The organism is Arthrobacter sp. Y3224198 (assembly GCF_059090025.1).
Genome location: NZ_JBNHFG010000005.1, coordinates 115,072 through 162,010, shown reverse-complemented (window position 1 = coordinate 162,010; position 46,939 = coordinate 115,072). Strand labels below are relative to the sequence as shown.

50 protein-coding genes (1 of these 50 cut by a window edge) are annotated in these 46,939 nt (G+C 66.5%); 21 read left to right on the top strand and 29 right to left on the bottom strand.

What is annotated here, in order from left to right; genetic code table 11:
- From AC5RUF_RS04835 to AC5RUF_RS04825, 3 genes are all read left to right on the top strand, one after another.
- On the top strand, positions 1-2,033 hold a 2,033-nt coding region (locus AC5RUF_RS04835; RefSeq protein ID WP_494129879.1), incomplete at its 5' end, for a DEAD/DEAH box helicase.
- A gap of 48 nt (positions 2,034-2,081) precedes the next feature.
- Complete coding sequence (locus tag AC5RUF_RS04830; RefSeq protein ID WP_494129878.1) at positions 2,082-3,743, top strand: amidohydrolase; 1,662 nt, start codon at positions 2,082-2,084, stop codon at positions 3,741-3,743.
- A gap of 536 nt (positions 3,744-4,279) precedes the next feature.
- Positions 4,280-5,008 carry a polyprenol monophosphomannose synthase gene (locus AC5RUF_RS04825; RefSeq protein WP_493998303.1) on the top strand — a complete coding sequence of 243 codons (729 nt, stop codon included), beginning with the start codon at positions 4,280-4,282 and terminating at the stop codon, positions 5,006-5,008.
- Positions 5,009-5,077: 69 nt separating this feature from the next.
- Here the strand turns inward: AC5RUF_RS04825 and AC5RUF_RS04820 are convergent, their stop codons facing one another.
- The 4 genes from AC5RUF_RS04820 to AC5RUF_RS04805 all read right to left on the bottom strand — a co-directional run bounded on the left by AC5RUF_RS04820 (position 5,078) and on the right by AC5RUF_RS04805 (position 8,298).
- Positions 5,078-5,425, bottom strand: a complete 348-nt coding sequence (locus AC5RUF_RS04820; protein WP_493990172.1) for an RNA polymerase-binding protein RbpA — start codon at positions 5,423-5,425, stop codon at positions 5,078-5,080.
- Positions 5,426-5,675: 250 nt separating this feature from the next.
- Positions 5,676-6,650, bottom strand: coding sequence for an SPFH domain-containing protein (locus tag AC5RUF_RS04815; RefSeq protein ID WP_493998304.1), 975 nt, complete (start codon positions 6,648-6,650; stop codon positions 5,676-5,678).
- 74 nt (positions 6,651-6,724) lie between these two features.
- Entirely contained in the window at positions 6,725-7,267 is a 543-nt protein-coding gene (locus tag AC5RUF_RS04810; protein WP_494129877.1) for an NfeD family protein, read from the bottom strand.
- 194 nt (positions 7,268-7,461) lie between these two features.
- Positions 7,462-8,298, bottom strand: coding sequence for a methyltransferase domain-containing protein (locus tag AC5RUF_RS04805; RefSeq protein ID WP_494129876.1), 837 nt, complete (start codon positions 8,296-8,298; stop codon positions 7,462-7,464).
- Between the two features lie 57 nt (positions 8,299-8,355).
- Between AC5RUF_RS04805 and AC5RUF_RS04800 the strand changes: the two genes are divergently transcribed.
- Entirely contained in the window at positions 8,356-10,389 is a 2,034-nt protein-coding gene (locus tag AC5RUF_RS04800) for a S9 family peptidase (RefSeq protein ID WP_494129875.1), read from the top strand.
- A gap of 4 nt (positions 10,390-10,393) precedes the next feature.
- On the opposite strand, the gene AC5RUF_RS04795 is transcribed toward AC5RUF_RS04800, so the two are convergent.
- Entirely contained in the window at positions 10,394-10,978 is a 585-nt protein-coding gene (locus tag AC5RUF_RS04795; RefSeq protein ID WP_493996996.1) for a peptide deformylase, read from the bottom strand.
- A gap of 128 nt (positions 10,979-11,106) precedes the next feature.
- On the opposite strand from AC5RUF_RS04795, the gene AC5RUF_RS04790 reads away from it, so the two are divergent.
- The gene (locus AC5RUF_RS04790) at positions 11,107-11,673 is read left to right on the top strand and encodes an SOUL family heme-binding protein (RefSeq protein WP_493996994.1); all 567 of its coding nucleotides are present in this window, start codon (positions 11,107-11,109) and stop codon (positions 11,671-11,673) included.
- A gap of 11 nt (positions 11,674-11,684) precedes the next feature.
- Here AC5RUF_RS04790 and AC5RUF_RS04785 read toward each other — a convergent pair whose 3' ends face one another.
- Together AC5RUF_RS04785 and AC5RUF_RS04780 are read right to left on the bottom strand one after the other, a co-directional pair.
- Positions 11,685-12,116, bottom strand: a complete 432-nt coding sequence (locus tag AC5RUF_RS04785; RefSeq protein WP_494129874.1) for a cytidine/deoxycytidylate deaminase family protein — start codon at positions 12,114-12,116, stop codon at positions 11,685-11,687.
- Between the two features lie 85 nt (positions 12,117-12,201).
- Positions 12,202-12,504 (bottom strand): DUF4193 domain-containing protein, encoded by a 303-nt coding sequence (locus AC5RUF_RS04780; RefSeq protein WP_227911407.1) that lies wholly within the window; start codon positions 12,502-12,504, stop codon positions 12,202-12,204.
- Positions 12,505-13,200: 696 nt separating this feature from the next.
- Between AC5RUF_RS04780 and AC5RUF_RS04775 the strand changes: the two genes are divergently transcribed.
- From AC5RUF_RS04775 to crcB, 3 genes are all read left to right on the top strand, one after another.
- Positions 13,201-13,578, top strand: coding sequence for a hypothetical protein (locus AC5RUF_RS04775; RefSeq protein ID WP_494129873.1), 378 nt, complete (start codon positions 13,201-13,203; stop codon positions 13,576-13,578).
- 279 nt (positions 13,579-13,857) lie between these two features.
- Complete coding sequence (locus tag AC5RUF_RS04770) at positions 13,858-14,337, top strand: fluoride efflux transporter FluC (protein WP_493996991.1); 480 nt, start codon at positions 13,858-13,860, stop codon at positions 14,335-14,337.
- On the top strand, positions 14,334-14,711 hold the full coding sequence (gene crcB / locus AC5RUF_RS04765) for a fluoride efflux transporter CrcB (protein WP_494129872.1): 378 nt from the start codon (positions 14,334-14,336) through the stop codon (positions 14,709-14,711). The genes AC5RUF_RS04770 and crcB overlap by 4 nt, the downstream gene beginning before the upstream one ends.
- Before the next feature lie 7 nt (positions 14,712-14,718).
- Here the strand turns inward: crcB and AC5RUF_RS04760 are convergent, their stop codons facing one another.
- The 9 genes from AC5RUF_RS04760 to AC5RUF_RS04720 form a co-directional block, all read right to left on the bottom strand.
- Positions 14,719-15,639 carry an urea transporter gene (locus AC5RUF_RS04760; protein WP_494129871.1) on the bottom strand — a complete coding sequence of 307 codons (921 nt, stop codon included), beginning with the start codon at positions 15,637-15,639 and terminating at the stop codon, positions 14,719-14,721.
- Positions 15,636-16,673, bottom strand: a complete 1,038-nt coding sequence (locus AC5RUF_RS04755; protein ID WP_494129870.1) for a HoxN/HupN/NixA family nickel/cobalt transporter — start codon at positions 16,671-16,673, stop codon at positions 15,636-15,638. The genes AC5RUF_RS04760 and AC5RUF_RS04755 overlap by 4 nt, the downstream gene beginning before the upstream one ends.
- A gap of 95 nt (positions 16,674-16,768) precedes the next feature.
- Positions 16,769-17,776, bottom strand: a complete 1,008-nt coding sequence (locus AC5RUF_RS04750; protein WP_494129869.1) for an urease accessory protein UreD — start codon at positions 17,774-17,776, stop codon at positions 16,769-16,771.
- Positions 17,773-18,408, bottom strand: coding sequence for an urease accessory protein UreG (gene ureG / locus AC5RUF_RS04745; protein WP_493997606.1), 636 nt, complete (start codon positions 18,406-18,408; stop codon positions 17,773-17,775). The genes AC5RUF_RS04750 and ureG overlap by 4 nt, the downstream gene beginning before the upstream one ends.
- 94 nt (positions 18,409-18,502) lie before the next feature.
- Complete coding sequence (locus AC5RUF_RS04740; protein ID WP_494129868.1) at positions 18,503-19,198, bottom strand: urease accessory protein UreF; 696 nt, start codon at positions 19,196-19,198, stop codon at positions 18,503-18,505.
- Between the two features lie 10 nt (positions 19,199-19,208).
- Complete coding sequence (gene ureC / locus AC5RUF_RS04735; protein WP_494129867.1) at positions 19,209-20,933, bottom strand: urease subunit alpha; 1,725 nt, start codon at positions 20,931-20,933, stop codon at positions 19,209-19,211.
- Positions 20,933-21,361, bottom strand: coding sequence for an urease subunit beta (locus AC5RUF_RS04730; protein ID WP_493997603.1), 429 nt, complete (start codon positions 21,359-21,361; stop codon positions 20,933-20,935). The genes ureC and AC5RUF_RS04730 overlap by 1 nt, the downstream gene beginning before the upstream one ends.
- A gap of 48 nt (positions 21,362-21,409) precedes the next feature.
- Positions 21,410-22,237: a hypothetical protein gene (locus AC5RUF_RS04725; protein WP_494129866.1), complete on the bottom strand. Its 828-nt coding sequence runs from the start codon at positions 22,235-22,237 to the stop codon at positions 21,410-21,412.
- A gap of 7 nt (positions 22,238-22,244) precedes the next feature.
- Positions 22,245-22,550 carry an urease subunit gamma gene (locus tag AC5RUF_RS04720; protein ID WP_493997403.1) on the bottom strand — a complete coding sequence of 102 codons (306 nt, stop codon included), beginning with the start codon at positions 22,548-22,550 and terminating at the stop codon, positions 22,245-22,247.
- Between the two features lie 318 nt (positions 22,551-22,868).
- On the opposite strand from AC5RUF_RS04720, the gene AC5RUF_RS04715 reads away from it, so the two are divergent.
- From AC5RUF_RS04715 to AC5RUF_RS04685, 7 genes are all read left to right on the top strand, one after another.
- Positions 22,869-23,216, top strand: coding sequence for a UBP-type zinc finger domain-containing protein (locus AC5RUF_RS04715; RefSeq protein WP_493997402.1), 348 nt, complete (start codon positions 22,869-22,871; stop codon positions 23,214-23,216).
- Positions 23,217-23,258: 42 nt separating this feature from the next.
- Positions 23,259-24,044: an SDR family oxidoreductase gene (locus tag AC5RUF_RS04710; protein ID WP_494129865.1), complete on the top strand. Its 786-nt coding sequence runs from the start codon at positions 23,259-23,261 to the stop codon at positions 24,042-24,044.
- A 208-nt stretch (positions 24,045-24,252) separates the two neighbouring features.
- Complete coding sequence (locus AC5RUF_RS04705) at positions 24,253-25,398, top strand: ABC transporter permease (protein ID WP_494129864.1); 1,146 nt, start codon at positions 24,253-24,255, stop codon at positions 25,396-25,398.
- Positions 25,395-26,099 (top strand): ABC transporter ATP-binding protein, encoded by a 705-nt coding sequence (locus tag AC5RUF_RS04700; protein WP_493997399.1) that lies wholly within the window; start codon positions 25,395-25,397, stop codon positions 26,097-26,099. Before AC5RUF_RS04705 ends, AC5RUF_RS04700 begins: the two co-directional genes overlap by 4 nt.
- Before the next feature lie 24 nt (positions 26,100-26,123).
- Entirely contained in the window at positions 26,124-26,768 is a 645-nt protein-coding gene (locus AC5RUF_RS04695) for a TetR/AcrR family transcriptional regulator (RefSeq protein ID WP_493997398.1), read from the top strand.
- Positions 26,761-27,177 carry a DUF3054 domain-containing protein gene (locus AC5RUF_RS04690; protein ID WP_494129863.1) on the top strand — a complete coding sequence of 139 codons (417 nt, stop codon included), beginning with the start codon at positions 26,761-26,763 and terminating at the stop codon, positions 27,175-27,177. The genes AC5RUF_RS04695 and AC5RUF_RS04690 overlap by 8 nt, the downstream gene beginning before the upstream one ends.
- Positions 27,178-27,249: 72 nt before the next feature.
- Positions 27,250-27,531 (top strand): Lrp/AsnC family transcriptional regulator, encoded by a 282-nt coding sequence (locus tag AC5RUF_RS04685; RefSeq protein WP_494129862.1) that lies wholly within the window; start codon positions 27,250-27,252, stop codon positions 27,529-27,531.
- 31 nt (positions 27,532-27,562) lie between these two features.
- Here AC5RUF_RS04685 and trpD read toward each other — a convergent pair whose 3' ends face one another.
- Positions 27,563-28,609: an anthranilate phosphoribosyltransferase gene (gene trpD / locus AC5RUF_RS04680; RefSeq protein ID WP_494129861.1), complete on the bottom strand. Its 1,047-nt coding sequence runs from the start codon at positions 28,607-28,609 to the stop codon at positions 27,563-27,565.
- A gap of 160 nt (positions 28,610-28,769) precedes the next feature.
- Between trpD and ctaE the strand changes: the two genes are divergently transcribed.
- From ctaE to qcrB, 4 genes are all read left to right on the top strand, one after another.
- Positions 28,770-29,408 carry an aa3-type cytochrome oxidase subunit III gene (gene ctaE, locus AC5RUF_RS04675; RefSeq protein ID WP_146361924.1) on the top strand — a complete coding sequence of 213 codons (639 nt, stop codon included), beginning with the start codon at positions 28,770-28,772 and terminating at the stop codon, positions 29,406-29,408.
- An 80-nt stretch (positions 29,409-29,488) separates the two neighbouring features.
- On the top strand, positions 29,489-30,289 hold the full coding sequence (gene qcrC / locus AC5RUF_RS04670; protein ID WP_493996310.1) for a cytochrome bc1 complex diheme cytochrome c subunit: 801 nt from the start codon (positions 29,489-29,491) through the stop codon (positions 30,287-30,289).
- Between the two features lie 85 nt (positions 30,290-30,374).
- Positions 30,375-31,406 carry a cytochrome bc1 complex Rieske iron-sulfur subunit gene (gene qcrA / locus AC5RUF_RS04665; protein WP_493996309.1) on the top strand — a complete coding sequence of 344 codons (1,032 nt, stop codon included), beginning with the start codon at positions 30,375-30,377 and terminating at the stop codon, positions 31,404-31,406.
- Between the two features lie 2 nt (positions 31,407-31,408).
- Positions 31,409-33,094 (top strand): cytochrome bc1 complex cytochrome b subunit, encoded by a 1,686-nt coding sequence (gene qcrB, locus AC5RUF_RS04660; RefSeq protein ID WP_493996308.1) that lies wholly within the window; start codon positions 31,409-31,411, stop codon positions 33,092-33,094.
- Positions 33,095-33,207: 113 nt separating this feature from the next.
- Here qcrB and AC5RUF_RS04655 read toward each other — a convergent pair whose 3' ends face one another.
- The 8 genes from AC5RUF_RS04655 to AC5RUF_RS04620 all read right to left on the bottom strand — a co-directional run bounded on the left by AC5RUF_RS04655 (position 33,208) and on the right by AC5RUF_RS04620 (position 40,975).
- Positions 33,208-33,765 (bottom strand): hypothetical protein, encoded by a 558-nt coding sequence (locus AC5RUF_RS04655; protein ID WP_493996307.1) that lies wholly within the window; start codon positions 33,763-33,765, stop codon positions 33,208-33,210.
- A gap of 46 nt (positions 33,766-33,811) precedes the next feature.
- Positions 33,812-34,609 carry a GntR family transcriptional regulator gene (locus AC5RUF_RS04650; protein WP_494129860.1) on the bottom strand — a complete coding sequence of 266 codons (798 nt, stop codon included), beginning with the start codon at positions 34,607-34,609 and terminating at the stop codon, positions 33,812-33,814.
- 131 nt (positions 34,610-34,740) lie between these two features.
- Entirely contained in the window at positions 34,741-35,691 is a 951-nt protein-coding gene (locus AC5RUF_RS04645; RefSeq protein WP_494129859.1) for a 5'-3' exonuclease, read from the bottom strand.
- 135 nt (positions 35,692-35,826) lie between these two features.
- Positions 35,827-36,228 carry a cytochrome c oxidase subunit 4 gene (locus AC5RUF_RS04640; RefSeq protein WP_493996304.1) on the bottom strand — a complete coding sequence of 134 codons (402 nt, stop codon included), beginning with the start codon at positions 36,226-36,228 and terminating at the stop codon, positions 35,827-35,829.
- Positions 36,225-37,952 carry an aa3-type cytochrome oxidase subunit I gene (gene ctaD / locus AC5RUF_RS04635; RefSeq protein WP_493996303.1) on the bottom strand — a complete coding sequence of 576 codons (1,728 nt, stop codon included), beginning with the start codon at positions 37,950-37,952 and terminating at the stop codon, positions 36,225-36,227. Before ctaD ends, AC5RUF_RS04640 begins: the two co-directional genes overlap by 4 nt.
- A 9-nt stretch (positions 37,953-37,961) precedes the next feature.
- A complete protein-coding gene (ctaC, locus tag AC5RUF_RS04630) occupies positions 37,962-38,819 on the bottom strand; it encodes an aa3-type cytochrome oxidase subunit II (protein ID WP_493996302.1) in 858 nt (285 codons plus the stop codon).
- Between the two features lie 182 nt (positions 38,820-39,001).
- Positions 39,002-39,376 carry a HesB/IscA family protein gene (locus AC5RUF_RS04625; protein ID WP_493996301.1) on the bottom strand — a complete coding sequence of 125 codons (375 nt, stop codon included), beginning with the start codon at positions 39,374-39,376 and terminating at the stop codon, positions 39,002-39,004.
- Between the two features lie 153 nt (positions 39,377-39,529).
- Positions 39,530-40,975 carry a dipeptidase gene (locus tag AC5RUF_RS04620; protein ID WP_494129858.1) on the bottom strand — a complete coding sequence of 482 codons (1,446 nt, stop codon included), beginning with the start codon at positions 40,973-40,975 and terminating at the stop codon, positions 39,530-39,532.
- A 147-nt stretch (positions 40,976-41,122) separates the two neighbouring features.
- Here AC5RUF_RS04620 and AC5RUF_RS04615 point away from each other — a divergent pair, with 147 nt between their 5' ends.
- Positions 41,123-41,713, top strand: a complete 591-nt coding sequence (locus AC5RUF_RS04615) for a DUF3043 domain-containing protein (RefSeq protein ID WP_494129857.1) — start codon at positions 41,123-41,125, stop codon at positions 41,711-41,713.
- Between the two features lie 80 nt (positions 41,714-41,793).
- Here AC5RUF_RS04615 and AC5RUF_RS04610 read toward each other — a convergent pair whose 3' ends face one another.
- On the bottom strand, positions 41,794-42,858 hold the full coding sequence (locus tag AC5RUF_RS04610) for a quinone-dependent dihydroorotate dehydrogenase (RefSeq protein WP_494129856.1): 1,065 nt from the start codon (positions 42,856-42,858) through the stop codon (positions 41,794-41,796).
- Between the two features lie 78 nt (positions 42,859-42,936).
- Between AC5RUF_RS04610 and AC5RUF_RS04605 the strand changes: the two genes are divergently transcribed.
- Complete coding sequence (locus tag AC5RUF_RS04605; protein WP_494129855.1) at positions 42,937-43,998, top strand: alpha/beta hydrolase; 1,062 nt, start codon at positions 42,937-42,939, stop codon at positions 43,996-43,998.
- Here AC5RUF_RS04605 and AC5RUF_RS04600 read toward each other — a convergent pair.
- The 3 genes from AC5RUF_RS04600 to leuA all read right to left on the bottom strand — a co-directional run.
- Complete coding sequence (locus AC5RUF_RS04600; RefSeq protein WP_494129885.1) at positions 43,995-44,861, bottom strand: isoprenyl transferase; 867 nt, start codon at positions 44,859-44,861, stop codon at positions 43,995-43,997. The genes AC5RUF_RS04605 and AC5RUF_RS04600 overlap by 4 nt on opposite strands.
- Positions 44,858-45,607 carry a DNA repair protein RecO gene (gene recO / locus AC5RUF_RS04595; RefSeq protein WP_494129854.1) on the bottom strand — a complete coding sequence of 250 codons (750 nt, stop codon included), beginning with the start codon at positions 45,605-45,607 and terminating at the stop codon, positions 44,858-44,860. The genes AC5RUF_RS04600 and recO overlap by 4 nt, the downstream gene beginning before the upstream one ends.
- A gap of 78 nt (positions 45,608-45,685) precedes the next feature.
- A protein-coding gene (gene leuA, locus AC5RUF_RS04590) for a 2-isopropylmalate synthase (RefSeq protein WP_494129853.1) crosses the window boundary here: on the bottom strand, positions 45,686-46,939 show its 3' portion. The gene runs 489 nt beyond the window's last position; the window shows 1,254 of its 1,743 coding nt (coding positions 490-1,743); the start codon falls outside the window, past its right edge; it ends in the stop codon at positions 45,686-45,688.

The following is a 46,939-nucleotide window of genomic DNA, read 5'->3' as shown; positions in this document are numbered from 1 at the left end:
GCGGACGCGGCGACCGGTACCGTGGCGGACGCCCCGGCGGCCATGGGCACTCCGGCCCTCCCATCACCCGCATCCAGCGTGCCTCCCGGCCGCAGGTCATCGCCCAGCTGGACCGCAACGGACTGCTGCCGGCCATCACCTTCATCTTCTCCCGCAACGGCTGCGAAGGAGCCGTGCGGCAGTGCGTGGACTCCGGCCTTTGGCTCACCAACGAAGAAGAGCGGCACGTAATTGCCCGCGTGGTGGATGAGGCCACCCAGGATATTCCCGAAGACGACCTCGAAGTGCTGGGCTTCTGGACCTGGCGGGAAGGCCTGGTGCGCGGGTTCGCCGCCCATCATGCCGGAATGCTGCCGACCTTCAAGGAAGTGGTGGAACGCCTCTTTGCCGCAGGCCTGGTCCGCGCAGTGTTTGCCACGGAAACCCTGGCGCTGGGCATCAACATGCCCGCACGCTCCGTGGTCCTGGAGAAGCTGGACAAGTTCAACGGCGAAGCGCACGTGGACATCACCGCCGGCGAGTACACCCAGCTCACCGGCCGCGCCGGCCGGCGGGGAATCGACGTCGAGGGCCACGCCGTGGTGCTGTGGCAGCCGGGCACCGACCCCGCGGCCGTGGCCGGTCTCGCCTCGCGCCGCACGTACCCCCTGAATTCAAGCTTCCGGCCTACCTACAACATGAGCATCAACCTGATCGCCCAGTTCGGCCGGGAACGCGCCCGCGAGATCCTCGAGTCCTCCTTTGCACAGTTCCAGGCGGACCGCTCCGTGGTTGGCCTCGCCAAGCAGGTCCGGTCCCGCGAAGAGTCCCTGGCCGGCTACGAAAAGGCCATGAGCTGCCATCTGGGCGATTTCAGCGAATACGCCGCCCTCCGCCGCCAGCTCTCCGACCTGGAAGACGCCGCCTCCAAGACCCGCGCCCGGAACAAGCGCAGCTCCGCGGCGTCGTCGTTGGAAAACCTGCGCCCGGGCGACATTGTGCTGATCCCCGGCGGCCGGAACGCCGGCCACGCCGTGGTGCTGGACGTCGACTCCTCCGCCCGCGAGGTCCGGCCCTCCGTGCTGACGGAGGACAAGCAGATCCGCCGGATTGGTGCCGCCGACCTGGACGGCGCCATCGAATCCGTTTCGCACATCCGGATTCCCAAGTCCTTTAACGCCCGCTCGCCCAAGGACCGGCGCGACCTGTCCTCCTCGCTGCGGAACGCCCTGCACGACCACCGGCCGCCGCGGCCGGCCGCCGCACGTGCCAACACCATGCAGACCGCCGGCACCGAGAAGCAGGAGAAGGCCATTGCCGACCTGAGGCGCAAGCTCCGGGCCCATCCCTGCCACGGCTGCAGCGAACGTGAGGACCACGCCCGCTGGGCCGAGCGCTGGTGGAAACTGCGCCGGGAAACCGACAACCTGGTGGGACAGATCCGCGGACGCACCAACACCATCGCCAAGACCTTCGACCGGGTCTGTGATGTCCTCACCCGCTACGGGTATGTCGCTGGCGACGCCTCAGGCTCGGACACCGTAACCCCCGCCGGTCAGAAGCTGCGGCGGATCTACGGCGAAAAGGACCTGCTGGTGGCGCTGTCGCTGGAAAACGGTGCCTTCGATGAGCTCGACGCCGCGGAACTGGCCTGCCTCGCCACGGCCCTGGTGTACCAGGCCAAGCGCGAAGAGCGCGGCCTGCGCCCGAAGATGCCCAGCATCTCACTGGAGGTCGCGGTGGACACGGTCATCCGTCAGTGGTCCGAACTGACCGACCTGGAGGAGGCCTCCCGGCTGCCCCAGACGGGCGAACCCGAACTGGGGCTGGTCTGGCCCATGTACAAATGGGTCAAGGGCAAGCACCTCCAGGTGGCCCTGAATGGCACCGAACTGGCCGCCGGAGACTTTGTCCGCTGGGCCAAGCAGGTCATCGACCTCCTCGACCAGCTGGCCAAGGTGCCGGGCCTGCCTGCGGGCATGTACCGCCGCCTCCGCGACGCCATCGGCCTGGTGCGCCGCGGCGTCGTCGCCTATTCCAACGTGGGCGACTAACCGCCCGCTGATCTTTTCCAACCGTTCCTACAGAAAACAGGTGAGTCCTTGAACGGCAGTCCCATCCAGAGCGCCCGCAACCTGACGCTCTACCGCAACGGCTCGGTCTACAGTGCCGCTGATCCTTTTGCCACCGCCATGCTGGTGGACGGCGACACCGTGGCGTGGGTGGGATCGGAGCAGGCCGCCACCTCCATCCAGGACAGCAAGATGCAGGTGGTGGACCTGCAGGGAGCCCTGGTGGCCCCCGGGTTCGTGGACTCCCACGTGCACACCACCGAGCTGGGCATGTCCCTGGTCACCCTCGACCTGAGTGCCTGTTCCTCCCTGGCAGACCTGCTGGACACGGTCGCCCGGCACGCCGCCGCGACCACCGGCCTGATCCTGGGCTCCGGCTGGGACGAGTCCCGCTGGCCGGAGCGGCGCTTCCCGACCGCCGCCGAACTCGATGCCGCCTCAGGCAACCGGCCCGTGTACCTCTCACGTGCCGACGTACACTGCGCCGCGGTTTCCGGCACCCTCGCCGCGGAGCTGGAGCTGCACGAATATGACGGTTGGGACAACGGCTTTGTTGTCCGGGCCGCCCATGACGCGGCACGCGCCGTGTCACGCAGCGCCGACGCCGCCCAGCGCGGTGTCTTCCAGCTGGCGGCCTTGAAGCATGCCGCATCCCGCGGCGTCGTGGCGGTCGCGGAAATGGCCGCACCGCACATCGCCCCGCCCGAGGACCTGCGCCGGCTGCTCGGCCTGGACGGGCCGCTCAGCGACGACGCACTGCCGCAGGTGCTGCCGTACTGGGGCCAGCTGGTGGAGACCGAGGCCCAGGTTACCGGGCTGACGGAGTTCTTCGAGGGCCGGCTGCTTGGCCTGGCCGGGGACCTGAACATCGACGGCTCCTTCGGCGCCCGCACCGCGGCCCTGCGCGAACCCTACTCCGACCAGCCCGGGACCAGCGGGACCCTCTACCTCACCCCGGAACAGGTGGGACGCCACCTGGAACTGATGACCCGCGGCGGGCTGCAGGGCGGCTTCCACGTCATCGGGGACGCGGGCATGGACACGGCAGTGGCGGGCCTCCGCCTGGCGGCCGAGGCCTTGGCAGACGCCGGCGGCGAAGCTGCCCTGCGCGCCGCACACCACCGGCTCGAACACGCCGAGATGACCGACGACGCCGCGATTGCCGAGCTGCTGCGCTTCGGCATCACGGTCAGCCTCCAGCCGGGCTTCGATGCTGCCTGGGGGGCCGGGGACGGCCTGTACGGGCAGCGGCTGGGCGCACGACGGACGGGCATGAACCGGATGGCGTCGCTGCTTTCCGCGGGAGTTCCCGTGGCCCTGGGCTCGGACACGCCCGTCCTTCCGCTGGATCCCTGGTCCGGCGTGCGGGCCGCCGTGTCGCATTCGAACCCGGGCGAACGGGTCTCCGCCCGGGCGGCCTTCATCGGACACACCCGGGCAGGGTGGCGGGCGGCAGGGGAGAAGAACTTCATGCTCGGCCAGCTTGCCCCCGGCGCCCCGGCGTCCTTCGCCCTGTGGGAGGTCCAGGAACTGATGGTCCAGACCCCGGACGCAAACGTCTCGGCCTGGAGCACCGACCCCCGGGCGGGGACGCCGCTGCTCCCGGCCCTGGACAACGGCGACGAACCGCGCTGCCTGCAGACGGTCCACAACGGCCGGGAGCTGTACCGTGCCCCCGACCTGGCCGCGTAATAAAACGGGCTTTCGAGTGCGGCAGGCAACCCCCTCCTGACCTGCGGAGATACCGAAAAGCTCCTAGTCAGCAGGCTTATTGACAGGCGCGGGCGAGCACGTAGGCTATGACTACTGCAGTCGGGACCGGCCGTTTGGGGGCATGCCGGGCACTGTTTGGGCCGGTTCTGTTTCGGGACCTGTTCCAGCCAGCGGCCCGCGCACTGCCGCCTCGAGCTCCGGCCCCGGACTGCCACGGCTCCGTTCCGCGTGCGCCGGGGCGAGAGCCCTGTGGGCGCCAGGCAACCGGGTCCAGCATTACAGCAATCGGGTGGGTTCAACCGTCAGTAGAAAACAGGCCCGGCCCCGTCCGGTACTGGCCCGAAGACGGCTGGACCCGCCCGATTGTGCCGGCACCGCAGGCACCGGCCGGTGCGACCCGCCCGGCAGCCGGAGCAGGCCGCGCCCGCGCTCCCATATACTAGGTAGTCAGCCGGGGGGAGTATCCCCGTCCCGGCCGCGAACAGCGCGGCGTGCGTCCACGAAAGGCTTACCGAGTGCGTGTCCTGACCATCATCCCTACCTACAACGAGATTGAGTCCCTTCCCAAGACGCTCACGCGCCTGCGGAACGCGGTGCCCGACTCGGATGTACTGATTGCGGACGATAACAGCCCGGACGGCACCGGCGCCTACGCCGATGAGATCGCCGCCAAGGATCCGAAGGTGCACGTACTGCACCGCAAGGGCAAGGAAGGGCTGGGGGCCGCCTACATCGCGGGCTTCCGCTGGGGCCTGGAACGCGGTTACGACGTGCTGGTGGAAATGGACGCCGACGGCTCGCACCGTCCCGAGGAACTGCCGCGCCTGCTGGCAGCCTCCGAAGCCGGAGCCGACCTGGTGATCGGTTCCCGCTGGGTGCAGGGCGGATCGGTAGTGAACTGGCCCAAGCGCCGCAAGCTGCTTTCCCGCGCCGGCAGCACCTACTCGCGGCTGATGCTGGGCATCCCCGTCCGGGACATCACGGCAGGTTACCGCGCGTTCCGGCGCGGCACCCTGGAACAGCTGGACCTGGGCGCCGTGGAGTCGGTGGGCTACGGCTTCCAGGTGGACATGACCTTCCGCGTCGCACGCCTGGGCCTGAAGATCGCCGAAGTCCCCATCACCTTCGTGGAACGTGAATTCGGTGCATCCAAGATGAGCGGCAACATTGTGGTTGAGGCCATGACCAACGTGACCAAGTGGGGACTGTCTGCCCGCTGGAAGAAGCTCACCGGCCGGGGGTAGTCCCGGACATAAAAAAGCAGGGCGGCTGCCGGATGGCAGCTGCCCTGCTTTTTTGTGTGTGCCGGAGGGCTAGGCGCTGGTGCGCTCTCCACGGCGTTCACGCAGGATGGTCAGGCGATCCTGGAGGATCTGCTCGAGTTCCTCGATGCTGCGCCGCTCCAGCAGCATGTCCCAGTGCGTACGCACCGGCTTGTCGTTGCTGGTGTCCGGCTTCTCGCCGTCGACCAGGAGCGCTTCCTTGCCGGTCTTGGAAATCCAGACCGGGGGAATGTCCGCTTCTGCCGCGAAAGTGACGAAAACACGCTCGCCGTCCTCACAGCGGTATTCCACCCGCTGGCGGGGAGCCGGCTCCACGCCGGATTCAGTCTCCATGCTCTGCGCGCCGAGGCGCATACCCCGCAGGCTACGATCGCTCATCTTTTCTCCCTCTTCAATCCGCTGGATCCGCTGGCGGATCCTCTGTTGTGCCGGTGCCGCCAATGCCGGAGGCGGTGTTGGCCGGCAGCGGTGCCGCCGGGCGCTGCCCGCCCCGCCGCCTGTCCCAGTCCGTACAACGCCGACGGCGCTGCACCTGTTCCCGGGGACGCTTCCGTTGTGGTGCCGCGGCTGTTGCCCGGCAAACAGCCAATTATACCGGTAGCAGCGCCCCGCAGGCGAACACGCGGGATCAGGCCCGGCCGGCGGTCTCCGGAGTGCCGGCAGGGCCGGACCCGTTCTGCCCGGGCGTGTTGCCATTGGGGGACTGCTTTTTCGGATCCGGTACGAAGTCGCCCAGTGCGCTTCCCACGCCCTTGAGCGCTTCGCCCAGTTCGCTGGGGATGATCCAGACCTTGTTGGACGTTCCTTCGGCAAGCTTCGGCAACGTCTGCAGGTACTGGTAGGCCAGCAGCTTCTGGTCCGGGTTGCCCTTATGGATCGCGTCAAAGACCTTGGCAATGGCCTGGGCCTCGCCGTCTGCCCGCAGGATGGCCGCCTTCGCGTCACCTTCGGCCGCCAGGATGGCGGCCTGCCGGCGACCTTCCGCCGTGAGGATCTGGGACTGCTTGGAGCCTTCCGCGGTAAGCACGGTGGCCCGGCGTTCCCGCTCGGCGCGCATCTGCTTCTCCATGGAATCCTGGATGGTCAGCGGCGGGGCAATGGTCTTGAGCTCCACACGGGACACCCGGATTCCCCAGCGGCCGGTGGCTTCGTCCAGCACGCCGCGCAGCTGGCCGTTGATCTGGTCGCGGGAGGTCAGTGCCTCTTCCAGGTTCAGCCCGCCCACCACGTTGCGCAGGGTGGTGATGGTCAGCTGCTCCACACCCTGGATGTAGTTGGCAATCTCATAGGTCGCGGCCCGGGCATCGGTGACCTGGAAGTACACCACGGTGTCAATGGAAACCACCAGGCTGTCCTCGGTGATGACCTGCTGCGGGGGGAAGGACACCACCTGTTCGCGCAGGTCCAGCAGCGGCAGGAGCCGGTCCACAAACGGGATCAGGATTGTCAGGCCGGGATTCAGCGTCTTCTGGTACTTGCCCAGGCGTTCAACGACGCCGGCACGCGCCTGCGGGACGATCTTCACTGCCTTGACGAGGATGACCAGTACAAAGATCACCAGCACGGCAAGGACGACTACCAGGACGGATGTTCCGGTACCCATGTTCCCCCTTTGGGTTCAGCAGGGTCCTGCGGACCCCGCGGTTGATCCGGCAGCGGCGCCGCCGGGACGATTGGTTAGCTTGTTTCCCTGCGGCGGGCTTCCGGTGCTGCCTTGCCGGACCCGGGAGCCGGGTCAAGCGTGCCGGTCTCACCGGTGTTCACGGGGGCGGTTTCGACGACGGCGGTCGCGCCCTCGATGCGCGCCACCCTGACCTGCACACCGGCGGGAAGCGGTCCGCCGTCGGCGCTGCGCGCGGACCAGGTGTCCCCGCCGATCTTCACGGTGCCGGCCATGCCGGTCACCGGTTCAAGCGTCAGCGCAGGCCCGCCCACCAGCCGGTCGATGTTCGACAGCTGGTCCTTAGTGCTGTGCTGCAGGTGCCTCAGGGCCAGCGGACGCACCAGGGCGATCATCAGGACGGACACCAGCGCGAAAACCACCACCTGCAGGAAGAGCGGCGCGCCAACGAAGGAGCTGAGCATGGCAGCGAGGGCGCCGACCGAAAGCATCGCGAAAAAGAGATCCAAGGTGAGGGCCTCGACGGCCGCGAAGCCCAGGAAAAGCACCAGCCAGAGGGCCCAGCCGTAACTGAGCATCCATTCGTAGACTTCCTGCATCCGATATCCCCTCATCTTCTCGGACCCGCCACCCGGTTCCTGCCCGGCTACCGCCGCGTCCGGCAGCAGGTGCGCCAACGGCCAGGGCCCCGGCATCCGGGGCGGTCAGCGGGTCTTTTCCTTCATTCTGCCCGAAAACAAGCGGCAGTCCTAGGGATATTTGCGCCGGTTGGGTAACGTTTGGGTGCCTGCGCCTAGCCTGCGCGGAACAGCTGCAGGGTAAATGAGGCCGTGACCGCCAGCGGCAGCTCCAACGCGGCAACGGTCCCGGCCAGCGCCTCCGGATCCAGGTGCCTGGCGGAGGGACCCATCAATGCCACATTGCACAGGTCCGGGGCGGCCAGCTGCATTTCGTAGCTGCAGTGGACGGTCCGCACGGGGGAGAACCCCGGGCCCAGGGCGGCCGTGACGCGCTCTTCCTTTTCACTGCCGATGTCCAGCATCCCGGCGGCGGCACGGATCTGCTGCAGATGCTCCGGCGCGGGCGTGACCACCGCCAGGACTCCGCCCGGCGCCAGCACCCGGCGGAATTCCCCCGGGTTCCGCGGGGCGAACACGTTGAGGATGACGTCCACGGAGGAGTCCGGAAGCGGAAGCCGCCGCCAGACATCCCAGACCAGGGCGACGGTTCCGGGGAGGGCGCGGGCCGCACGGCGCAGCGCGTATTTGGAGATATCCATGGCAACGGCTGCCGCGCGGGGCAACGCCGGCAGGACCTGCCCCAGGTAGTACCCGGTGCCGGCACCGGCGTCGAGCACCGTTGCGGCTCCGGGGGCGGCGCTTGAGACGAGGCGCGCCAGTTCTTCGGCCAGGGGCCGGTAGTGCCCGGCCGCCAGGAAGTCGGTCCGTGCCTGGACCATGGCGGCTGTATCGGCCTGGAACTTGGTGCCGGCACCGGTCAGGAGATTGAAATACCCCTGCTTGGCGGCGTCGTACCGGTGGCCGGACGCGCAGGTCAGGGTGCGGAGCGCGGCGTCGGGCGCCAGGGGGCTGCCGCACACGGGACAGTCCAGTCGCGGCAGGGGAGGCATGACTCCATCCTAAGGCGGCAGTTGGCCTGCACCCGGCCCGAACATTAGGCTTCGACCGTGAAACCATGTGACCTGCCTCTCCTTAATTCCCTCTCCGCCCCCGCAGTACACCCGGACGCGCTGCACTGTGTTGTCTCGGTGACCCGCCCGGACTTTGATGCCGATGCCTATACCGGGCAGCTGTGGCGTGTTCCGCTGACCCCGGGGGCCCGGCCGCGCCGGCTGACGCGCGGCTTCCGGGACACGGCGCCGAAGTACAGTCCGGACGGCAGCGCTTTGGGCTTCCTGCGGGCAGCGCCGGGGGAGACGCCCCAGGTGTACGTGCTGGGGGCGGGCAGCGGCGAGCCGGTACAGCTGACGGATGCCCCGCTGGGTGTCAGCTGGTTCGCCTTCTCACCGGACGGGCGCCGCATGGTCTTCTCCGCGCGTGTTCCGGAGGAGGGACGGTACGGGAGCACCGACGGCGTACCCGCCGCGGCGGAGGACCCGCGCCTGATCACCAGCTTCAAATACCGGATGAACGGAGTGGGCTACACCGCGGACAAACCCGTGCAGGTTTTCCTCCTGACGCTGCCGGACCTCGACGCCGAACCCCATATTGCGCCGCGCGGGCGCAATGGCGCGGCGGATGACGACGGCGGACTGCCCCCGGCAGTGCAGCTGACCACCGCGGCAGGGGACCACCTGCAGCCCGTCTTCAGCGCCGACGGCAACCGGATCCTGTTCACCGCCGACGAAGCCGACGACACCCTCGTGTCCGTGGCGTACAGCATTGCCCTGGACGGTTCGGAACGCACCAGGCTCACCAATCTGGGCGGGGCCGCCACCCTGTCGGTGTCCGACCCGGTGGAGAGCACCAACGGCCATTGGCTGTTCTACCTGGGCCAGGATGTCTCCTCCACCGGCACCGACTTCGTGGCGCGGAACGTTTCCCTTTACGCCGCCCCGGTCGCCGACCCCTCGGCAGTGCAGCGGCTGACGGACCCGGAAACGGTGGACCTGGCCGAAGGCACCGTGGTGCCCCACAACGCGGCCGAGGCCCTGGTCTTCCGCCGCCACCGCGGCACGGGGGAGCTGCTGGCCGTGGACCCGCGCGGGGGAACGGCCACCCTGGTCTCGGGCCCGCAGGTGGTCACGGCTGCGGGTTCCGCGGGCGGCACGGTGGTGGTCACCTACTCCGATCCGCACACCGCCGGGGACCTCGCCGTCGCGGCCGACGGCGGGCTGTCGCCGGTCACCGACTTCTCTGCCGCCCTCCGCCGGGACACCGCCCTCGCACTGCCGGTGGAGGAAACCTATCCCTCCGCGGACGGCTACCCGGTCCACGGCTGGCTGGCGCTGCCCGAGGGCCCCGGCCCGCATCCGGTGCTGCTGAACATCCATGGCGGACCCTTCGCCCAGTACGGATGGGGCTGCTTCGATGAAACCCAGATCTATACGCGTGCCGGCTACGCGGTGCTGATGTGCAATCCGCGCGGCTCCGCCGGGTACGGGCAGGAACACGGCCGCAGCCTCAAGGAAGCCATGGGCAGCCTCGACCTGGCCGACGTGCTGGCCTTCACGGACGGAGCCCTGGCGGCGCACCCCGAACTGGACGCCACGCGGCTGGGCATCATGGGCGGGTCCTACGGCGGCTACCTCACCGCCTGGACCATCGCCCACGACCACCGCTTCACCGCCGCTGTGGTGGAGCGCGGATTCCTGGACCCGCTGTCCTTCACCGGCTCCGCGGACATCGGCTGGTTCTTCAGCGCCGGCTACACGGGCACCGACCCCGGACGGGTGGCGGCGCAGAGCCCGATGGCGCATGTGGACGCCGTGCGCACCCCCACCTTCGTGGTCCATTCCGAGGAGGACCTGCGGTGTCCCGTGGAGCAGGCCCAGCGCTACTACACCGCGCTGAAGCTGCGCGGGGTGCCAACACAGATGCTGCTCTTCCCGGGCGAGAACCACGAGCTTTCACGCAGCGGGACACCGTGGCACCGGCGCCGCAGGTTTGAGCACCTGCTCAACTGGTGGGCGCGCTGGCTGCCCACGCCGCAGAACCCTGCGCCGGAAGAGTCCCGCGAAGCGGTTCCGGCGGACGCCTAGGAGCTCAGAAGCCCAGCACCCGCCGGGCCTCGCCGATATCCGGGGAGGCCCAGCGGCGTGCATATTCGCTGTTGGAACACAGTGAGCGGGTCAGCATCCGGTCCACATAGACGGTGCCGTAGAGGTGGTCCGTCTCGTGCTGGACAATCCGGGCCTGCCAACCGGTGAACCGTTCCATGTGCTGCCGGGACTGTTCATCGGTATAGTCCAGCACCACCGAGGCATGCCGGCGGACCACCCCCTGATAACCCTCAAAGGACAGGCAGCCCTCGAAGAACTCGGCGCTTGTGTCCCCGTCCGCCTCGTAGCGGGGGTTGATGATCGTGAAGAAGGGCAGGGGAGTCCGCTCCCGGACCTCGGCTGCTTCCCCGGCAATGTCGTAGGTGTCTTCCAGCACGGCGATCTGCAGCGGAATCCCCAGTTGCGGCGCAGCCAGTCCCACCCCCGGCGCGGCATGCATGACCCGCCGCATCAGCGCGATGAGTGCCTCCAATTCGGCGGCGTCCAGCTCACCGTCAAAAGGCAGCGCCGCACGGCGCAGGGCGGGGTGGCCCAGTTGGACTATGGGTACAAGCTCCTGCTCCAGCATCGGGAGAACCAGGTCGCGCAGCAGGGCGGTGGATTCAGTTGGCACGGATACATCCTAGTGGCCGCGGGAACCGGGTCCGGTTATTACGCTGTCCCGGCGCCGGGGAAGGGAGTACCCTGCCGGACATCATGACTGAGCAGCAGCCCTACACCGTGCTGGGACGGTACCCGGGATTCGAACTGCGCCACTATCCCCGGCACGTGCTGGCCCAGGTCACGGTCAACGGGGGCTTCGAGGGAGCCGGAAACACCGGGTTCCGGCTGCTGTATGCGTATATCAGCGGTTCCAATACCGCCCGGACCGCGTTGGAGCCGTATCCCGCCGGGGAGATCCGGTTCGCGGAAACCCTGGCCATGACGGCTCCGGTCCTGCTGGAACCCAGTCCGATTGCCGGGGCCTTCACCGTGGCCTTCGTCCTGCCGGCGGACCTGAGCACGCTGACTGCTCCGGTACCGGAGGACCCGGCGGTGAGCATCGTGGCGGTGCCGGGGCAGACCGGTGCGGCGGCGGCATTCTCCGGCAGGTGGAGCGAGGCGAATTACCAGGGCCATTTGGCCGCCCTGCAGGCCGCCGTGCGTGCCCAGGGCTTCAGCACGCTGGGCAATCCCCGGTTCGCCCGGTTTGACCCGCCCTACCGTCCGTGGTTTCTGCGGCGCAACGAAGTGGTCCAGGACGTGGAGGGGCCGGGGGACTAGCCGTACGTGCCTCAGGAGGCCGGGGAGACAAAGCCGTGGGGCAGCAGATCTTCGGCGGGGATGCTCACCGGACCCCCGGCTGCCGGGATGATCACCCGGATGCCGGGATAGTAGTCGGCAAGCACCTGCCGGTCGCGGCCGCAGGGGCTTTGCACCCCGCGCCCGTGGTTGCCCACCGCAACAATGACTGCGGGTTCGGCCGATCCGGCAGCGCGCGCGGCGGCCAGGGCAACAAGCTCCGCACACGGCCCGCCGGTGAAATGGTAGAGGTTGACGCCTGTGTACATGCTGCCGTCGGCCGTACGCACAGCCGCACCCATCGTATGGATACCGTCTTCGTCCGGGCCGGCGTCGGTGGCGGCATCGATGGTGCGCCGGGCCAGGTCCACCAGCTCCCGGTCTTCCGGGGTCAGGGCACGTACGGACGCTGGCTGGGAGATCATCCGTGGAGTCTAATCCGGCAGGGGAGAAGCAACAAAAAACCGGGTTCCACCCAGAGGCGGAACCCGGCTGTGTTACGGGAAGGGCTTAGCCCTCGCAGTCCACGCAGTAGGCTTCGCCGTTCTTTTCGCGCGCAATCTGCGAACGGTGGCGGACGAGGAAGCAGGACATGCAGGTGAACTCGTCTGCCTGGGGGGGAACGACCTTGATGAGCAGTTCCTCGCCGGACAGATCCGCACCGGGAAGGTCAAAACCGTCGATGGCGTCTGACTCTTCGACATCGATGACAGCTGTCATCGCTCCGCCGCGCTGCTGAGCTTTCAGACCCTCGAGGGAGTCTGTGTGCTGGTCTTCTTCCTTGACGCGCGGGGCATCGTAATCGGTAGCCATTGTGTTGTGCTTATCTCCTGATTTTGGGGGGGTTGAAGCGTAGATCATATAGGGCAACGAAAGTCGCTGCACCAAACCGTACAGGCGTGGCGGAGGATCCGTGACGAAATAGGCGGCGAAAGTGACCAACATCCCGTTCCCGTGCGGGCGGCCCGGCGCAGCAGGGAGCCCGGGCCGATACGGGGAACGGCTCCGGACGGCAGCAGGCGCACGGGGGAAGGCGGCGGGGGATCCGGCATGCGGGGCGGTTATGTCAACTTGCGGAACAGCCGCCGGGATCCGACCGGGACGTTATGTCAACTCATTGAAGGATGCCGTGCCCGGCGCCGGAGGACCGGAAATTGCCGGACCAGGTCGGCCGTTTTTCGGGATTCCGAGGCCGGGCCGTCCCTACGGCCCAAGCCCGGGAACTACTGCCGCAGCATGCCAAAATCCTTGGAAGACCGTGCAGAACAGCTCCGGAAGCTGAAAAAGCCGGAAAACGGGGGATTCAGGCATCAAAGCCGCATATATACGGATCCTGGGCGAATATGTGCTCCAGGCCACTTCCGGGCCTCGTAGATAAACGCCGATAATCCACATTATGTCAACTAACGTTGAAGAAGGCATCCCCCGGTGCTCCGGGTGCGGCCCTGCACGCCGTCACGCCGGGTTGCTATAGCCTCATGGGCACAAACAGGTTTTGGAAAGGCAGCCATGGCTCGTCATCACGGACTTACCGCAGCCGTTGGCAGCGCCGTCATGCTTACCGCCGTCATGCTTTCCGTAGCCGGTTGCGGGCACGGCGCCGGATCGGACAGCGGGACCGGCAACGCGTCAGGCAACCCGTCAGGCAACGCCCCGGGCACGTGGACCGTAGACGTGGCCGGAGAACGCAGCGGCCCCTATGAGCAGTGCCTGGATGATCCGGTGATTGACGAGGCATTCCAGTCGGCAGACTATCCGTCGTCGCACCTGGGGATCAGGCTTGCCGCCACCGCAACTGCGGCCGATGCACAGCGCATCGCGGACTGCCTGCAGCGGAACCTGAAATCCGGGACCGTGACGGTCACCGGACCGGCCAGGCCGCAGTGACCTGCTGAGGCGGCCCTCGTCTTGACGCACTCCCCGGACCGCTCCCCTCGCCGCTCCCCTCGGAACTCCCCTGGCGAAACCGGAAGAATTTGCCACCGGAGTGCGGACCGGCACGCGTTGGTGCTTGTAGCCCCTCCGGCCCGTGGCTAGCGTGGAGTGCATGGTTTCGCATGCTGATGATCAGCGGGTGCCTTCTGTGCCCCATAAGGCGTCCTCGGGCGTGCCCTCACAGGGTGTCGTGCTGCAGGGGCACCCCGCCCCGCTCCCCCGGGCCGAAGCATGAGTCCGGGAACGCGCCCGCCCTACCTGCGCTGGGCACCCATCGGTCTTGTCGCCGTCGGCGGCGCGCTGGGTGCGGCCAGCCGCGAGGGACTGTCCCTGGTGATACCGAAACTCGGCGAAGTGCCCATCTCCATCGCCATTATCAACGTGGTGGGCGCGTTCCTGCTGGGCTACCTCTACGAGGCAGTCACCCGGCTGGACAGCGCAGAATCCACCGGCAAGAACCTTAAACTGCTTCTTGGCACCGGTTTCTGCGGCGGCTTCACCACCTACAGCTCACTCGCCACCGACACCGGTGTGCTGTTCAGGGACGGGTTGCCCGGGGTGGCCGTCGCCTACTCGCTTGGCACAGTACTGCTGGGCGCCTGCGCCACGTGGGCAGGTATTGCCGCGGCCGGCGCCAACAATTCCAGGCGGCCGAAAAAGCCCGCACGGGCCACGGGTGAACACCCCGAAACAGAACAGGGACACGCATGACTCCGCTCATCTTCTTGCTTCTGTCCCTGGCCGGCGGTGTCGGCGCTACCGTGCGCTACATCATCGACGCCTTCATCCGCGCCCACCTCAAGACCTCGTTTGCCTGGGCCACCACCATCATCAACGTCTCAGGCTCACTGGTGCTCGGCTTTTTGACCGGCCTCACCCTGGTCCGGATGCTGCCGACGGATCTGAGTATCGTCATCGGCACGGGGTTCCTGGGCGGCTATACCACCTTCAGTACGGCCAGCTACGAGACGGTGCAGCTCATCAAGCAGGGCCGCTACGCGGCATCCTTCATCAGCGGAATCGTGATGCTCGTGCTCGCCGTTGCCGCGGCAGCGTTCGGTCTCTGGATCGGCACGTCCGTTTGAGCAGCCGCTACGGCCGCTTGGCTGCCGGGATGTAGTGTGCAACCACCAGGATCACCCAGGTCGTGAGGATGTACGGCCAGGTGTAGGTGGGCGCGTCGAGACGGTGCATCAACAGTGTCACCACGGCGGTCACCACGGTACCCACCGCGGCCAGTACCCACGAGATGGTGCTGCTCCTGAGGAACACCACGGAGAGGGCAATGGCGGTAAGCACACCCGAATAGCCGCCCAGGCCGTTGCCGGTCTCCGTCAGCCCTTCCCCCAGCGCCAGGGCACAGATACTGCCGATGACGCTGCCCATCACCGCGGCAACGCCAACCTTCCAGCCGGCAATGAACAACCCCAGCAGGATCAGGGCACCGGACCAGACATTATCAACCAGTACGACTTCAGAGACGTTCGTCAGCAGCGACCGGAAAAACGCCAGCGGTGCTGAATCGAAGGTCTCCGACGCCGAGTGCACGCGCAGTGCCTCGGTGCTCAGCAGCACGCCGGTGGCGACAACGCAGAACGGCGCCGTCGTCGTCGGCAATCCGTAGATCTTCAACGGAGTCCTGGTGAACAGCGCGGCAAACAGCCAAATCACCGGGGCGCAAACCGCACCTCCCACCACAGCGATCGGATAGGCCGCCCACTGCCCGCCAATGGCCGAAAACGTGGCTGCCCCGACGAGGGCGCCGCAGAAGCCCTGCAGACCGGCGGTGATGTCCGTTGCCGGGGCGCCGAGCAAACGCCCGGCCACGGTTCCCGCCGCACAACCCAGCACCACCAGGACCGCCATGCGCCAGTCGGCCACCACAAAGGCCGCCAGGATCAGCAGGGCGGTCACCACATTGGTCTGGAAATATATCTGCGAGAAACCGCGTACGCCGCCGCGGATCCAATCGGGACCGCGGCGTGTCCGGGCGGCGGGATTGGCAGCGCTCACGGGGCGCCTCCTTCATGCCTGGGCGGGCTGGTCGGTGTGCTGCCGGCAGACCAGCGCTCCTCGACCTTGCCGAACTTCCAGTACGCCGTTGACGCGAGCCACGCCAGGAGCAGCGTGCCGACAATGATGTATCCGACGTTTTCGAGGTCAAGGCCCGCGATCCAGCCGGTCAGCGGGTCGCTGAGCCCGAGTTTCTCGTTGAGCAGGCCCACCAGCTCAATGCCGCCGATCATCACCGCGATCATGACCGAGAGACCGGTGATGGTGAGGTTGTAGTACACCCTGCGGATCGGATTGATGGTGGCCCAGCCGTAGGCCTTGACCATGATGGCCGAGTCGAGGGTGTCGAAGAGGCTCATGCCCGCGGCAAAGATCAGCGGCAGGCAGAGGATCGCGTACCAGGGCAGCCCCGTTGCCGCACCCGTCCCGGCCAGCACCAGCAGGGCGATCTCGCTTGCCGTGTCGAAGCCGAGCCCGAACAGGAAGCCGACCAGGTACATCTTTCCCGGCCGGTCGATGGACTTCATCATGGGTCCGATGATGCGGCTGATGACCCCGCCGCCTTGCAGGTGCTTCTCGAGCTCGGCTTCATCGAGCTTGCCGTCCCGCGAGGCACGCCAGACTTTGAGCAGCCCCATGAATGCCACGGCGTTGATCAAGCCGATGAGCAGCAGGAAGACGCCGGACACCACGGTGCCGAAAACACCCAGTCCGTTGCGCACCCCGTTGCCGTCATCCGTCAGCCCCACCGCCCAGCTCACGCCGAGTGCCAGCAGTGCTGCCATCAGGAACACGATGGTCGAGTGCCCCAGGGAGAAAAACAGCCCGACGCCGGCAGCCGGCCGCTTCATGTCGACCAGCTTGCGCGTGGTGTTGTCGATGGCCGCAATGTGGTCCGCATCGAACGCATGCCGGATACCCAGGACGTAGGCCACCACGGCAATGCCGACTCCGAACACCGAGGAGCCAAGCTGCAGGTGCAGCGGTTCCACCAGGATGAAGAAGAGCCCGAAGCCCGCGATGTGTATGAGCACTACGGGAATGAACGCCACGGTCACCTGTGCCCGGTACGATCGCTGTCGCAACGCTCGGTTCTGCATCGTCAGCCCTCCAACTCGTCGTTTCCGTCCTACTGGCTCTTGCGGATCACCGGCGCCGCGTTCCCCGTGAGAAGTTCATAAACGACGCCGGCCGCCGCCGTGTTGGCCCGCGCCACCGCAACGGTGTCGTTGCCGACCAGCCGCACCCAGACGCCGGCGTCGCCGGGCAACGTGCTCACCCCGGCGACCACGTCGCCGCCGAAGCCTGCGAGGGCACCCTGAAGGGCGTCGGCCAGCTCGGCCACCGGCACAAGCGGTGTAAACACGTACAGCATGGCGAGCACGTCACGGTCGGCGAGCACCCCCGGCCCGGTCACCCCGCCGGCCTCCGTTCCGGCTGTACCGCCCGGGCACAGCCGCACCCGGTCAAGTGCAACGAGCGTGCCGTCCGGCCGCCGGACTTCCAGGTCGGACGCGTACACCTCGTACTGGTGGCGCTCCCCCCGCGCCAGCCGTCCGGCGTACACCGTTTCGCCCAGCAGCAGCGTTGCGCTCGGGTCCAGCACCACGGAGGTCTGCTGGTAGTAACGCGACTGGGCAAAGGGCACCACAGGCTCGGGCAGGTATTCGACATAGGCGTCCGCACCGACCGTGATGTTCATCAGTGACGTGGCGTAGTCATGCTCCATCCGGTAGACCCGGGTATGCGCCTGGCTGGTCACGTGTGCCGAAGTGCCCGGCCCGAAACTCAGGTCGGTGCGGAGCCGGTCCCCCTGCAGGATGCCCCCGCCCGCCGACATGAGGTAGGTGTAGGGCATATCGCTGCGCAGGGGGGCGAAGTACAACGGATGCATGATCTGCAGCGGCGTCTTCTGGTAGTGCTGCACCAGCTCGGTCCGTCCGCGGTTCCTGGCGAAGCCCAGCTGCAGGATGCCCACTTTTCCCGGACTGCCCACCGGCAGGCCTGGCGGATTTCCGGCATGCCGCCGAACCTCCACGGGCACCTGCGCCGGCTCGTAGAATTCCGGCTCCAGACGGTAGCCGCCGAAGCCGGGGGTTCGGGACGGGGAATCCGGTGCTGCGTCCAGGTCCGTCATCCGACTAGTTCTGCTCCGGTTTTGTTCCAATGGTTCATGATCCGCCCCAGCAGCTCATCCAGTCCCTGTCCCGTCAGCGAATTCGTGAGCACCACAGGCTTGTCCTCACGCACCCGGTGGGCGTCTCTTTCCATCACGTCCAGATCGGTACGCACGTACTGCGCAATATCGATCTTGTTGATCACGAGAATGTCGCTTTCCGTGATTCCCGGGCCGCGCTTGCGCGGCATCTTCTCACCCTCGGCCGTGTCGAGCACAAACACGAACACATCGGCCAGCGACGGAGAGAAGGTCAGCGTGAGGTTGTCGCCGCCCGATTCGTAGATCAGGGTGTCGATATCGGGAAAGCGTTCAAGCATTTCCGCCCCTGCCGCCAGGTTCATGGTCGGATCGTCGCGTACCGCCGTGTGCGGGCACGCTCCGGTCTCCACCCCGGTCACCCGGTCCGGGCTCAGGATCCCGGCGAGTTCCCGCCGCACATGTTCGGCATCTTCCTGGGTGTAGATATCGTTCGTGATCACTGCCGGGGTGCGGCCGGCTGAGATCAGCAGCGGCACCAGTGCCTCTGTCAGTGCGGTCTTCCCGGACCCCACCGGACCGCCGATGCCAATCCTTAGGACGTTCTCACTCATGGTTTCCTCTTTCCGCCGTTATGTCCTGTGCGGTTTCTTTTCTGCCACTGCGGCCGTAACTGCGGCCGCAGTGCTGGTATGCCCTGCCCGCGCGTCAGCTGGCGAACAACCTCGCTTCCGCCCGCTCATGCTGGGCGGACATGATGTCCGCCATCGGCGCGCATCCTCCGATGTCCCCGATGCTGCGGGCCAGCGCGTCAGCCGTCACCTCTTCGATCACGGGACCGGCCCCGTTCAGGATCACCTGCGCGCCCCGGTGGTCAGTCAGCCGCATCCGCAGCCCCGCGCCCACGAAGCTCACGGCAAAGGCGAACAGATCCGACGCCACCGCCGCTTCTGTCCCGACGCCGCTCCAGGCGTATACAACCGCTGTCACCACCGGCTGGCACCCGGGCGAAGTCCGCGCCTTCACCCGGGCCCCGTAGTCGGCCAGGGCATCGCCGCCGAGCACCTCGGCTGCCAGGTCGGCGAGTTGGTGACCGCTGCGCACCGACGCCTTGCGCATTTCCGCGTTGAGCTTGGAGGCGTAGAGCCGCTGGTCGATCTCCTGCACCAGTGGCCAGTCGCCCTCCGCGGCAGCGCGGTGTGCCGTGGCGACGGCGGTGGCGTCACCGGGGCCGACCGAATGCGTGAGCAGGTCCGCCAGCAGCGCCGGCATACCGCCGCGGGCAATAAGCTTCGCCTGGCTGAAGCCTTCCAGCCCGTGTGACAACGTGTAAAAGCCGCTGGGAAAGGCAGAGTCCGAGAACTGCAGGCTCGTGAGCAGCCGGCGTACGTCCGAAATGGCCATGGTTTCCCTTCTAAACCAGGAAGAAGAGCCGTGTCAGGGGCAGTGTCTTCGCCGGAGCGATGGTGGCGAGCACGCCGTCGACCGTCACTTCATAGGTTTCGGGATCCACCTCAATCGTGGGCGTTGCCGTGTTGCGCACCATGTGTTCCTTGCCGATGCTGCGGCACCGGTGCACGGGGAGCACCTGGCTGTCCAGGCCAAGCTTCTCCGGCACACCCTCATCGATGGCGGCCTTGGACATAAAGGTGACCCGGGTGCTTGGCAGGGTCTTGCCTTGCGCGCCGAACATCGGCCGGTAGTACACCGGCTGGGGTGTCGGAAGTGAGGCGTTCGGATCGCCCATCTGCGCCCAGTTAATCAGCCCGCCCTTCACGATCAGGCGGGGCTTGGCAGCAAACGAGTTGATCGGCCAGAGCACGATATCGGCGATCTTGCCGTCCTCAAGCGAACCGATGTAGTCGGAGACTCCCTGGGTGATGGCCGGGTTGATGGTGATTTTTGCGAGGTAGCGCAGCACGCGGAAATTGTCGTTGTCCGCTGCGTCCTGGGGCAGCTTCCCGCGCTCCTCCTTGCAGTGGTGGGCCACCTGGAAGGTGCGGATGAACGACTCCCCGATGCGGCCCATTGCCTGCGAGTCGGAGGCGACCATCGAGATGATGCCCTCGTCATGGAACACCGACTCAGCGGCAATGGTTTCCGCGCGCACGCGGGAGTCTGCAAAGGCCACGTCTTCGGGAATGTCGTGGGAGAGGTGGTGGCAGACCATCACCATGTCCAGCAGCTCATCCACGGTGTTCGCCGTGTAGGGCAGTGTGGGGTTGGTCGACGCCGGCAGGACGTTGGGCTGGCCGGCCACCTTGATGATGTCCGGGGCGTGACCGCCGCCTGCACCCTCGGTGTGGAAGGTGTGGATGGCGCGCCCGTCTATGGCGTCGATCGTGTTTTCGACGTAGCCGGATTCATTCAGGCTGTCCGTGTGCAGCGAGATCTGCACATCGAAGCGGTCGGCGACTTCCAGCGCCATGCTTATGGCTGCGGGAGTTGCACCATAGTCCTCATGGACTTTGAGGCCCGCGGCGCCGGCCTTGATCTGTTCGACAAGGGCGTCCGGCAGCGAACCGTTGCCCTTGCCGAGGAAGCCCATGTTCACGGGCATCGCCTCGGCGGACTCGATCAGGCGCGACAGATTCCAGGCGCCCGGGGTGGTGGTGACGCCGTTGGTACCGTCTGTGGGTCCGGTGCCGCCGCCGAACAGCGTTGTAATGCCGTTCGAGAGCGCCGCCAGCGCCTGTTCCGGCGAGATGTAGTGCACGTGGGAATCGATGCCGCCGGCCGTTGCGATGTGGTGTTCCCCGGCCAGGAGCTCCGTGCCGGGCCCAACCACAAGGCGCGGATCCACCCCCGCCTGGGTCTGCGGATTGCCGGCCTTGCCGATCCCCACGATCTTGCCGTCCCGCACCCCGATGTCGCCCTTCACCACGCCAAGTACCGGGTCCAGGATGACCGCGTTGGTGATCACGAGGTCGAGGACCCCCTGTGCGCCGGTGGCCTGCGGATCGGCCGCCATGCCGTCACGGGCGGTCTTGCCGCCGCCGTAGACGACTTCGTCGCCGTAGTGGCCCTCGCTGTAGTCCTTCTCGATTTCGATCACCAGATTGGTGTCCGCCAGCTGCACCCGGTCGCCCACGGTCGGCCCGAACAGGTCTGTGTACTGCTTGCGCGAGATGATGGCCATTACTTTTCCCCCTTCGGGGTACTGTTCGCTGTGTCGTTGCCGGTATGCGGGGTTGGCTTGCCGTCCTGGTACCTGAACTCCTTCAGCCGGCCCATCGCCTTGATCTTCGTCGCCTCGGAGTCCAACCCGCCGTCCACCAGGTTGTTGAAGCCGTACACGTGCCGGCTGCCGGCATAGGCCGTAAGGGTGACTTCCTTGGTGTCGCCGGCCTCAAACCGGATGCCGGTTCCAGCTGGGAGATCCAGGTGCATGCCGTACGCCTTCTCGCGCTCGAAAAGCAGCGCCTTGTTCACTTCGAAGAAGTGATAGTGCGAACCGACCTGCACGGCGCGGTCCCCGGTGTTGCTTACCAGCAGAGTGACACTTGGCCTGCCGGCGTTGATTTCGATCTCATTGTCCCTGTGGTCGTACTTCGGGCTGCCTAGCATGATGCTTCCTTCCTCGCGGACAGTGATGCCAGTGCTGTTTCCGGTGCTTCAATGGGTCGCCACGGCCGGCCGGCCATGGGTATGGGGGTGGGTGTGCCCGGCGCCTTGCGACTCCTCGAAGGCATGCGAATGCGCGTAGCCGTGCCCGTGGTCTGCCTGCAGGCCGGCATCAATCCCCGTACGGCCGTGACTCAAGGCGTGCAGGGCGCCGGCAGTGCGCTCGCCGACCACCCGCAGCACCGCCCGGCGGCTCATCAGCGGGCCGTAGAACCGGGCGCCCTCGAAGCCGTCGCTGCCGAACGGCACCGCCGGTTCGCGCTGGAACCCCGCGGGGACAATAACGGCGCTGTCGCTGCCCAGCAGCCGCAGCCTGTGCAGGACGTCCTGCAGATCCGTTTCCTTCCGGGTGACGGCCACCTCAACCACGTTGCCTGCTCCGTGTGTGCGCACCAGGTGCGCGATGCGGTAGAGCTCGGCGTCGTCAAAGGGGTTTGCCGCCGCGGCACTGATCACCAGTGCTGCCTCCGGATCACGCTTGCGGACTTCACCCGCAGCGGTGCGCAGCCAGGCGGTCAGGTGGTCGATGGTTCCAAAGGCGTCAGCGAGCACCAGGCGGTTTCCGGCGCGGTCGGCAAGCCACTTGAGGGTCTTCGCAGTGTCGGCAACGAATGTGGGATTGCGGCCAAACGTCATCGGCACAACGACAACCGGTCCTTCCACGGTCGGCAGGAGCCGCGTGAGGACGTTATGCAGGGGTCGCCCGGACGCGGAAATGGTGATTTCGGGGTCGTCGTCCCGGATGAAGGCGAGGTCGGCGCCGTCGGCGCTTTCGTGGCCACCTGCCAGTACCACCGTCGCGTCCATCGCAGCGGCCACTTTCACCCTAGACGCCGATCGGGTCGTGGCAGGAGACAAGCTTGCTGCCGTCCGGGAAGGTGGCTTCAACCTGGAGCAGGCTCATGCGCTCCCGCACACCGTCCATGCAGTCCTGCTCGGAGACTATCGTCTTGCCCAGTTCCATCACCTCGGCAACCGAACGCCCGTCCCGCGCACCTTCAAGGATTGCCTCGGTAATCAGGGCCGTGGCCTCGGCGACGTTGATTTTTGTACCCCGGTCCCGCCGCCGCCTGGCCAGCTCCGCCACCTGGTACACCATGAGCTTGTCGATTTCGCGTGGAGTGAGATTCATTGTGCCTGCCCGCCATTCACCGTTGTGTTGGGACTGTTCCGCTCCCCCATGGCTTTGACCTGGGCCGGCCCGGCTCCTCCAAGCCCCAGCCACGGCCCACCTTTGTCAGGTTACGCGCGGCCCCAGAGCGTCACCACACCCCGGCTGGAAATACGATCCCGAAGGCGGCGAACAGCGGTTACGGGCGCGTCGACCGGGAACAATGCACCTGCCCCGGCCCTGTTGCGTGCATGCGCGGCTGGTTACCGTGGGAGGAGGACGGGCACTATCCAGGACCAGGCACTACCCAGGACCAGGCACAAGCAGAGGAGCGCAGCCATGGAACCGATTCCCGGCATCAACACTTCAGTCCCGCCCAGCGGCCCGGGCTGCGAGGAATGCACCGAACAGCTCGGGTGGTGGTACCACCTGCGCCGCTGCGCCGAATGCGGGCACATCGGCTGCTGCGACAGTTCCCCGGGGCAGCACGCCACCGCCCACGAGCAGCAGACCGGGCACCCGATCATCCGCAGCTATGAGCCGGGCGAGGACTGGTTCTGGAACTACGCGGATTCGGCTGTCTTTGCCGGCCCCGCGCTCGCTGAGCCGCAGCACCATCCGATCAGCCAGTCCGTCCCCGGGCCCGCCGGCCGGGTGCCGCCGGGCTGGCAGGAACTCCTGCACTGACCGGCGCTCCTTACCGGATCACTACGGGTTTACACTGTAAACATGACTAGAACCTACATCGTCACCGGATCCGCTTCGGGCATCGGAGCAGCCACTGCCAACATCCTGAAGGAGCGCGGCAACAACGTCATTGGCGTTGACCTGCGCAATGCCGACGTCGAGGCCGACCTCAGCACTCCCGAGGGCCGCTCTTCTGCCGTCGCCAAGGCCGTAGAGCTCGCCGGCGGGACCGTCGACGCCGTGATCGCCTGCGCCGGCATCTCGGCTCCCGCCCCGATCACCGTCGCCGTCAACTTCTTCGGCGTCACCGAGTTCCTGACCGCGCTGGCACCCGTGCTGGCCAAGAGTGACGCCCCGCGCGCCGCCGTGGTCAGCTCCATGGCCAGCCTGCAGCCCAACTCCCCCGAGCTGGTGGATGCCATGCTCGCCGGAAACGAAGCCGGGGCCCTGCGGATCGGCAAGGAGCTCGCAGACAAGGGCCCGCAGACCGGCTACCTGAACTACCCGTCCAGCAAGCGCGCCCTCAGCCGCTGGGTCCGGCGCGAAAGCATCACCCCGGCATTTGCCGGTGCCGGCATCCCGCTGAACGCCGTGGCCCCCGGCACCGTCCTGTCCGCCATGACCCGCGACCTCCTGGCCACGCCCGAAAGCCGTGCCATGGTGGACGCAAACGTGCCCATGCCGCTCAACGGCCACTCCGAGCCCGAGGTCATCGCCCGCCTGCTCATTTGGCTGACCTCCGAGGAGAACACCCACACCACCGGCCAGACCATCTACACCGACGGCGGCGCCGACGCCACGCTGCGCGGCGACGACATCTGGTCCTAACCCTCCGCCGGCCGGGACCGGCCGCAGGAACCCGGCTTCCGCCGGCACCGAATGCTTTCGGTGCCGGCGGTTTCCGTTTGGGTGCGTCCCCTGTCCGCCATACCCCACCTGCCCGGCTTGGCCGCCGCGGCATCTTTCTGACATGATGTTGGTATGTTGCCGACAGCATGTTGGCAACTGATATCCACGATTCAACCAAGGGGTTCCGATGTTTTTAGCGCTGCGCGAGTTGCGTTTCGCCCGGGCCAGGTTCGGACTGATGGGCGGCGTTGTCGCCCTCATAGCCGTCCTGATGGTCCTACTGTCCGGTTTGTCCTCAGGACTGGTCAACGACGGCGTGTCCGGCCTTAAGTCGATGCCTGCCACGGCCTTTGCCTTCAACGAGGGCACCAAAACCGACAATGCCTTCTCCCGCAGCGTGGTGGACCCGGGGCAGGCAGAAGCCTGGGCGGACCAGCCCGGCGTTGAAGAAGCCGCCCTGATGGGCACCGCCATGATGAACGGCACCACTGAAAACGGCACACAGGTGGACCTGGCCCTGTTCGGCATCGAATCGGATTCCTTCCTGGCCCCCCAGGTGGGCGAAGGCCGCAGCATCGGCGCTCCGAACGAAATCGTCGTCTCCTCCACCGCAGCCGATGCAGGGCTGGAAATCGGCGACGTCGTGACGCTGGAACGCCTCGGCGTCGAACTCGCCGTGGTCGGCTACACGGAAGATCAGGCGACCTTTGGCCACGTGGACCTTGCCTACCTGCCCCTGGATACCTGGCAGTTCCTGGCCAGCGGCCAGAGCACCCCCGGCACCCCCACGCAGGAAACCGTGGACGGCGTCGATTTCGACACGGCCAGCACTGTGGCACTGAAGGCCGCCGACGGAGCCGACATCGACTTCGCGGCCGGTGACGCCGCAGCCGGCACCACCACCTCCACCCTGGAAGAGTCCTTCAACGCCTCCCCCGGCTACCAGGCCGAAACCATGACGCTGGAAATGATCCAGATCTTCCTGTACGCCATCTGCGCGCTGGTGGTCGGCGCCTTCTTCACCGTCTGGACCATCCAGCGCAAGCATGAACTGGCCGTACTGCGGGCCGTAGGCGCCTCCACGGGCTACCTGCTCCGCGACGGACTGCTCCAGGCCGCCATCATCCTGGTAGTCTCCACGGTCGTCGGCATCCTTGCCGGACTCGGAATGGGTGCCGGCCTGACCGGCACAGCCATGCCGTTCGCCCTGGAGGCAGCCCCGATCGCCACGGCAACCGTGCTGACGATCGTTCTGGGCCTGGCGGGCGCCGCCCTTGCCATTGTCCGGATTTCCCGCGTAGATCCCCTGGTGGCACTTGGAGGACAACGATGAGCACCGCAACGCAGGTAAACAACAGCAAAGACACGCGGACGGCAGGGCTGCTGATTGAGTCGGCAAACCTGGCCCTCGGCGACGGCGAAAGCACCGTCCAGGCCCTGGACAACGTGAGCCTCTCCGTCGCCCCCGGCGAGATGGTTGCCGTGGTCGGCCCGTCCGGTGCCGGAAAGTCCAGCCTGCTGGCCGTTGCCGGCGCCCTGACCACCCCCGATTCCGGCGTTGTCCGGGTCAACGGTGTTGATCTGGGCAGCCTGGGCAAGGCAGAACGGGCCCGGTTCCGCCTGAAGGAAATCGGTTTCGTCTTCCAGTCCGGTAACCTGATCCCCGCACTGAACTCGGCCGAACAGCTTCGGCTCATGCTGAAGCTGGCCGGTTCCAAGGAGGGTTTCGATCCAATGGAACTGCTCGCGGCCGTCGGCATGGACCACAAGGCCAAGAGCCGTCCGGACCAGCTCTCCGGCGGCGAACGCCAGCGCGTGGGCATCGCCCGTTCACTGGTCAACCGGCCCACCCTGCTCCTGGTCGACGAGCCCACCGCTGCCCTGGACCGCTCACGCAGCCAGGAAGTGGTGGCGCTGCTGGCCCGGGAAACCCATGAGCGCCGCGTTGCTACAGTTATGGTGACGCACGACCACGACGTCCTGCACCATTGCGACCGCGTTGTCGAAATGGTCGACGGGCGCCTCGAAAGCTAGAAACCGCAGGAACAGGAGGGCGCAGTGCCCCGAATAAATGCCCCCACGGTGGCCGAACACCGGGCGGCACAACAACGGGCGTTGCTGAACGCTGCACGTACCCTTCTGGCCCGCACGGGCGAGGCTCCCAGCATGGCCGAAGTGGCCGCGCTCGCGGGCCTCGCCCGTCCGAGCGCCTACCAGTACTACAAGTCCCGCCAGGACCTGCTGCATGCCCTGGTGCTGGACGTGTTTCCGCGCTGGACGCAGCGGGTGCGCGAGGCGATGGATGCCGAACCGGATCCCGCGGACCGCATCATGGCCTACGTGCTGACCAACATCGCGTTGGTGGCAGAGGGCGAACACGCCGTGGGCAACGCACTGGCCGCCGTCGCGCCCGGTGAGGAACTGAACAACCAGAGCGCCATGATGCACCAGCAGCTCCTGACACCGCTGGTGGACACGCTGGTGCTGCTGGGGATCCCGGAACCACAGGTCACGGCCGAGCTCATCAACGCGATAGTGCATTCCTCCACCAGACTGCTGGAATCCGGGACGCCGCGGAACACGGTGGAGGACCGGGTCCGCGAACTCCTGGGCCCGTATGTCCGGGAAAACCGCACGTCCGGAGGCAGTAACCGGCCCGGGCTGCAGGAATCAGCCGATACCCAGGAGGCAGTCAATGGCTGAGACGGCAACTGCACGTTCCGCCACACCCCGGGCTGCCGACCGCACCTGGCCGTGGTTCCTGATCTTGGACCTGGTCCTGGTCACGGTCTTCGCCGCCCTGGGCCGGCAAAGCCATGAACACGGCCTGACGCCGGCCGGAGTGCTCGCCACCGCCCTGCCCTTCCTCGTTGCCTGCCTGATCGGGTGGGCGGCGGCACGGGCCTGGCGCAGCCCGGCCCGCCTGTTGCCGACCGGCGTCGTGCTCTGGCTTGTCACCGCCGGCGCGGGACTGGGGATCCGCGCGCTCACAGGCGGCGGCACCGCGGCCAGCTTCATGGTTGTGACCTTCCTGGTGCTCGGCGCCTTCCTGCTGGGCTCCCGCCTGGCCTGGCGGGTTGTCCGGCGCCTGCGCTCCCGGCGCATCCGATAGGCTCAAAGCGGGCCTGAGGCCCGGTAACGTTCCAGGCGCCGACACGCGCCGGCAGTCCAGAAAGGCTCCGCCATGATCACCGCTTTCGTCCTCATCCAGACCGACTCTGCCCGGATCCCCGAATGCGCAGAAGAAATTTCCGAGATTGACGGCATCAGCGAGGTCTACTCCGTCACCGGCGAATGCGACCTGATTGCCATTGCGCGGGTGCAGCGCCATGAGGACCTCGCCGATGCAATTGCCAACCGCCTGTCCAAGGTGGACGGCGTCATCGGCACCACAACGCAGATCGCGTTCCGCGCCTATTCAAAGCACGACCTCGACGCCGCCTTCTCGCTCGGCTTCGACAGCTAGTCCGTCCGGCGCCCCGCCGCGCCCGGCTGCCCTACTGCGTTACCGCCACCCAGCGGTCCAGGGCCGCCTGCGCGGCCCCGCTGTCAATCGAGGCGCATGCCCGCTCCAGTCCGGCCGCCAGGCGCCCGGTCAGCGGACCCTCAGCCTCCGGATCCAGCGCCACCAGAGCCGCTGCGGCGTTCAGCACCACGGCGTCCCGCACCGGGCCCTTATCCCCCGCCAGCACGCTCCGGACGACGGCGGCATTGGCCGCAGCGTCACCGCCCCGCAGATCCTCCAGCGTGGCCCGGCTGATCCCGAGGTCCAGGGGATCCACTACGGACTCCTCCACGGCCCCGTTACGGACCTCCCAGACGGTGGAGACGCCGGTGGTGGTCATCTCATCCAGTCCGTCGCCGCCGCGGAAGACGAGGGCCCGCACACCGCGCCGGGCCAGCACGCCTGCCATCAGGGGCGCCAGGCGGGGGTCGGCAACGCCAATGGCGGAAGCACTGGGATTGGACGGGTTGGTCAGCGGGCCCATGAAATTGAAGGCCGTGGCCACACCCATTTCGCGGCGCGGCACCGCGGCAAAGCGCATGGACGGATGGAACACCTGGGCAAAGCAGAAGGTGATTCCGGCCTCCACGGCCGCCTGCGCCACCCGCTCCACGGGCAGGTCCAGCCGCACGCCGAGTGCTTCGATAACGTCTGCGGAACCGGACGCCGACGACGCGGCCCGGTTTCCGTGCTTGACCACCTTCGCGCCGGCTCCGGCACACACGAGCGCCGCCATCGAGGAGATGTTCACGGTGTTATGGCGGTCACCGCCCGTACCGACGATGTCCAGGGTCTCGCCCGGGATGTTGATGGGCCGGGCGCTGGCCACCATGGCCTCCACCAGGCCGGTCAGCTCGTCGACCGTCTCGCCCTTGGCCCTCAGCGCCACCAGGAAACCGGCAATCTGGGAGTCCGTGGCGTTCCCGGCCATGATCGTCGACATCGCCCAGCGGGTCTGGTCCGTGGTGAGGTGCGTGCCCTCGATCAGTGCCGTAATCAGGCCGGGCCAGGTCTCTGTCGAACTCGGAATGGTAGTCACACACCCTAGGTTATCTACGATTCGTAGAAATTGCTGATTTGTTTCTGGGAGCCCCGATTCCGCGCCAGCACTGGGATCCGGGCCTCCGGTCCCGGCTTCGGACGCGCCGTGGGCCGCGATCTGTTGGAGAAGTGGGCGGTTTTACCGCCATAATGTCTATGTGACAACAGCGACCCATGCCCCCAGTACCCCGGCTCACCCCACGCTGAACCGCCCCAATATGGTTTCCGTAGGAACCGTGGTGTGGCTCTCCAGCGAACTCATGTTCTTTGCTGCCCTCTTCGCCATGTATTTCACCCTTCGCTCCACTTCGAGCGACCTGTGGGCCATGGAGACGGAGAAGCTGAACGTGCCGTTCGCCTTCGTTAACACGGTGATCCTTGTTTCCAGTTCCTTCACCTGCCAGGCCGGCGTCTTCGCCGCAGAACGGCTCCAGGCACGCCGCACCGGAGGGCTCCTGAAGCTTTCCCGCTGGGGCATGACTGAGTGGTTCCTGCTGACCTTCGTACTTGGAGCGATCTTCGTCTCCGTACAGGCCTTCGAATACGCGACCCTGGTTTCTGAAGGCGTATCCCTCTCGTCGAACTCCTACGGTTCCGCGTTCTACCTGACCACCGGCTTCCACGGCCTGCACGTGACCGGCGGCCTGATCGCGTTCCTCTTCATCATCGGCCGTGCCTACGCCGCCAAGCGCTTCGGACACTTCGAAGCAACCTCGGCGATCGTAACCTCGTACTACTGGCACTTCGTCGATGTGGTCTGGATTGCCCTGTTCGTCATCATCTACTTCCTCAAGTAACACTGCTTGAGGACCGCACCCACGAAATACTTCAAAGTGGCACCTGTTTCCCAAAGACCACATAAGTTAGGAACTACGAAGTGAAGGCACTATCGCAAAGGCGGCGTCATCCCCTCGCAGCAGTCGCGCTGCTGCTGCTGGGACTCCTCGTTACGGGTGGTCTCTACGCCGTAGCCAACGGCGCCAACCAGGCCCAGGCCGCGACCACCACGTACACTGCCGACGACGTCAGCGAAGGCGAGAAGCTCTTCGTCGCCAACTGCGCTACGTGCCACGGCGTCGAAGCCACCGGTTCGGAGAACGGCCCCTCGCTGGTTGGCGTGGGCGCCGCGTCCGTCGACTTCCAGGTCGGCACCGGCCGTATGCCGATGGCCATGCAGGGCCCGCAGGCCCAGCAGAAGCCGGTCCAGTTCAATGAAGAGGACACGGCCAAGCTTGCCGCTTACGTCTCCAGCCTCGGCGCCGGTCCCTCCGTTCCGGATTCCGAATACCTGGAACCGAACACCACCGATTCCGAAGCCGCTGCCAACGGCGGCGAGCTGTTCCGCGTCAACTGCGCCATGTGCCACAACGCAGCAGCTGCCGGCGGTGCACTGACCCGCGGCAAGTTCGCACCTTCCCTTGAGGGCGTCAGCGAGAAGCACATCTACGAGGCCATGGTCACCGGCCCGCAGAACATGCCCGTCTTCAGCGACACCAACATCTCGCCGGAAGACAAGCAGGACATCATCACGTTCCTGAAGAACATCGAAGCCAACGGCTCCCCCGGCGGAGCGCAGCTCGGCTCGCTGGGTCCGGTATCCGAGGGCCTGTTCATCTGGACCGCTGGTCTGGGAATCATCATCGCTTTCACTATTTGGTTGACCTCCCGGTCTTCCTAATCACCGCCGCGCTCACCCCCACGGGTGACATCACAGTTACACATAGGTCTATAAATGCAGTTTCAAGAGAAGGATGAGGGGGATCATGGGCGACCATAGTCACGGCAGTCCGAACACCTCGGGCACCGTCGCTACGGCTGGCCAGGGAGATGAGGAGAAGTTCCAGAATCCGGGACTTCCCCCGCACCGCCCTCGTCTAGCCGACACAAATCCCCGCGCCGAAAAGCGGGCCGAGCGGCAGGTGGCGAGCCTGTTCGTCATCTCGGCCATCGGTACGATCGTATTTTTCGTGGGGTACTTCAGCATCCACCTGGATGACGCCAGCATTGCAACGCTGCGGCTGCAGAACATCCTCCTGGGCCTCGGCACGGCGTTCGCCATGCTGGGTATCGGCGTAGGTATCGTGCACTGGGCAAAGACCCTGATGCCGGACCACGAAATCGTGGAGGAGCGCCACGAGATCCGTCCCGAAGAGGACCGCGTCATCGCCGAGAAGATGGTGGGCGACATCATCGAGGAGACGGGCATCAAGCGCCGCCCCCTGATCCGCAACACGCTGCTCGGCGCCATGGTGCTGGCACCGCTGCCCGCGATCGCTGTTTTCCGCGACCTCGGCCCGCTGCCCGGTGACACCCTGCGCCACACCATGTGGGATAAGGACACTTACCTCACCCGTGACCCCAGCGGTACCCGGATCAAGGCATCCGATGTCACCCTGGGCTCGGCCTTCCACGTTATTCCCGAGGGCCTCACGGACCTGGAAGAGCACAAGCTCGAGGAGAAGGCCAAGGCTGTTGTCCTGCTGATGCGTCTGAACCCCGAAGACCTCAACCCCTCCCCCGGACGTGAAGACTGGGCAGTGGACGGCATCGTCGCCTACTCCAAGATCTGCACGCACGTGGGCTGCCCCGTTGCCCTCTACGAGCAGCAGACGCACCACCTGCTGTGCCCGTGCCACCAGTCGACCTTCGATGTCACGCAGGAATGCAAGGTCATCTTCGGCCCGGCCGGCCACGCACTGCCGCAGCTGCCCATCAAGGTTGACAAAGACGGATACCTGCAGGCGCAGAGTGACTTCCATGAGCCTGTCGGCCCGAGCTACTGGGAGCGTGGTTAACCATGAGTGTTCCCTCCGCTACACCGTATGAAGCCAAGACACGTCTTGGCCGCATCACGAACTTCGTTGACTCCCGGGTCAGCGGTTCGGCCATGGTCAAGGAGTTCGGCCGCAAGGTCTTCCCCGACCACTGGTCCTTCATGTTCGGTGAAGTTGCGCTGTACTGCTTCGTCATCCTGCTGCTCACCGGAACCTTCCTGACCTTCTTCTTCGATCCGTCCATGGCGGAAACGCATTACGAAGGCAGCTACGTTCCCTTGAACGGCGTCGAGATGTCCGTCGCCTATGAGTCCTCCCTGAATATCTCCTTTGATATCCGCGGCGGCCTCTTTATGCGCCAGGTACACCACTGGTCGGCGCTGCTCTTCGTGGCAGCCGTCTCCGTGCACATGCTCCGCGTGTTCTTCACGGGTGCCTTCCGCAAGCCCCGCGAGCTGAACTGGGTGGTGGGCGGCGTCCTGCTGATCCTGTCCCTCGCGGCCGGCTTCACCGGTTACTCCCTCCCCGATGACCTGCTCTCCGGCAACGGCCTGCGCATCATCGACGGCGTTATCAAGTCCGTCCCCGTGGTGGGCACCTACATCAGCTTCTTCCTGTTCGGCGGTGAATTCCCCGGGACCGACATCATCGGCCGTCTCTACGTGCTGCACATCCTCCTGGTGCCGGCCCTGATCCTGCTGATGATCGCCATCCACCTGTTTATGGTGGTCATCCACAAGCACACCCAGTTCCGCGGCCCGGGCCGGACCAACAACAACGTTGTCGGCTACCCGGTGGGACCGGTCTACGCTGCGAAGGCCGGTGGATTCTTCTTCATCGTCTTCGGTGTGATTGCCATCATTGCCGGTTTCTTCACGATCAACCCGATCTGGAACTACGGTCCGTACGATCCCTCCCCCGTGTCCGCCGGTACCCAGCCTGACTGGTACATCGGTTGGGTGGATGGCGCCCTGCGCCTGATGCCCGGCTTTATCGGCGGGTTCCCGTTCGAGTGGGTCATTCCGTTCCCGTGGGGCGACAACACGCTGGTCCTGAACGTCCTGCTGCCGGCCCTGGTGCCTGCAGGCCTGGTCTTCACCCTGCTGTTCGCCTGGCCGTGGATCGAAGCCTGGCTGACCAAGGACAAGCGGGTGCACAACCTGCTCGACCGCCCGCGCAACGCTCCGTACCGTACGGCTGTGGGCGTCGCCGGCATCACGTTCTACTCGGTCATGTGGGCTGCTGCCAGCTCGGACCTCATCGCGACGCACTTCCACGTGTCGCTGAACGATGTCACGTACTGGCTGCGGGTCCTGCTCTTCCTCGGACCGGTACTCGCGTTCATCATCACCCGCCGCATCGCCCTGGCGCTGCAGCGCAAGGACCGCGAGATTGTCCTGCACGGCGTGGAGAGCGGACGCATTGTCCGACTCCCCCACGGCGAGTACATCGAGGTCCACGACCCGCTGGACGAGTACAAGCGCTACCGCCTGGTGGACTTTGAGTCCTACAAGGCGATTCCGGCCCAGCCGGATGCCAACGGCAAGGTGTCCCGCAAGGAAAAGCGCCGGGCCAAGCTCTCGCGCTTCTTCTTCGAGGACCGCGTTGCTCCGGTAACGCCGGCAGAGCTTGAGAACGCTCATCACCACGAGTCGCCCGCCGAGGTCGAGGCCAAGGCCGACGACCAGCAGTCGATCGAACAGCACTAGTCCTCCCCCGGGCGGACAGAGCAAAAAGGAAGGGCCCCACCGGATTCCGGTGGGGCCCTTCCTTTTTGCTGCGATAGCCTTTTTGCTGCGCTGCCCTTTTGGCCATAGCCGACTCAGGCGAGGGTGAACGGTTCCTTGGACGGCAGCGGATACCGGCGGCGCAGTTCGGCGGGGGCCGAGACCGGAGCGGACCCGATGGTGAGTTTGGTGAAGTCCAGCAGTGGATCCCGGAGCACCACCTTCAGCCCGGCCACCGCCTTGTTCACATCGGGGACCAGGCACCAGATGTTGAGCTTGCGGGGTGCGAACTCCGAGTGGTCCACTTCCCCCAGGCCCCGCCACAGGAAGTACGAGGAGATGGCCTGGACGGCCTTGTGCTCGAGGTACCGGTCCCGTTCCGTGCCTGCGGCTGTCTTCAGCGCATACTGCACGATCACCCAGTGCTGCCGTTCCGGCTCCAGCTCCTCGTACCCGTCGGCTTCACAGGCCACCGCAAAGGCATGCAGGAGCCCCTCTGCCGCGTCCGGGGCCACGTCCTGGACCTTGGCCTTGCCTTCGTGGCCCACAGGCCCGGAGGTGAGCATCAACTGCCCCTCCTCCTCTTCGTAGAGCGCTTCGCGGAAATGCAGCGCTCCCGCTTCGTCGCGCTTGTACATCCTGATGGTGATCATGCGGGTGTTCCTCTTCTGCTTTGGGTTCTGGGTGGGCACGGGCCGGTCAGGTGTGCGGGTGGCGCCGGGGATGGTAGGACCGGGGCGTGCGGACGCCGGGGCGCTGCAGCGGTACCCACAGCTTGTAGCGGTCGGCCCGGTAGTAGGAGACGGAGTAGTCCACCATGGCCCGGGACACGTAGGCGTGCCGCTGGATCTTGAGGACGGGTGCACCAAGTTCCACGTTCAGCAGCCGGGCGATCGAGGCCGGGGCGGCCGTGGCTTCGATGGTGTCCTCACCCCATTCCATCACCAGCCCGTAGCGTTCGCTGAGCATGTTGTAGAGGGAGGTGGGTGCCTCTTCCTCGAGGATCCCCGGCACGTAGTGTGCCGGGATAAAGTTTTCATCCACGCTCATGGGTTCGCCGTCGGCCAGCAGCTGGCGGCGAAACCGCACCACGGGCTGTCCCGGCTCGATCTGCAACTCCCGTGCCACCAGCTGGGAAGCACCGGTCTGCTCGAAGCTGAGGACATGCGCGTCCGGCACCATGCCCCGCCGGTGCATTTCCTCGGAATAGGAGGTCAGCTGCACCTGGAGGTCCATCTTCTTGCGCGCCACAAAGGTGCCGAGCCCCACTACCCGTTCCAGGACGCCGTCGGCCACCAAGGCGTCCACGGCCTGCCGGATGGTCATCCGGGCCACCGAAAAATGCTCTGACAGTTCACGCTCGGAGGGAATGATTTCACCGGCCCCTGCATGGTTCTCCACGAATCTGCGCAGGATGGCCTGGAGCTGGACATGCTTGGCCGTGCCGGCTGCGGGATCGATGCCCTCAGTCAGCAGGCGGAGGCTGCGGTTGCTCACTGCGCCTTGTCCCGGCCTGCGGACCGGACGTTCCTCAGCATTGTTCTAATCCGCCCCTTCGGCTGGGATAACACGTGCCGTCTAAGGATACCGGGGCCGGCCCAGTCACTGCGCTGTCACCGCCGCCACCGTCACTGCGCCGGAGGGTATCCGTCCAGGGCCGCCAGGAAACGTGTCATGGCGCCGCCCAGGTTCCAGTGCCTGCCGAGGACTTCCAGTGTCCGCCGGCTCTCCCCGTCCGGGGCGTGCAGCCGTGCGCCCGCCTGCGCCAGGGACGGCAGGGGAAGGTCCCTCACCACTTTCACGACGGCCGGGGCCACCTGCAGGTACTCCCCCGCTGCGGCGAGCTTGGCACGCACCGGGGCTGAAACGGTACCTCCGGGGTCCGCAGCGGCGGCCAGCAGCCCGTCGAGGGACCCGTATTCCGCCAGCAGCTGCGCGGCGGTCTTCTCCCCGATGCCGGCCACCCCCGGCAACCCGTCCGAGGTGTCTCCGCGCAGGGTCGCGTAGTCCGCGTACTGGGAGGGGAGCACGCGGTACCTGGCCACCACGGAAGCTTCGGTCAGCTCCTCAAGGTTCTTCATTCCCCGTGCCGTGTACAGGACCCGTATCTGTTGGTCATCGTTGATCAGCTGGAACAGGTCCCGGTCCCCCGTCACCACGTCCACGGGCATCCGGGCGGTTTCGGCGTACGTGCCGATCACGTCGTCGGCCTCATGGTCCTCCGCTCCCACGACTGCGATACCGGCCGCGGCCAGCACCTCCCGGATCAACGGGATCTGTGCGGTGAGGCCTTCGGGGACGGTCTCTATATCCAGGCCTCCGGGGGCGGCGACCGCAGCGACGCGGTGGGCCTTATAGCTCGGCAGAAGCGCTACCCGCCATCCGGGCCGCCAGTTGTTGTCCCAGCAGGCCACGAGATGGCTGGGGCCGAACTCCGCGGCCAGGCGGGCGATCATGTCCAGCAGGCCGCGGACGGCGTTCACCGGCGTCCCGTCTCCCCGGCGGAGGCTGTCGGGAACCCCGTGGAAGGCCCGGAAGTACAGGGAGGCGGTGTCCAGCAGCATAAGTTGTTGTGCCATATCCGCACCCTACACACTGGCAGGAAAGTCCCGACGGTCAACCGGCGGGGAGAAACTACCAGCGGGGACAAACAAAGGAAGGACCCGCAGTTTCCTGCGGATCCTTCCTTTGGTGTTTCTTATCCGGAACCTGGCCTAGTGGGCGTGGTTTCCGCGGCTGTATTCAAAGACCCAGCCAACCAGGGCGACAACGGCCAGGCCGGCACCGATGTACAGCACCCACCAGCCGACTGCCATGCCCAGGAAGCCGATGGCGCAGGAGATACCCAGCAGCAGGGGCCACCAGCTCCACGGGCTGAAGAAGCCCTGCTCGCCGGAACCTTCGTGGATTTCGGCGTCGAGCCGGTCCTCGGGACGGGGGCCCACCCGGCGGCCTGTGAAGCCGATGTAGTAGGCGATCATGCCCGACATGCCGGCCGTCAGGAAGAGGGCCAGGTAACCGACCGGTTCCGTCCACTCCACCAGGTAGCCGTACACCACGGCGACCACGAGGAAGAACGGTGTCAGGTAAGCGAAGAGTTTAGTCTCTACCTTCATTTGACCTTTTCCTTCCGGTCACCGGGGCCGAAGACCTTGGCCGCGGCGGATTCGTCGGTTACGTGCTGCTGCAGTTCGGGGTGGTGCAGGTCCAGGGCAGGACGTTCCGAACGGATACGGGGCAGCGAAGTGAAGTTGTGGCGCGGCGGCGGGCAGGACGTGGCCCACTCCAGGGATCCGCCGAAGCCCCACGGATCATCCACTTCAACCTTCTTGCCGTGGCGCCAGGTGATGTACACGTTCCAGAAGAACGGGATCATCGAAGCGCCCAGGACGAAGGAGGCGATGGTGGAGAACTGGTTCATGGCGGTGAAGTTGTCTTCCACCAGGTAGTCGGCGTAACGCCGCGGCATGCCCAGGACGCCCAACCAGTGCTGGATGAGGAAGGTGCCGTGGAAGCCGACAAACAGGAGCCAGAAGTGGATCTTGCCAAGGCGCTCGTTGAGCATTTTCCCGGTCCACTTGGGCCACCAGAAGTAGAAGCCTGCGAACATCGCGAACACAACGGTTCCGAAGATCACGTAGTGGAAGTGCGCCACCACGAAGTAGGTGTCGGAAACGTGGAAGTCCAGCGGCGGGGAGGACAGGATGATGCCCGTCAGGCCGCCGAACAGGAAGGTGATCAGGAAGCCGATGCTCCAGAGCATGGGGGTTTCAAAGGTAATGGACCCCCGCCACATGGTGCCGATCCAGTTGAAGAACTTCACGCCGGTAGGCACCGCGATCAGCATGGTCATAAAGGCGAAGAACGGCAGCATGACCGCGCCGGTGACGTACATGTGGTGTGCCCACACAGTGACGGACAGTGCCGCGATGGCGATGGTCGCGTAGACCAGGCCCTTGTAGCCGAAGATCGGCTTGCGGCTGAAGACCGGGAAGATCTCCGACACGATGCCGAAGAACGGCAGCGCGATGATGTACACCTCGGGGTGGCCGAAGAACCAGAACAGGTGCTGCCAGAGGATGGCACCGCCGCGCTCGGGGTCGAAGATCTGCGCTCCGAAGCGCCGGTCGGCGCCGAGGGCGAACAGTGCAGCCGCCAGCGGCGGGAAGGCCATCAGGACCAGGATGGCCGTAACCAGCGTGTTCCAGGTGAAGATCGGCATGCGCCACATGGTCATGCCCGGGGCACGCATGCAGATGATGGTGGTGATGAAGTTGACGGCGCCCAGGATGGTGCCGAAGCCCGAGAGTGCCAGGCCGAAGACCCAGAGGTCACCGCCGACGCCGGGAGAGAACGTGGTGTTCGACAGCGGCGTGTAGGCGAACCAGCCGAAGGACGCGGCGCCCTGCGGGGTGATGAAGCCGGCCACTGCAATGGTGCTGCCCAGCAGGAAGAACCAGAAGGCCAGTGCGTTCAGCCGCGGGAAGGCGACGTCGGGGGCACCGATCTGCAGGGGCATGATGACGTTGGCGAAGCCCGAGAACAGCGGGGTGGCGAACATCAGGAGCATCACGGTGCCGTGCATCGTGAACAGCTGGTTGTACTGGTCCTTGGTCTGCAGGATCTGCATACCCGGCTCAAACAGCTCCGCGCGGATGACCAGGGCCATCACGCCTGCGAGGCAGAAGAAAATAAATGAGGCAATCAGGTACATGTACCCGATCGTCTTGTGGTCAGTGGAGGTGATCCAGTTGACGACGATGCGTCCCTTGGAGACGGGTACTACGCGGGGTGCAACCCTGGTGCCGGAATCTTCCGAAGTGTATTCGAGAGTAGTCATAGCGTCCTCCTACCTCCTAACTTCGCTTGATTCTGAGTTGTACTGGCGGTCGTAGTCGCCGTCGACCTGGCCGGTGGGCAGCCCTGCCACGTAGTCGTTGTATTCCTGCTCGGAGACAACGTCGACATTGAAGAGCATTTCGGAGTGGTACTCGCCGCAAAGCTCGGCGCACTTACCGTCGAAGGTGCCGGTCTTGCCGGTCTCGAGGGTGATCACGTTGGTGCGGCCGGGGTAGATATCCATCTTCTGCAGGAATGCAGGCACCCAGAAGGAGTGCTGGACGTCGCGGGTGTTCAGCTGGAGCTCAATGGTCTTGTCGACGGGGAGCACCAGGGTGGGGAACTCGTCTGCGGAGACTTCCTGGCCGTCGAGGTTCACCTGGACGCCCTGGTAGTACTTGTCTTCGTTGACGTAGTTGAAGTCCCAGGACCACTGCTTGGCGCGGACGTCGATGACTACCTTGTCCGGATCGTCGCTGCGCTCGTTGATCGCCTGGATGTCCTGGTTGGTGAAGTAGAACAGCACCAGGACCATAAACAGCGGAACGGCCGTGTAGAAGATTTCCAGCGGCAGGTTGTAGCTGAGCTGGCGGGGGTAGCCGGTCTCGTTCTTCCGCCGGCGGTAGGCGATCATGCACCACAGGATCAATGCCCAGGTGAGAACGCCCACGGCCAGGGCAGCGATCCATGAGTTGACCCAAAGGTCCATGATGCGGCCGGTGTGGTTAGTGGTGTCGCGGTCCGTAGGCAGCCAGCCCTTCTGGACTTCCGATGAACACCCCGATAAAAACAACGCGCCGGCCGACGTCACGGCTGAGATCTTTAAGATCCTGGCGCGTCGGCTGCTGGTTCGGTCCTGCGAACTCACAGACGGCCCTTCCTCTTGTTGCGTGCAAGTGCTGCCCGGCAGGGGACAAAAAAGTTCCCGACTGCGGACATTAGTTTTACTACTACGTGTAGAGCTTACCCGTACGGGCGGCCATCCAGTGACAGATCGCCGCCGCGCCGGGGAAATAAAGCTCTGGTATTACGGGCCGTCGGGCCTGTGCGTCAGTGGAAAGAGTCTCCGCATGCGCACGAGCCACCCGCGTTGGGATTGTCGATGGTGAAGCCCTGCTTCGAGATGGTGTCCTCGAAGTCGATGGATGCGCCCGAGAGGTACGGAACGCTCATCTTGTCCACAATGACCTCGACGCCGTCGAAGTCGCGGACGGCGTCGCCGTCAAGGACGCGCTCGTCGAAGTAGAGCTGGTAGATGAGTCCCGAGCAGCCTCCCGGCTGGACAGCGACGCGGAGGCGGAGGTCCGTGCGGCCCTCCTGCTCCAGCAGGCTGCGGACCTTCTGGGCGGCTACATCCGAGAGCATCACTTCGTGCGTCGGCAGTTCGGCCTCGGCGGTGGTGTTTTCGCTGGTGGAAACGCTCATAGTTTCTCTCTTTCCTCAGCTGGTTTACCGCGGGCAGGCCGTCGCGCCTGCTGCGGGCAGAAACCAGTTCCTCAATGGTACGTCCGGGGACCCCCATCGATCTAACAGGTGCCGGGGATGAATCCATTCCCGGCACCTGTCCGCTGCCCTGTGTCAGGACTGCGGTGCCGCCTCTGAGCCGGGGGCGCCCAGGCTGGCCAGCAGCAGGGCCTCGGCGAGGACCGCGTTGCGGAAATCGTTCAGGTCCAGGGACTCGTTGGCGCTGTGCGCACGGGAATCCGGATCCTCCACGCCGGTGATGAGGATCTGGGCGGCGGGGAACAGATCGACGAGATCGGCGATGAACGGGATGGAGCCGCCCATGCCCGATTCCACCGGTTCCACGCCCCAGGCCCGGCCAAGCGCCCACAGCGCGGTCCGGGCGGCGCTGGCGCTGGTGTCCGTGGCAAAGGCGTTGCCCTGCTCGCCCGGGGTGAAGGTGACCTTCGCGCCGAAGGGGGCATGGGCCTGCACGTGGGCAGCCATGGCCTCCATCGCGGCCTCGGGGCTCTGCCCGGGTGCCAGCCGCAGGCTGAACTTGGCCCGGGCCTTCGGCTGGATGGTATTGGAGGACATTGCCACGGTGGGGACGTCGATGCCGATGATGGACAGTGCGGGCTTGGTCCACAGGCGCGAGGCAATGGAGCCGGTTCCGGCCAGCTGCACGCCGTCCAGCAGCGAGGAATCCGCCCGGAAGTCGGCCTCCGGATACTCGACGGCCGCGTTGTCGCCGGACACCAGGCCCTCGATGGCGACGTCGCCGGCGTCGTTGTGGAATGTGGCGATGAGACGCGCGAGGAGGGTGGGGGCATCAAGCACCGGACCGCCGAACATGCCCGAATGCACGGCATGGTCCAGCACCTGGACCTCCACGGTGCCGTCCACCAGGCCGCGCAGGCTGGTGGTCAGCGCCGGGACGCCCACCTTCCAGTTGCCGGAATCGGCCACCACAATGACATCTGCGCGCAGCAGGTCCTGGTAGGTCTCCAGGAAGGTGCGGAAGGTCGGGGACCCGGCCTCTTCCTCGCCCTCGATGAACAGGGTGACGCCGACGCCGGACTCCTCGCCCAGTACGTCCTGCAGTGCACGCAGGGCACCGATGTGGGCCATGATGCCGGCCTTGTCATCGGCGGCGCCGCGGCCGTACAGCCGGCCGTTGCGTTCCTCGGCCAGGAACGGGTCGGACTCCCAGAGGTCCCGCTCCCCCGGCGGCTGCACGTCGTGGTGCGCGTACAGCAGAACCGTGGGGCATCCGGGCCGGGCGGGGCGGCGGGCGACGACGGCGGGGCCGCCGGGCGTGCCGTTGTTGTCCACGCGCAGGATCTGCACGTCGTCGATGCCGGCCTCGCGGACCAGATCGGCCACGGCAGCGGCGCTGCGGTTCAGGTGCTCGGGATCAAAGGAGTCCCAGGCGATGCCCGGGATGCTGACCAGGGACTTGAGCTGCTCGACGGTGCGGGGGAAGTCGGCGGCAACACTGGCCCGCAGGGCATCCTCATGGACACCTGCCGACGTGCCCCCGGTCGACGGGTCGGGTTGGGAAACAGGGTTGGAAGTCATAGCCAAACCCTACATCCGTGCCTTCGGCCTGCAGAAGGAAGCCCTCCCCCGCCGCCGTCACCGGGCCGGGACCGGACGCACCGGACCGCACCGCCGCGGTGGCGTCACGGGGCGGAACGCCACGCCGGTGCGGGGTATCCTAGGGGTGTGTTTGGACGAAACAAAGAAGCGCCCACCGCGCAGGAAACTGTGGACCAGGCCGCTGCCGCCGCCCCCGAACCGGGACGCACCGGCAAGGGAGCGCCCACGCCCCGCCGCAAGGACCAGGAAGCGGCACGCCGTCGTCCCCTGGTACCCGATGACCGGAAGGCTGCCAAGGCCGCGGCCCGCGAGGCCATGCGCCAGGAGCGGCTGAAGACCCGCGCTGCCCTTGACACCGGCGACGAACGTTACCTGCCGCTGCGGGACAAGGGACCCAACCGGCGCTTCATCCGAGATGTGGTGGATGCCCGCCGCAACGTCGGCGAATACGTCATGATTGCGGCGCTGGTGTTCGTTATCTTCAGCTTCATCCAGGACATCAACGTCCAGCTGATTGTGATGGCCGCGTTCTGGGTGCTCATCCTCGCGGTCATCGCCGACAGCTTCCTGCTGCGCCGGCAGATCCGTAAGCGCCTCACGGCCAAGTTCGGCGGACCCAACTCCGGCGATGTCTGGTACGGGGTCTCCCGCTCGCTGCAGCTGCGGCGTTTCCGGCTGCCCAAGCCGCAGGTCAGCCGCGGACAGTACCCCTCCTGATTCCGAAAGGGGACGGACCTCCGACTGGAGGCCGTCCCCTTTTTTATGCCCTGCTGGTTTATCGCTCCCCGATGGCCGGGTCAGCCCCTGGCCAGGCCCCGGTTGATCCGTGCGGCCCAGAACGGCCCCTCGTAGAGGAAGGCCGTGTAGCCCTGGACCAGGGTGGCCCCGGCGGCCAGGCGCTCCCGGACGTCGGCAGCAGTTTCCACTCCCCCGACGGAGATGATGGTGCAGCCACTCTCCCCCAACCGCTCATGCAGCCTGCGCAGGACCTCCAGGGAGCGCTTCTTCAACGGGGCGCCGCTCAGCCCGCCCACGCCGCAGGCGATGACCTGCTCGGGATCGGTCACCAGGTTGTCCCGGGTCACCGTGGTGTTGGTGGCAATCACCCCGTCCAGGCCCAGTGACAGCGCGAGGTCCGCGACGTCGTCGATGTCTGCATCCGTGAGGTCCGGGGCGATCTTCACCAGTAAAGGCACATGGCGTCCGGCGGCTTCGTCGGCGGCGGCGCCCACCTGCGTCAGCAGCGGACGCAGCGAGTCAATGTCCTGGAGCAGCCGCAGGCCGGGAGTATTGGGCGAGCTGACGTTGACGGCCAGATAGTCGGCCTGCGGCGCCAGTTCCCGTGCGCTGGCCAGGTAGTCCTGCACGGCGTCGGCCAAGTCCACCTTTTTGGTCTTGCCGATGTTCACCCCGATCACCGGGCGTGGAGCCCCGAAGGTTCCGGCCAGTGCCTTCCGCGCCTTGGCCAGGCGGGGCGCGACGGCGGCCGCGCCGTCGTTGTTGAAGCCCATCCGGTTGATCACTGCCCGGTCCTCCACCAGCCGGAAGAGCCGCGGCTTGGCATTGCCCGGCTGGGCCTGCGCCGTGACCGTGCCTACCTCCACATGGCCGAAGCCCAGGTTTGCCAGCGCCTGGATGCCCGAGCCTTCCTTGTCGAACCCTGCGGCCAGCCCGAATGGCGAGGGGAAGGTCAGGCCCAGGGCCTGGGTCCGCAGGCCGGGGGCGGGCCGCATCAGCCGGCGCATCACCGGGGCCGCAGGTGTCCGTGCAGCTGCCCGGATCAGGCTAAAGCCGATCCGGTGGGCCCGCTCGGGGTCCACCCCGGAGAAAACGAGCCGGAAGAATGTTGGGTAGATGCGCATACTCCAAAGATTCCAGAACCGGGGCCAGCCGCAAAACCCCTCCCGTCCCGTGACGGGTGTTCGGCTATTGTCGAAAGCATGCGCCATGAGCCGTTGAACTGGAAACCCGATGTCCTGGGAGAGGGATTCCGCAGCCTGACGCTGGAGCTCGGCGAGGACGACGAAGGCCCGCTGGCCGCCACACTGGTTTCCTACGTTCCGGATTCCGCTGTTCCGGATGCAACTGTTCCGGATGCTGCCGTCCGTGCCCCTGCCGCTCCCGCACGCACCGCACGGCAACCGGACACCGTGGATGCCGTGTTGTACCTGCACGGCTGGAGCGACTACTTCTTTCAGGCAGACCTGGCCAGGTTCTGGGCCGGTGAGGGCGCCGCCTTCTACGCGCTGGACCTGCGCAAGTACGGCCGGAGCCTGCGGCCCGGCCAGTCGGAGGGCTATGTTGCGGACCTGCAGGAGTACGACGCCGACATCGACGCCGCGCTGGCCGCCGTCGCCGTCGACGTCCGCTCCCGGTACGGGACCGCAGCCGTGCCCCGCATCACCCTGATGGCACACTCGACCGGCGGCCTGGTGGCCTCGCTCTGGGCGCACCGCCACCCGCGCCGGCTGCACGCCCTGATCCTCAACAGCCCCTGGCTGGAAATCAGCGGCAGCTCCATGCTGCGCTTCGCCACCAGCGGACTGCTGGAACCGGTGGCCCGGCGGCGGCCCAAAACGCGTCTGAAGATTCCCGAGTTCGGGTTCTACTTCCGCAGCATCAGCGCCGAAATGGACGGCGAGTGGCCCGTGGATCCGCTGTGGCGGCCACCGTTCAGCTTTCCCGTCCGGGCCGGTTGGATCAAGGCGGTACTGGGCGGGCATGCGCAGGTGGCCCGGGGGCTGGACATCGACGTCCCCATCCTGCTGCTGGCCTCCGCCGCGTCCACCATCGCTCCGGTGTGGAGCCCGCAGATGCTGCGCACGGACAGCGTGCTCGACGTGTCCCTGATGGTCCAGCGCGGCCTGCTGCTGGGACCCGAGGTCACGGTCTACCGCTTTGAGGGGGCGCTCCACGACACGCTGCTCTCCGCACTGCCGGTGCGAACCCGGGTCTATGCCGGGATCCGGCGGTGGGCGTCCGCGTTTGTCTTCGGCGGCTAGGTGCCGGCGGCCGCGGCGTTCCCCGCCGTGCCAACACCGGCCGCCGTATCGGCGGCCGCCCGGTCGACGGCGCCTCCGTAGCGGCGGTCGCGGCGGGCGTAGATTTCCACCGCTTCCCACAGCGTCCGCCGGTCCACGTCCGGCCAGAGGGTATCCATAAAGACCATTTCGGCGTATGCCGACTGCCAGAGCATGAAGTTCGAGAACCGCTGCTCACCGGAGGTGCGCAGGAACAGGTCGACGTCGGGCAGGTCCGGCTCATCCAGGTAGTTCTGGATGGTCTTTTCATTGATGGAGCCCGGCCGCAGCCGGCCCTTCTGCACATCTGCCGCAATGGCGGCGGCGGCGTCCGCGATTTCGGCCCGTCCGCCGTAGTTCACGCACATATTCAAGGTGCAGACCGTGTTGCCGCGGGTGGCTTCCTCGGCGATCTCCAACTCCTTCACCACGCTCTGCCAGAGCCGCGGGCGGCGCCCGGACCAGCGGATCCGCACGCCCCATTCGTTCAGCTGGTCCCGCTGGCGGCGCAGCACGTCTCGGCTGAAGCCCATCAGGAAGCGGACCTCTTCCGGAGAACGCTTCCAGTTTTCGGTGGAGAACGCGTACACGGAGACATGCCGGATGCCCATTTCGATGGCACCGGCCATCACGTCCAGCAGGGCGGCTTCGCCGGCCCGGTGGCCTTCGGTCCGGGGCAGCCCGCGCTGGTTGGCCCACCGGCCGTTGCCGTCCATCACAATGGCCACATGGGCCGGTACCAATTCCGCAGGAACCGGCGGGGGCACGGCCCCGGACGGGTGCGGGGCCGGGTATCCGGCGGGGCCGGCCGGGGCCGGCTGCGGGGTTTTCGAACGCAAGGTCAGACACGCTCCACATGTTGAAGGGACCGCAGCACCCGTTCCAGGTGCCACTGAAGATAGCCGGCCACCAGGCCGGCGGACTCGTGCCGCGGCTGGGGTCCGGAGGCATCGGCGGCCGCCCAGTCACCGCTGAGCAGCGCCGCCAGCAGCATCATGGTCTCGGGCGACGGCGAGGCCGAACCGGGCGGCCGGCACACCGGGCAGACGGCTCCGCCCAGCGGTGCCGAAAAAGCGCTGTGCGGGCCGGGTGCACCGCAGCGGGCGCATTCGGTGAAGCTGGGCGCCCACCCGGCGGTGGCCAGGGCGCGGAGCAGGTAGGAGTCCAGGATCAGTTCGGGGGCATGCGCTCCCCGGCTGAGGGCGGCAAAGGCACCGATCACCAGCTGGTAGTGTGCCCTGGCCGAGTCGCCGTCAATGTCGGTCAGCCGCTCCGCCGTTTCGGCGATGGCTGCGGCTGCCGTGTAGCGGGCGTAGTCGGCGGCAATGCCGTGTCCGTACGCGCCCTTGGTTTGTGCCTGGGTCACAATGTCCAGGTTGCGGCCGTGGGAGAGCTGGAGTTCGGCCACCATAAACGGCTCCAGCCGGGCGCCGAACTTGCTCGATGTCCGGCGCACGCCCTTGGCCACGGCACGGACCTGGCCGTGCTCCCGGGTCAGCAGCACAAGGATGCGGTCCGCTTCCCCCAGCTTGTGGGTTCGCAGGACCACCGCATCATCCCGGTAGGTTCGGGACGCAAAGGATTTCGCCACCCTGCTATTTTCCCACGCGCAGACGCGCCCGGCGGACCGTTGCCGCCGGGCGCGTCCGGGCAGGGCCGGAAGCCGCGGTCAGGCCTGGTCCCGGATGGCCCGGTTCACGGCGGAGATGACGGCCTTCAGCGCGGACATGGTGGTGTTGGGGTCGATGCCCACACCCCAGAGCACCCGCTCCCCCACGGCCAGTTCCACGTAGGCGGCGGCCCGCGCGTTGCCGCTGGCCGAGAGGGCATGCTCGGTGTAATCCAGCAGCCGGACGTCAATGCCGTCCTGGCCCAGAATTTCCAGCAGGGCCGCAATCGGACCGGTGCCGCTGGCCATCCGCCGCTGCGGCACACCGTCAACGTTCAAAGTCGCTGTCAGGTTGAACCCGCCGTCTGCCGGAGTGTCGGCATTCACGGAGACCAGTTCGTAGTGTCCCCAGGCCGCGGCGTCGGACTCCGGCGTATGCGGCAGGTACTCGTCCTGGAAGACCTTCCAGAGTTCTGCGCCGGTGATTTCGCCGCCGGCGGTGTCGGTGCGGCGCTGGATAACGCCGGAGAACTCGATCTGGGCCCGCCGCGGCAGGTCCAGGTTGTGCTCGTTCTTGAGCAGGTACGCCACCCCGCCCTTCCCGGACTGGGAATTGACGCGGATAACGGCCTCGTAGCTGCGGCCGATGTCCTTGGGGTCGATGGGCAGGTACGGGACCGCCCACGCGATCTCATCCACGGTTTTCCCGGCTGAGGCCGCGTCCTTCTCCATGGATTCGAAGCCCTTCTTGATGGCGTCCTGGTGGGAGCCGGAGAAGGCGGTGAAGACCAGGTCGCCGCCGTACGGGGACCGTTCGGGCACCGGCAGCTGGTTGCAGTACTCCACGGTGCGGCGGATTTCGTCCATGTCGGAGAAGTCGATCTGCGGGTCGATGCCCTGGCTGAACATGTTCATGCCCAGGGTCACCAGGTCCACGTTGCCCGTGCGCTCACCGTTGCCGAAGAGGCAGCCCTCAATCCGGTCCGCACCGGCCAGGTACCCCAGCTCCGCGGCGGCGACACCGGTCCCGCGGTCATTGTGCGGGTGCAGGGACAGGATGACGGATTCGCGGCTGGCCAGGTTCCGGTGCATCCACTCAATGGAGTCGGCGTAGACATTGGGAGTGGTCATTTCCACGGTGGCCGGCAGGTTCAGGATCATCTGCCGGTCCGGGGACGCCTCCAGGACTTCGGCCACCGCGTCGGAAATACGGGCGGCAAAGTCCAGCTCCGTGCCGGTGTAGGACTCCGGCGAGTATTCGTACGTGACGTCCACGCCCCGCAGCTGTTCCTCATACTTCCTGCACAGCCGGGC

Bases quoted from the DNA above. Each gene is read 5' to 3' on its own strand.
- crcB (WP_494129872.1), top strand. From the start codon at position 14,334: ATGACTCCGCTCATCTTCTTGCTTCTGTCCCTGGCCGGCGGTGTCGGC.
- ureG (WP_493997606.1), bottom strand. From the start codon at position 18,408: ATGAGTGAGAACGTCCTAAGGATTGGCATCGGCGGTCCGGTGGGGTCC.
- AC5RUF_RS04655 (WP_493996307.1), bottom strand. From the start codon at position 33,765: ATGATCACCATCAGGATGTACAAGCGCGACGAAGCGGGAGCGCTGCAT.
- AC5RUF_RS04610 (WP_494129856.1), bottom strand. From the start codon at position 42,858: ATGCGCATCTACCCAACATTCTTCCGGCTCGTTTTCTCCGGGGTGGAC.
- qcrB (WP_493996308.1), top strand. From the start codon at position 31,409: ATGAGTGTTCCCTCCGCTACACCGTATGAAGCCAAGACACGTCTTGGC.
- AC5RUF_RS04750 (WP_494129869.1), bottom strand. From the start codon at position 17,776: ATGACGGACCTGGACGCAGCACCGGATTCCCCGTCCCGAACCCCCGGC.
- AC5RUF_RS04625 (WP_493996301.1), bottom strand. From the start codon at position 39,376: ATGAGCGTTTCCACCAGCGAAAACACCACCGCCGAGGCCGAACTGCCG.
- AC5RUF_RS04815 (WP_493998304.1), bottom strand. From the start codon at position 6,650: ATGGGTACCGGAACATCCGTCCTGGTAGTCGTCCTTGCCGTGCTGGTG.
- ureC (WP_494129867.1), bottom strand. From the start codon at position 20,933: ATGGCCATCATCTCGCGCAAGCAGTACACAGACCTGTTCGGGCCGACC.
- AC5RUF_RS04730 (WP_493997603.1), bottom strand. From the start codon at position 21,361: ATGCTAGGCAGCCCGAAGTACGACCACAGGGACAATGAGATCGAAATC.
- AC5RUF_RS04770 (WP_493996991.1), top strand. From the start codon at position 13,858: ATGAGTCCGGGAACGCGCCCGCCCTACCTGCGCTGGGCACCCATCGGT.
- AC5RUF_RS04740 (WP_494129868.1), bottom strand. From the start codon at position 19,198: ATGGCCATTTCGGACGTACGCCGGCTGCTCACGAGCCTGCAGTTCTCG.
- AC5RUF_RS04685 (WP_494129862.1), top strand. From the start codon at position 27,250: ATGATCACCGCTTTCGTCCTCATCCAGACCGACTCTGCCCGGATCCCC.
- AC5RUF_RS04720 (WP_493997403.1), bottom strand. From the start codon at position 22,550: ATGAATCTCACTCCACGCGAAATCGACAAGCTCATGGTGTACCAGGTG.
- AC5RUF_RS04705 (WP_494129864.1), top strand. From the start codon at position 24,253: ATGTTTTTAGCGCTGCGCGAGTTGCGTTTCGCCCGGGCCAGGTTCGGA.
- AC5RUF_RS04810 (WP_494129877.1), bottom strand. From the start codon at position 7,267: ATGCAGGAAGTCTACGAATGGATGCTCAGTTACGGCTGGGCCCTCTGG.
- AC5RUF_RS04715 (WP_493997402.1), top strand. From the start codon at position 22,869: ATGGAACCGATTCCCGGCATCAACACTTCAGTCCCGCCCAGCGGCCCG.
- AC5RUF_RS04785 (WP_494129874.1), bottom strand. From the start codon at position 12,116: ATGATCTCCCAGCCAGCGTCCGTACGTGCCCTGACCCCGGAAGACCGG.
- AC5RUF_RS04805 (WP_494129876.1), bottom strand. From the start codon at position 8,298: ATGCCTCCCCTGCCGCGACTGGACTGTCCCGTGTGCGGCAGCCCCCTG.
- AC5RUF_RS04640 (WP_493996304.1), bottom strand. From the start codon at position 36,228: ATGAAGGTAGAGACTAAACTCTTCGCTTACCTGACACCGTTCTTCCTC.
- AC5RUF_RS04820 (WP_493990172.1), bottom strand. From the start codon at position 5,425: ATGAGCGATCGTAGCCTGCGGGGTATGCGCCTCGGCGCGCAGAGCATG.
- ctaD (WP_493996303.1), bottom strand. From the start codon at position 37,952: ATGACTACTCTCGAATACACTTCGGAAGATTCCGGCACCAGGGTTGCA.
- qcrA (WP_493996309.1), top strand. From the start codon at position 30,375: ATGGGCGACCATAGTCACGGCAGTCCGAACACCTCGGGCACCGTCGCT.
- AC5RUF_RS04790 (WP_493996994.1), top strand. From the start codon at position 11,107: ATGACTGAGCAGCAGCCCTACACCGTGCTGGGACGGTACCCGGGATTC.
- AC5RUF_RS04605 (WP_494129855.1), top strand. From the start codon at position 42,937: ATGCGCCATGAGCCGTTGAACTGGAAACCCGATGTCCTGGGAGAGGGA.
- AC5RUF_RS04710 (WP_494129865.1), top strand. From the start codon at position 23,259: ATGACTAGAACCTACATCGTCACCGGATCCGCTTCGGGCATCGGAGCA.
- AC5RUF_RS04645 (WP_494129859.1), bottom strand. From the start codon at position 35,691: ATGGCACAACAACTTATGCTGCTGGACACCGCCTCCCTGTACTTCCGG.
- AC5RUF_RS04620 (WP_494129858.1), bottom strand. From the start codon at position 40,975: ATGACTTCCAACCCTGTTTCCCAACCCGACCCGTCGACCGGGGGCACG.
- AC5RUF_RS04690 (WP_494129863.1), top strand. From the start codon at position 26,761: ATGGCTGAGACGGCAACTGCACGTTCCGCCACACCCCGGGCTGCCGAC.
- AC5RUF_RS04775 (WP_494129873.1), top strand. From the start codon at position 13,201: ATGGCTCGTCATCACGGACTTACCGCAGCCGTTGGCAGCGCCGTCATG.
- AC5RUF_RS04795 (WP_493996996.1), bottom strand. From the start codon at position 10,978: ATGCTGGAGCAGGAGCTTGTACCCATAGTCCAACTGGGCCACCCCGCC.
- AC5RUF_RS04780 (WP_227911407.1), bottom strand. From the start codon at position 12,504: ATGGCTACCGATTACGATGCCCCGCGCGTCAAGGAAGAAGACCAGCAC.
- AC5RUF_RS04700 (WP_493997399.1), top strand. From the start codon at position 25,395: ATGAGCACCGCAACGCAGGTAAACAACAGCAAAGACACGCGGACGGCA.